The 45,920-nt window shown below is 70.5% G+C and carries 41 protein-coding genes, 2 tRNA genes and 3 pseudogenes; 29 read left to right on the top strand and 17 right to left on the bottom strand.

What is annotated here, in order from left to right; genetic code table 11:
• Window positions 1-198: 198 nt before the first annotated feature.
• From CR938_RS05765 to CR938_RS05730, 8 genes are all read right to left on the bottom strand, one after another.
• Window positions 199-1,194, bottom strand: a complete 996-nt coding sequence (locus tag CR938_RS05765) for a magnesium and cobalt transport protein CorA (protein ID WP_162124080.1) — start codon at window positions 1,192-1,194, stop codon at window positions 199-201.
• A gap of 46 nt (window positions 1,195-1,240) precedes the next feature.
• Complete coding sequence (locus CR938_RS05760) at window positions 1,241-2,452, bottom strand: lipoprotein N-acyltransferase Lnb domain-containing protein (protein WP_162124079.1); 1,212 nt, start codon at window positions 2,450-2,452, stop codon at window positions 1,241-1,243.
• Window positions 2,452-3,339, bottom strand: a complete 888-nt coding sequence (locus CR938_RS05755) for a CorC family transporter (protein ID WP_162124078.1) — start codon at window positions 3,337-3,339, stop codon at window positions 2,452-2,454. Before CR938_RS05755 ends, CR938_RS05760 begins: the two co-directional genes overlap by 1 nt.
• A gap of 44 nt (window positions 3,340-3,383) precedes the next feature.
• On the bottom strand, window positions 3,384-4,010 hold the full coding sequence (locus CR938_RS05750) for a hypothetical protein (RefSeq protein WP_425502419.1): 627 nt from the start codon (window positions 4,008-4,010) through the stop codon (window positions 3,384-3,386).
• A gap of 2 nt (window positions 4,011-4,012) precedes the next feature.
• Window positions 4,013-4,504: an rRNA maturation RNase YbeY gene (ybeY, locus tag CR938_RS05745; RefSeq protein ID WP_162124077.1), complete on the bottom strand. Its 492-nt coding sequence runs from the start codon at window positions 4,502-4,504 to the stop codon at window positions 4,013-4,015.
• A gap of 40 nt (window positions 4,505-4,544) precedes the next feature.
• Window positions 4,545-5,531 carry a PhoH family protein gene (locus tag CR938_RS05740; RefSeq protein ID WP_162124076.1) on the bottom strand — a complete coding sequence of 329 codons (987 nt, stop codon included), beginning with the start codon at window positions 5,529-5,531 and terminating at the stop codon, window positions 4,545-4,547.
• Between the two features lie 123 nt (window positions 5,532-5,654).
• Window positions 5,655-6,065 (bottom strand): ACT domain-containing protein, encoded by a 411-nt coding sequence (locus CR938_RS05735; protein WP_246190990.1) that lies wholly within the window; start codon window positions 6,063-6,065, stop codon window positions 5,655-5,657.
• Complete coding sequence (locus CR938_RS05730) at window positions 6,056-6,547, bottom strand: OsmC family protein (protein WP_162124075.1); 492 nt, start codon at window positions 6,545-6,547, stop codon at window positions 6,056-6,058. The genes CR938_RS05735 and CR938_RS05730 overlap by 10 nt, the downstream gene beginning before the upstream one ends.
• A gap of 40 nt (window positions 6,548-6,587) precedes the next feature.
• On the opposite strand from CR938_RS05730, the gene CR938_RS05725 reads away from it, so the two are divergent.
• Window positions 6,588-7,163 (top strand): ArsR/SmtB family transcription factor, encoded by a 576-nt coding sequence (locus CR938_RS05725; protein WP_246190989.1) that lies wholly within the window; start codon window positions 6,588-6,590, stop codon window positions 7,161-7,163.
• 15 nt (window positions 7,164-7,178) lie between these two features.
• Here CR938_RS05725 and miaB read toward each other — a convergent pair whose 3' ends face one another.
• Window positions 7,179-8,612 (bottom strand): tRNA (N6-isopentenyl adenosine(37)-C2)-methylthiotransferase MiaB, encoded by a 1,434-nt coding sequence (gene miaB, locus CR938_RS05720; protein WP_162124081.1) that lies wholly within the window; start codon window positions 8,610-8,612, stop codon window positions 7,179-7,181.
• 134 nt (window positions 8,613-8,746) lie between these two features.
• On the opposite strand from miaB, the gene CR938_RS05715 reads away from it, so the two are divergent.
• The 6 genes and pseudogenes from CR938_RS05715 to CR938_RS05690 form a co-directional block, all read left to right on the top strand.
• A complete protein-coding gene (locus CR938_RS05715) occupies window positions 8,747-9,655 on the top strand; it encodes a lytic transglycosylase domain-containing protein (protein WP_162124074.1) in 909 nt (302 codons plus the stop codon).
• Window positions 9,656-9,831: 176 nt separating this feature from the next.
• The gene (petA, locus tag CR938_RS05710) at window positions 9,832-10,452 is read left to right on the top strand and encodes a ubiquinol-cytochrome c reductase iron-sulfur subunit (RefSeq protein WP_162124073.1); all 621 of its coding nucleotides are present in this window, start codon (window positions 9,832-9,834) and stop codon (window positions 10,450-10,452) included.
• Window positions 10,453-10,455: 3 nt separating this feature from the next.
• Window positions 10,456-11,718, top strand: a complete 1,263-nt coding sequence (locus tag CR938_RS05705; RefSeq protein WP_162124072.1) for a cytochrome b — start codon at window positions 10,456-10,458, stop codon at window positions 11,716-11,718.
• The gene (locus CR938_RS05700) at window positions 11,711-12,454 is read left to right on the top strand and encodes a cytochrome c1 (RefSeq protein WP_162124071.1); all 744 of its coding nucleotides are present in this window, start codon (window positions 11,711-11,713) and stop codon (window positions 12,452-12,454) included. Before CR938_RS05705 ends, CR938_RS05700 begins: the two co-directional genes overlap by 8 nt.
• 165 nt (window positions 12,455-12,619) lie before the next feature.
• Complete coding sequence (locus CR938_RS05695; RefSeq protein ID WP_162124070.1) at window positions 12,620-13,255, top strand: glutathione S-transferase N-terminal domain-containing protein; 636 nt, start codon at window positions 12,620-12,622, stop codon at window positions 13,253-13,255.
• 52 nt (window positions 13,256-13,307) lie between these two features.
• A pseudogene (locus CR938_RS05690) lies at window positions 13,308-13,739 on the top strand (ClpXP protease specificity-enhancing factor); the annotation flags it as partial.
• A gap of 215 nt (window positions 13,740-13,954) precedes the next feature.
• Here CR938_RS05690 and CR938_RS05685 read toward each other — a convergent pair.
• From CR938_RS05685 to CR938_RS05670, 4 genes are all read right to left on the bottom strand, one after another.
• Window positions 13,955-14,293 carry a DUF3301 domain-containing protein gene (locus CR938_RS05685; protein WP_162124069.1) on the bottom strand — a complete coding sequence of 113 codons (339 nt, stop codon included), beginning with the start codon at window positions 14,291-14,293 and terminating at the stop codon, window positions 13,955-13,957.
• A gap of 309 nt (window positions 14,294-14,602) precedes the next feature.
• Complete coding sequence (locus CR938_RS05680; RefSeq protein WP_162124068.1) at window positions 14,603-15,541, bottom strand: DUF2272 domain-containing protein; 939 nt, start codon at window positions 15,539-15,541, stop codon at window positions 14,603-14,605.
• A 73-nt stretch (window positions 15,542-15,614) separates the two neighbouring features.
• Window positions 15,615-16,484: a carboxylating nicotinate-nucleotide diphosphorylase gene (gene nadC / locus CR938_RS05675; RefSeq protein WP_162124067.1), complete on the bottom strand. Its 870-nt coding sequence runs from the start codon at window positions 16,482-16,484 to the stop codon at window positions 15,615-15,617.
• A gap of 8 nt (window positions 16,485-16,492) precedes the next feature.
• Window positions 16,493-16,762 carry a Trm112 family protein gene (locus tag CR938_RS05670; RefSeq protein ID WP_162124066.1) on the bottom strand — a complete coding sequence of 90 codons (270 nt, stop codon included), beginning with the start codon at window positions 16,760-16,762 and terminating at the stop codon, window positions 16,493-16,495.
• 58 nt (window positions 16,763-16,820) lie between these two features.
• On the opposite strand from CR938_RS05670, the gene purE reads away from it, so the two are divergent.
• Together purE and CR938_RS05660 are read left to right on the top strand one after the other, a co-directional pair.
• Window positions 16,821-17,339: a 5-(carboxyamino)imidazole ribonucleotide mutase gene (gene purE, locus CR938_RS05665; protein WP_162124065.1), complete on the top strand. Its 519-nt coding sequence runs from the start codon at window positions 16,821-16,823 to the stop codon at window positions 17,337-17,339.
• Window positions 17,336-18,481, top strand: a complete 1,146-nt coding sequence (locus CR938_RS05660; protein ID WP_162124064.1) for a 5-(carboxyamino)imidazole ribonucleotide synthase — start codon at window positions 17,336-17,338, stop codon at window positions 18,479-18,481. The genes purE and CR938_RS05660 overlap by 4 nt, the downstream gene beginning before the upstream one ends.
• A gap of 118 nt (window positions 18,482-18,599) precedes the next feature.
• Here the strand turns inward: CR938_RS05660 and CR938_RS05655 are convergent, their stop codons facing one another.
• Window positions 18,600-19,175, bottom strand: coding sequence for a superoxide dismutase (locus CR938_RS05655; protein ID WP_162124063.1), 576 nt, complete (start codon window positions 19,173-19,175; stop codon window positions 18,600-18,602).
• Window positions 19,176-19,279: 104 nt separating this feature from the next.
• Here CR938_RS05655 and grxD point away from each other — a divergent pair, with 104 nt between their 5' ends.
• The 5 genes from grxD (at window position 19,280) to ppnN (ending at window position 26,017) form a co-directional block, all read left to right on the top strand.
• Entirely contained in the window at window positions 19,280-19,615 is a 336-nt protein-coding gene (grxD, locus tag CR938_RS05650; RefSeq protein ID WP_162124062.1) for a Grx4 family monothiol glutaredoxin, read from the top strand.
• Window positions 19,612-20,358, top strand: coding sequence for an SDR family NAD(P)-dependent oxidoreductase (locus tag CR938_RS05645; RefSeq protein WP_162124061.1), 747 nt, complete (start codon window positions 19,612-19,614; stop codon window positions 20,356-20,358). Before grxD ends, CR938_RS05645 begins: the two co-directional genes overlap by 4 nt.
• Entirely contained in the window at window positions 20,355-20,951 is a 597-nt protein-coding gene (locus CR938_RS05640) for a YhgN family NAAT transporter (protein WP_162124060.1), read from the top strand. The genes CR938_RS05645 and CR938_RS05640 overlap by 4 nt, the downstream gene beginning before the upstream one ends.
• 229 nt (window positions 20,952-21,180) lie before the next feature.
• Window positions 21,181-24,432, top strand: a complete 3,252-nt coding sequence (locus CR938_RS05635) for a TonB-dependent receptor (RefSeq protein ID WP_162124059.1) — start codon at window positions 21,181-21,183, stop codon at window positions 24,430-24,432.
• A gap of 202 nt (window positions 24,433-24,634) precedes the next feature.
• Window positions 24,635-26,017 carry a nucleotide 5'-monophosphate nucleosidase PpnN gene (gene ppnN, locus CR938_RS05630; protein ID WP_162124058.1) on the top strand — a complete coding sequence of 461 codons (1,383 nt, stop codon included), beginning with the start codon at window positions 24,635-24,637 and terminating at the stop codon, window positions 26,015-26,017.
• A 22-nt stretch (window positions 26,018-26,039) separates the two neighbouring features.
• On the opposite strand, the gene CR938_RS05625 is transcribed toward ppnN, so the two are convergent.
• On the bottom strand, window positions 26,040-27,053 hold the full coding sequence (locus CR938_RS05625) for a sensor histidine kinase (protein ID WP_162124057.1): 1,014 nt from the start codon (window positions 27,051-27,053) through the stop codon (window positions 26,040-26,042).
• Between the two features lie 184 nt (window positions 27,054-27,237).
• Between CR938_RS05625 and CR938_RS05620 the strand changes: the two genes are divergently transcribed.
• From CR938_RS05620 to CR938_RS05590, 7 genes are all read left to right on the top strand, one after another.
• The gene (locus CR938_RS05620) at window positions 27,238-27,816 is read left to right on the top strand and encodes a GspH/FimT family pseudopilin (protein WP_162124056.1); all 579 of its coding nucleotides are present in this window, start codon (window positions 27,238-27,240) and stop codon (window positions 27,814-27,816) included.
• A 12-nt stretch (window positions 27,817-27,828) separates the two neighbouring features.
• The gene (gene pilV / locus CR938_RS05615; protein ID WP_162124055.1) at window positions 27,829-28,278 is read left to right on the top strand and encodes a type IV pilus modification protein PilV; all 450 of its coding nucleotides are present in this window, start codon (window positions 27,829-27,831) and stop codon (window positions 28,276-28,278) included.
• Between the two features lie 19 nt (window positions 28,279-28,297).
• Window positions 28,298-29,383, top strand: coding sequence for a PilW family protein (locus CR938_RS05610; protein ID WP_162124054.1), 1,086 nt, complete (start codon window positions 28,298-28,300; stop codon window positions 29,381-29,383).
• Window positions 29,383-29,931 carry a pilus assembly PilX family protein gene (locus CR938_RS05605; protein ID WP_162124053.1) on the top strand — a complete coding sequence of 183 codons (549 nt, stop codon included), beginning with the start codon at window positions 29,383-29,385 and terminating at the stop codon, window positions 29,929-29,931. The genes CR938_RS05610 and CR938_RS05605 overlap by 1 nt, the downstream gene beginning before the upstream one ends.
• Before the next feature lie 19 nt (window positions 29,932-29,950).
• Window positions 29,951-33,745, top strand: a complete 3,795-nt coding sequence (locus tag CR938_RS05600; protein ID WP_162124052.1) for a PilC/PilY family type IV pilus protein — start codon at window positions 29,951-29,953, stop codon at window positions 33,743-33,745.
• A 4-nt stretch (window positions 33,746-33,749) separates the two neighbouring features.
• Window positions 33,750-34,154 (top strand): type IV pilin protein, encoded by a 405-nt coding sequence (locus tag CR938_RS05595; RefSeq protein WP_162124051.1) that lies wholly within the window; start codon window positions 33,750-33,752, stop codon window positions 34,152-34,154.
• 51 nt (window positions 34,155-34,205) lie between these two features.
• Window positions 34,206-34,282: transfer RNA gene (locus CR938_RS05590), tRNA-Asn, on the top strand.
• A 130-nt stretch (window positions 34,283-34,412) separates the two neighbouring features.
• On the opposite strand, the gene CR938_RS05585 is transcribed toward CR938_RS05590, so the two are convergent.
• Window positions 34,413-34,943, bottom strand: a complete 531-nt coding sequence (locus tag CR938_RS05585) for a GspH/FimT family protein (protein ID WP_162124050.1) — start codon at window positions 34,941-34,943, stop codon at window positions 34,413-34,415.
• Window positions 34,944-35,120: 177 nt separating this feature from the next.
• Here CR938_RS05585 and uvrB point away from each other — a divergent pair, with 177 nt between their 5' ends.
• The 5 genes and pseudogenes from uvrB to CR938_RS05560 all read left to right on the top strand — a co-directional run.
• Window positions 35,121-37,148: an excinuclease ABC subunit UvrB gene (uvrB, locus tag CR938_RS05580; protein ID WP_162124049.1), complete on the top strand. Its 2,028-nt coding sequence runs from the start codon at window positions 35,121-35,123 to the stop codon at window positions 37,146-37,148.
• Window positions 37,149-37,272: 124 nt separating this feature from the next.
• A tRNA-Val gene (locus tag CR938_RS05575) sits at window positions 37,273-37,347 on the top strand.
• Window positions 37,308-37,820: pseudogene (locus CR938_RS14950) on the top strand (ECF-type sigma factor); the annotation flags it as partial. The gene CR938_RS05575 and the pseudogene CR938_RS14950, both read left to right, overlap by 40 nt.
• Window positions 37,821-37,833: 13 nt before the next feature.
• Window positions 37,834-38,142 (top strand): ECF-type sigma factor, encoded by a 309-nt coding sequence (locus tag CR938_RS14790; RefSeq protein WP_281350237.1) that lies wholly within the window; start codon window positions 37,834-37,836, stop codon window positions 38,140-38,142.
• Between the two features lie 26 nt (window positions 38,143-38,168).
• Window positions 38,169-40,574: pseudogene (locus tag CR938_RS05560) on the top strand (serine/threonine-protein kinase); the annotation flags it as partial.
• A gap of 308 nt (window positions 40,575-40,882) precedes the next feature.
• Here the strand turns inward: CR938_RS05560 and parE are convergent.
• Window positions 40,883-42,772, bottom strand: coding sequence for a DNA topoisomerase IV subunit B (gene parE, locus CR938_RS14570; RefSeq protein WP_162124045.1), 1,890 nt, complete (start codon window positions 42,770-42,772; stop codon window positions 40,883-40,885).
• A 189-nt stretch (window positions 42,773-42,961) separates the two neighbouring features.
• On the opposite strand from parE, the gene CR938_RS05550 reads away from it, so the two are divergent.
• From CR938_RS05550 to kdsA, 3 genes are all read left to right on the top strand, one after another.
• On the top strand, window positions 42,962-43,222 hold the full coding sequence (locus CR938_RS05550) for a hypothetical protein (RefSeq protein ID WP_162124044.1): 261 nt from the start codon (window positions 42,962-42,964) through the stop codon (window positions 43,220-43,222).
• 104 nt (window positions 43,223-43,326) lie between these two features.
• Entirely contained in the window at window positions 43,327-44,988 is a 1,662-nt protein-coding gene (pyrG, locus tag CR938_RS05545; RefSeq protein WP_162124043.1) for a CTP synthase, read from the top strand.
• Entirely contained in the window at window positions 44,985-45,818 is an 834-nt protein-coding gene (gene kdsA, locus CR938_RS05540) for a 3-deoxy-8-phosphooctulonate synthase (protein WP_162124042.1), read from the top strand. The genes pyrG and kdsA overlap by 4 nt, the downstream gene beginning before the upstream one ends.
• Window positions 45,819-45,920 lie beyond the last annotated feature (102 nt).

The raw sequence follows: 45,920 nt of genomic DNA, 5'->3' as shown, positions 1-45,920 counted from the left end.
AGGCCAGCCTGGAACTGCACGGAATTGATGCTCATGACGCCACCTCGTCGCCTTCAGGTGGCCGTATGCTCGGCGGTGGGCGACGCACATCCTGCGACTGGCGGCTGAGGGTCGGGGCTAATCAGGATCCTCGATACGCGCGAATTGCGCAGGCGTAAGTTCCATGCGCAGTATGTTAGCACGTAGTGTTAACAGGCCCTAGAGCCAGCGGGCGCGCTTGAACAGCCGGTACAGCACGCCGCAGACCACGGCCACGGCGCCAATGAGCAGCGGATAGGCCCAGCGCGGCTCCAGCTCCGGCATGTGGCGGAAGTTCATGCCGTACCAGCTGGTGACCAGGGTGGGCGCGGCCAACAGCGCGGCCCACGCGCCCAGGCGCTTGACCGTCTCACCCTGGGCCAGGGTCACCAGCGACAGGTTCACGCTCAGCGCGGTGCCGAGCATGTCGCGCAGGCTGTCGATGGCGTCGTTGACCCGGACCACGTGGTCGTGGACGTCGCGCAGGTAGATGCGCACGTCCTCGCCCAGCAGCTGCCCGGCCATGCCCTGGGCGCGTAGCAGCTGCGCCAGCACGTCCTGCAGCGGGGCCACGGCCACACGCATGTAGGTCAGGTCGCGCTTGAGGTCGTACAGGCGCATGACGATGGCGCGGCGGTAGGTGGCCGAGAAGATGTCGCGCTCCAGCTCCTGCAGGGTGTCGCGGTGCTCGTCCACGATCGGCGCGTAGTTGTCCACGATGAAGTCCAGCACCGCGTACAGGGCCATGGCGGGCCCCTGGCGCAGCAGGTGCGGCTCGCGCTCCAGGCGCGTGCGCACCGCCGCGTAGGACAACGAGGCGCCGTGGCGGATGGTCAGCAGGAAGCGCGGGCCGAGGAACAGGTGGGTCTCGCCGTAGCGGATCTTCCCGTCCACCATCTGCGCGGTGTGCGCCACCACGAACAGCACGTCGCCGTAGGCCTCCAGCTTGGGCCGCTGGTGCGCGTTCATCGCGTCCTCGATGGCCAGCTCGTGCAGGCCCAGCTCCTGGCGCAGCGTTTCCAGCACCTGTGCCGGTGGCTCGTACAGGCCGATCCAGGCGAAGCCCGGGCGGTTCTCCGCCAGGGCCTCGCTCAGATGCTCGATGGGCAGGTCCTGGCGCCCGCCGTCGGGGGCGTACCAGGCGCAGGCGATCACGCAGGCGGGCGCGGTGTCCATGCCGGCATCCTGCGCCGGGGCCAGGGCCGCGGGCAAGCCGGCGGGCTCAGGCCGCGGCGCGGCGGCGGCCCAGCGCCAGGGCCAGTGCCGCGTGCAGTGGCAGCAGCAGGGCGATCCAGGGCAGGTTGTACTGCGGCGTCCGCGCCAGCCACTGCAGGCCCCAGCCCAGCGCGGCCAGCGCGGCCACCGCCCAGAGCACGGTGCCGAACAGCCGGCCCGGCGCGCGGCCGCGCAGCAGCGCCACCGCACCGGGCAGCAGCAGCAGGCACAGCGGATCGAGCAGGAACAGGTTGCGGTTGGCCCAGCCGGCCTCGTGCGCGGTGAACCCCCACAGGTACAGCATCAGCGCGCCGGCCAGGCTGCAGACCAGCCACAGCGGCAGCGCGGCGGCGGCCAGCAGGCGCGGACGCCGGCGCAGCGCCAGTACCGCGGCGGCGCCGGCCAGGCCGGCCAGCAGCCACGGCCACACGCGGCGTGGCCGCTCCCCGGGCTCGGGTGCGATGCGGTGCGGCAGCAGCTCCTCCTCGGCCAGCACCAGCGGACGGCCCTGGCTGTTGCGCGCCTCGCGCAGGCTCTCGGCCAGGCGCATGGGTACGAAGGCCTCCTCCCAGCGCGACAGCGGGCGGTCGGCGTACGGCCCCAGGCCCAGGTCGAAGCCCAGCCACATCCACGGCGCCGGCCGCGCCAGGCGCACCGCCTCGCTGCGGTAGGTGTTGCCGCGCGAGCGGCCGGACAGCTGCGAGCGCAGCGCGCCGCCCAGCGCCTCGTCCAGGGCGTCGCGCACCTGGGTGGCGCAGTTGGCGGTGAAGTAGTCGTAGCGGTAGCGGGCGTTCTCCGGGCGCGCGCGCTCGGCCAGGGCCGCGGCCAGATGGCGCGCCTGCTCCGGTTCCAGGTCCAGCCACTGCAGGCGCACGCCGCGCCCGGAGCGGCGGTACTGCTCCAGGTCCTCGGCCAGGGGCCGGGCGACCCGGTAGTACATCATCTCCCCGCGCACGAAGCGGGCGACGAAGTCCGGCTCCTCCGGGACGAAGAAGCCGAAGTTGTACGAGGTGGCCCGGCCGGTGTCCGGCTCGTAGACGACGATGGCGTCGTGGCCGAAGCGTTCGAAGAACACCTCGCCCGGCGCCATCGTGACCACGCCGATGCGCGGCGCCGGCGCGGCCGCCGCCAGCAGCGGCAGCAGCAGTCCCAGCAGCAGTGCGGCCGCCCGGGACAGCGGCCGGAGCGGCGCGTGCGCCGCCGGGGCCGCGAGCGGCATCAGTCCGCGTCCTCCGGCTGGGGCGCCAGCACGCCCACCTGGAAGGCGCGCACGCGGCGGGCATCGGCGCGGATCACGCGGAAGGCGAAGCGGTCCAGGGTCAGCTCCTCGCCGACCTCGGGCAGGTGGCCGATCGCCTCGGTGACCAGGCCGCCGATGGTGTCGTACTCGTCGTCCGGGAAGTCGGCACCGAAGCGGCGGTTGAAGTCCTCGATCGGGGTCAGCGCGTCGACCACGTACTGGCCGTCGGCCTGCACCGCGATCAGGGCGCTGTCGTCATGGGCCTCGTCGTGCTCGTCGTCGATCTCGCCGACGATCTGCTCCAGCACGTCCTCGATGGTGATCAGGCCGGCCACGCCGCCGTACTCGTCCACCACGATGGCCATGTGGTTGCGCGAGAGGCGGAACTCCTTGAGCAGGACGTTCAGCTTCTTCGACTCGGGGATCAGCACGGCCGGTCGCAGCAGGGCGTGGATGCTGGCCGGACCGTTGTCGGCCACCACCCCGCGCAGCAGGTCCTTGGCCAGGAGGATGCCCAGGATCTCGTCACGGTTCTCGCCGTGCACGGGGAAGCGCGAATGCCCGGACTGGACCACCTGCTTCATCAGCTCCAGCAGGCTGGCGTCGGCCGGCAGCGAGACCATCTGCGAGCGGGACACCATGACGTCGCCCACGGTGAGCTCGGACACCGAGAGCGCGCCCTCCATCATGCGCAGGGTGTCTGCGTCGATCAGGCCGTTGCCCTGGGCATCGCGCAGGATGGCGACCAGGTCTTCGCGGGTGTCGGGTTCGCTGGAGAAGGCCGCGCTCAGGCGCTCCAGCCAGCTGCGCCGCCGTTCGTGCGGCTCGGAGGAATGGTGGGGGCTGCTACTGTCGTCTTCGGACATCACAGGAAAAGCGGGCGCCGGGGCCTCCCGGCGTTGCCGGCAGTCTATCGCGGAACGGCGGGCGCGGGCGAGGGCAGGGCGGAGGCCTGGGTCGGCGGCGTGCCGGCCGGGTCCCCGTCTTCCCCGTCCTCGCCGGGCTCGGCCGGCTCCAGGCCGTAGCTGCAGCCGGCCAGGGTCTTGCCGGGATGCGAGGCCACGTTGGACGCGCCCAGCACCGCCGATTCGATCCACGGCGTCCCGTCCGGACCGGGCACCTCCACGGCACGCACCTCGCGGCCGAACATGGCCTTCTCCGGCGTGTCGATGCCGGCCTCCAGCTCCAGCTGGCGGGCCAGCGGGCGCGGATCGGGCAGGTCCAGCACCGCCAGCACCCCGGGCCCGGCCAGGGCGATGTGGTCGGTGCTGTGGCCGAACACGGTGATCGGCGCCAGCAGGCGGAACTCGACCATGAACGGGTTGGCCTGCGGCAGCGGCTGCCAGCCGCGCGCCACCGCCTGCAGCGGGTCCTCCGCCACCGGCAGCAGGGCCAGCATGTCCGCGTAGGAGGCGCGGCACTCGATCAGGTCGGCCAGCTCCGGCGCGGCCTGCGCCTCCGGTGGCGAAGCCCGGGCCAGGCCGGCGGCGAGCGCCAGCACGGCGGCCACGGGGCGGAACGGTCGGCCGCCGCGCACGCTCAGGCATCCCGCTCGGCGGCGTAGGGGTCGGGCAGGCCGAGGGTGGCGAGGATCTGCCGCTCCAGCTGTTCCATGGCCTCGGCCTCCTTGTCGTCCTCGTGGTCCCAGCCCAGCAGGTGCAGGGTGCCGTGCACGGTCAGGTGGGCGTAGTGCGCCGCCAGCGGCTTGCCCTGCTCGCGCGCCTCGCGTGCCACCACCGGCGCGCAGATCACCAGGTCGCCCAGCAGGGGGAACTTCACACCCTTGGGCAGGCCCTCGGGCAGCTCGGCCGGGAAGCTGAGCACGTTGGTGGCGTAGTCCTTGCCGCGGTAGTGGCGGTTGAGGGCGCGGCCCTCCTTCTCGTCCACGATGCGGATGGCCAGGTCGGCCTCGCGGATGCGCCCGGCCAGGGCCGCGGCCACCCACTTGCGGAAGCTCGCCGCGGCCGGCACGCCGCGGCGGGGGAGGCCGTAGCTGACCGCCACGTCCAGGCGGACCGGACCGCGGGTCATGCGCGGCCTCCGTGGCGGTACGGGTGCGCGGAATGCGTGTTCATGCGGCCGGTCCGGTCAGCCGGTCCTGGGCGTCCCGGCGGTCGTAGGCGTCGACGATGCGCGCCACCAGCGGGTGGCGGACCACGTCCCTGGCCTCGAAGAAGGTGAAGCTGACGCCCTCCACCCCGCGCAGCACATCGATGGCGTCCTTCAGGCCCGACTTCACGTGCCGCGGCAGGTCGATCTGGGTCATGTCGCCGGTGACCACCGCGGTGGAGCCGAAGCCCAGGCGGGTCAGGAACATCTTCATCTGCTCGATGGTGGTGTTCTGCGCCTCGTCCAGGATCACGAAGGCGTCGTTGAGGGTGCGGCCGCGCATGTAGGCCAGCGGCGCGATCTCGATAACGTTCTTCTCCAGCAGCTTGACCACCTTCTCCACGCCCAGCATCTCGTACAGGGCGTCGTACAGCGGGCGCAGGTAGGGGTCCACCTTCTGCGCCAGGTCGCCGGGCAGGAAGCCGAGCTTCTCGCCGGCCTCCACCGCCGGGCGCACCAGCACCAGGCGCTGCACCCGCGACTCGTTGAGCGCGTCCACCGCCATGGCCACGGCGAGGAAGGTCTTGCCGGTGCCGGCCGGGCCGATGCCGAAGTTGATGTCGTGGGTGGCGATGGCGTGCAGATACTTCTGCTGGTTGGCGCCACGGCCGCGGATGGTGCCGCGGCGCACCTTCACGGTGACCTCCTGCGGCTGGTACTCGGCCGCCACGGCCTGGTCCACGTTGGCCTCGTTCAGGCGCAGGTGGATGGCATGGGCGTCGAACACGGTCTGCCCGGCCTCCTCGTACAGGGCCTGCAGCAGGCGTTCGGCCCGCTCGGCGGCGCGGCGCGGGCCGGTGACCCGGAACACGTTGCCGCGGTTGGCGATCTCCACGCCCAGGCGCAGTTCGATCTGGCGCAGGTGTTCGTCGAAGGGGCCGGCGAGGTTGGCCAGCCGCTCGCTGTCGGCGGGCTCGAGGGTGAAGTCGCGCTGGGTCTTGGAGGTCATCGGCGGGGCGCTGCCTGCACGCGGGGGCGTGCGGGCGCCGTTCGGGAACGGGCAGGAAAGGGTAGCGCGCGGGGGGCGCGCGGGCCAGTCGACGCCCCGGCGACGCCGACGCCCGGCCGGGCCTCAGCCCGGGTGGCCGGGCCGGCGGCGCATCCACTCCGCGGCCACCCGCGCCGCCGTGGCCGGGTCGTCGGCCACCAGCACCAGCCGGTGGTCGTGGTCGCTGTACTGCACCCGCAGGTTGACCCCGGCCGCCGCCATCGCCGCCGCGGCCGCGCCCAGCTGCCCGGGGCGGGCCTGGTCCAGGCGCAGGGTGACCACCGGCTGCTCGGCCAGCACGGTGATGCCCTCGGCGCGCAGTACCTGCGCCACCGGGGCGGCGGCGTCGAACAGGAAATGCGCGACCGCCCGGCCGCCGAAGCACCAGGCGCCGCCGCCCTCGATGCTGATCCCGGCCCGGCCCAGGGCGCCGGCCATGCGCGCCAGCGCCCCGGGGCGGTCCCCGAGCAGGATTTCCACGTCCTTCATGTCCATGCCGGCGGCTCCGTGGCGACGGTGGACGACGGTTCGCATGTGATCGGCACGCTGCAGGAATTGGCGATGAAACAGCGCGCATGGGCGGTCGCGTGCAGGGCGGCCGCGCGCTGCGGGTCGCTGCCGGGGGCCAGGACCACCTGCGGGTGCAGGCGGATGCCGCGGAAGCGGCCGCCGGCGGGACCGGCCTCCAGCCCGCCCTCGGCCTGGGCGCGGTAGGCCAGCACCCGGATGCCCTCGCGTGCGCACAGGGCCAGGTAGAACAGCATGTGGCAGGCCGCCGCCGCGGCCAGGAACAGGTCCTCGGGGGTGTGCCGCGCCGGGTCGCCGCGGAAGGCGGGGTCGGCGCTGCCGTGCAGCACCGGCTTGCCGGCGACGTGGATCTCGTGGTCGCGCCCGTAGGCGTGGTAGCCGGCGGTGCCGGTGCCGCGGTTGCCGGTCCAGCGCAGCTCGGCCAGGTAGTGGTGGGTGTCGGTGGCCATGTCGGTGTCCTCCGCCCGGGGAGGCTAGGATGCGGGGGGCATGGCACGCTTCGACGGGGATCGAACCATGGGCGTGGACAGCGAACTGGCACGGGTGGCGGCGGCACTGGGTGATCCGGCGCGCAGCCGCATGCTGGCGATGCTGATGGGCGGGCAGGCGCGTACCGCCGGGGAGCTGGCGCTGGACGGCGGGGTTTCGCCTTCCACCGCCAGCACCCACCCGGCGCTGCGCGGGCGCCGAGCCGGCCCGGTGGATCCGGCCCTGCGCCGCGCGCGCACCTGCTACGACCACCTGGCCGGCAGCCTGGCGGTGGCCTGGCTGGAGGCGATGCGCGCGCACGGCCACCTGGCCGGACCGGACGGCCTGGTGCTGAGCGCGTCCGGCGAGGCGTGGTGCCGCCAGGCGGGCCTGGACCTGGACGGCGCGCGCGCCGCGCGCCGGCCGCTGTGCCGGACCTGCCTGGACTGGAGCGAGCGCCGCGACCACCTGGCCGGCGCCCTCGGCGCGGCGCTGCTGCGCCTGCTGCTCGAACGCGGCTGGGCGCGGCGCATGCCCGATTCGCGCGCGCTGCGGGTGGGCGCGCGCGGCGAGCGCCTGCTTACCGGGCTGCGCTGAGGCGGGGGGCCGCCTTCAGGCGACCACGACCTCGCCGCGCAGGGAGTTGCTCAGCGCCTCGGTGATGCGCACGTCCACGAACTGGCCCACCAGGCGCGGATGGCCGGGGAAGTTCACTGGGCGCATGTTTTCGGTGCGGCCGGTCAGCTCGTTGGGATCCTTCCTGGACGGGCCTTCCACCAGCACCTTCTGCACCGTGCCGACCATGGCCCGGGAAATGCGCGCGGCGTTGGCATTGATCGCCGCCTGCAGGCGCTCCAGGCGCGCGTGCTTGACCTCGTCCGGGGTGTCGTCGGCCAGGTCGGCCGCCGGGGTGCCGGGGCGGCGCGAGTAGATGAAGGAGAAGCTCTGGTCGAAGCCGACCTCCTCGATCAGCTTCATGGTCTTCTCGAAGTCGGCGTCGGTTTCGCCGGGGAAGCCGACGATGAAGTCCGAGCTGATCGAGATGTCCGGACGCACCGCGCGCAGCCTGCGGATCTTCTGCTTGTATTCCAGTGCGGTGTAGCCGCGCTTCATCGCGCTGAGCACGCGGTCGCTGCCGGACTGCACCGGCAGGTGCAGGTAGTTGGCCAGCTGCGGTACGTCCCGGTAGGCCTCCACCAGCGCATCGGAGAACTCCACCGGGTGCGAAGTGGTGAAGCGGATGCGGCCGATGCCCTCGATCTGGGCGATGGTGCGGATCAGCAGGGCAAGGTCGGCGACCTCGCCGTCGCCCATCGGGCCGCGGTAGGCGTTGACGTTCTGGCCCAGCAGGTTGATCTCGCGCACGCCCTGGGCGGCCAGTTGCATGACCTCCACCAGCACGTCCTCGAACGGGCGGCTGACCTCGGTGCCGCGGGTGTAGGGCACCACGCAGAAGCTGCAGTACTTGGAGCAGCCCTCCATGATCGAGACGAAGGCGGTGGGGCCCTCGGCGCGCGGCTCGGGCAGGCGGTCGAACTTCTCGATCTCCGGGAAGGAGATGTCCACCTGCGGGCGGTTCTGCTCGCGGCGGGCGCGGATCAGCTCCGGCAGGCGGTGCAGGGTCTGCGGGCCGAACACCAGGTCCACGTACGGGGCGCGGCGGATGATGGCCTCGCCCTCCTGGGAGGCCACGCAGCCGCCCACGCCGATGATGACCTCGCGACCGCGGTTCTTCAGGCCCTTCCAGCGCCCCAGCTGGCTGAACACCTTCTCCTGCGCCTTCTCGCGGATGGAGCAGGTGTTGATCAGGATGACGTCGGCCTGCTCCGGGTCGTCGGTCAGCTCCAGGCCCTCCTGCTCGGCCAGCACGTCGGCCATGCGGGCCGAGTCGTACTCGTTCATCTGGCAGCCGTGGGTCTTGATGAACAGCTTGCCGCGGGGCGTGCCGGGCACGCGCGGGCCGGCGCCGGGCAGGGGCACCAGGGCGGGAGTGGTGGCTTCGGGCGCGATGGCGGCGTCCGGACGGGCGTCCGGCGTGGCGGTCATCCCGGTCATGGCGGTTATTCCAGGCGGGCGGGGCCGCATAGTGTAGCCGGGTGGCGGTTTTCCCGGGGCGGAACGGCCGTTGGGCGGCCGTTCGGGCTTGGCAAGAGGGCGTGAAGCTGGGAGACTCGGCGCCCATGAAGGGGATGACGGGGACGCTGGGGCTCGCCGTGATCGCACTGGCCGCGCTGGCCGCCGCCGCGCCGGCCCGGGCGGGCACCCTTTACCGCTGCGTCGGCGCCGACGGCGTGGCCGCCTACGTCGACAGGCGCGTCCCCGGCAGCCAGTGCCGGGTCGCCACCCGCTTCGTCCCGGACCGCCGCGCCCCGGCATCGCGCCCGGCGTCGGCCCCGGCGTCGGCCCCGGCGTCCGCCGCGCCGGCGTCCGCGGGCGCCGCGCCCGCTGCGGTCCCGGCCGCCTACGTGCCGCAGCAGCCGGCCGCGGCCACCGCCGCGCCGCCGCGGCGCCGGGTCAGCGGCCAGGTCTACTCCTATGTAAAGGATGGGGTACGGCACTTCAGCAGCCGGCCGCCGGCCCGCGGTTCGGGTGCGCACGATCTGCGCACCGTGGCCTACAGCTTCATCGAGACCTGCTACGCCTGCGCCGTGCGCCCGGGCGTGAACTTCGCCACGGTCAAGCTCAACACCACCGCCTACCAGGCCGAGATCGCCGCCGCGGCGCGCGAGTTCGGGGTCGAGGAGGCGGTGGTGCGGGCCATCATCCATGCCGAGTCGGCGTTCAACCCGCTGGCCGTCTCCAGCGCCGGCGCCCAGGGCCTGATGCAGCTGATGCCGGCCACGGCGCGCCGCTTCGGCGTGGCCGACAGCTTCGACCCGGCGGCCAACATCCGGGGTGGCGTGCAGTACCTGGCCTGGCTGCTGCAGCGCTACAACGGCGACCTGACCCTGGCGGCGGCCGGCTACAACGCCGGCGAGGGGGCGGTGGACCGCTACCGGGGCGTGCCGCCCTACAGTGAGACCCAGCGCTTCGTGCAGCGTGTGGCCGTGCTGGCCGAGCGCTACCGCGGCGTGCTGGCGTCGCGGTAGGGGCGGCGCCATGCGGCTGGCCACGGGCAGGCAAGGGGTCGGGGCAACCTCCATTGTCCCCCTGTTTAGCGTTCCGTTACACTTCCCTGTCTTTTGCGGAGGGGGTACCGCCCCGGTGGCGGGGCCCGTCCCGGAGGCAGCCAACGCGACCAAGCAGAAGATTTTCGGAGTGCCGGATGGCCAACGATGAGGTCAAAGCGCCTGTGAACACGGGCCGACGCCGGTTCCTGACGGCCACCACGGCAGTGGTGGGCGCGGTCGGGGCCGGTTTCGCAGCGGTTCCTTTCATCAAGTCCTGGAACCCGAGCGCCCGCGCCAAGCTCGCCGGTGCGCCGGTGGTGGCGGACATCAGCGGGCTGCAGGAGGGCCAGCGCCTGATCCTGGAATGGCGCGGCCAGCCGATCTGGATCGTCAAGCGCTCCAAGGCGGTGCTCGACGCCCTGCCGACGCTGGATTCGCGGCTGCGCGACCCGGACTCCGAGAACGCGGACCAGCAGCCGGAGTACGTGCGCAAGGCCAACCCGAAGCTGCGCTCGCTCAGGCCCGAGATCTCCGTGCTGGTCGGCCTGTGCACCCACCTGGGCTGCTCGCCGGAGATGGCCGCCGAGATCAAGCCCGAGCCGTACGACCCGGAGTGGAAGGGCGGCTATTTCTGCCCCTGCCACAAGTCCCGGTTCGACATGGCCGGCCGCGTGTTCCAGGGCGTGCCGGCGCCGAGCAACCTGGTCGTTCCGCCGCACCACTACGCCGACGACAACACCATCGTCATCGGCGTCGATCCGGAGGGGGCCGCCTAAGCCATGGCTAAGAACATCCTCAGCCGCGCCGCCAACGGCGTGTGGGCCTGGTTCAACGAGCGCGCGCCGGGCTTCATGCCCGTGTACCGCAAGCACATGAGCGAGTACTACGCGCCGAAGAACTTCAACATCTGGTACATCTTCGGCGTGCTCTCGCTGGTGGTGCTGGTCAACCAGCTGGTGACCGGCATCTTCCTGACGATGCACTACAAGACCAGCGCGGCGGAAGCCTTCGCCTCGGTCGAGTACATCATGCGCGACGTGGAGTGGGGCTGGCTGATCCGGTACATGCACAGCACCGGTGCCTCCCTGTTCTTCATCGTGGTCTACCTGCACATGTTCCGCGGCCTGATGTACGGCTCGTACCGCAAGCCGCGCGAGCTGGTGTGGATCGTCGGCATGCTGATCTACCTGGTGCTGATGGCCGAGGCCTTCATGGGCTACGTGCTGCCCTGGGGGCAGATGTCGTTCTGGGGCGCCAAGGTGATCATCTCGCTGTTCGGCGCCATCCCGGTCATCGGCAACGGTCTGACCGAGTGGATCATGGGCGACTACCTGCCCTCCGACGCCACCCTCAACCGCTTCTTCGCCCTGCACGTGATCGCGCTGCCGCTGGTGCTGCTGCTGCTGGTCGTGCTGCACATCTTCGCGCTGCACGAGGTCGGCTCGAACAACCCGGACGGCGTCGAGATCAAGAAGGGTCCGAAGGGCAACCGCTGGTCGCCCAACGCCCCGGCCGACGGCGTGCCGTTCCACCCGTACTACACGGTGAAGGACACCTTCTACGTGTGCGCGATGCTGCTGGTGGCGGCCTTCATCATCTTCTACGCCCCGGCCTTCGGCGGCTGGTTCCTCGAGCACGACAACTTCACCGAGGCCAACAAGCTGGTCACGCCGGAGCACATCAAGCCGGTGTGGTACTACACGCCGTACTACGCGATGCTGCGCGTGGTCCCGAACAAGCTCGGCGGCGTGCTGGTGATGTTCGGCGCGATCATGATCCTGTTCCTCGTGCCGTGGCTGGACCGCGCCAAGGTCAAGTCGTACCGTTACCGCGGCGTGCTGTCGAAGGTGCTGCTGCTGCTGTTCGGCTTCAGCTTCGTGTGGCTGGGCAAGATCGGCGCCGGCCCCGGCACCGACCCGGTCGAGACCATCATCGGCCGGTTCCTGACCGCCTACTACTTCCTCTTCTTCCTGACCATGCCGATCTGGACCAAGATCGACAAGACCAAGCCGGTGCCGGAACGGGTGACGACGCATGACTAAGAAGTGGATTGCACTGCTGGCCGCGGCCGCCACCGGGCTCCTGTTCTCCGCCGCCGCGCTGGCCGCTTCCGGCGGCCAGCTGCTGCAGGCCGGCAACGACCTCAACGACAAGGCCTCGCTGCAGCGCGGCGCGGCCCTGTACATGAACTACTGCTCGGGCTGCCACTCGCTGAAGTACCTGCGCTACTCGCGCATGGCCGAGGACCTGGGGCTGACCGAGGAGCAGGTCACCGCCAACCTGAACTTCACCGGCGCCAAGCACGGCGAGCACATCCAGGTCGCGCTGACCGAAGCCGACGGCGAGAAGTGGTTCGGCAAGATGCCGCCGGACCTGACCCTGATCGCGCGTGTGCGCGGCACCGACTGGCTGTACACCTACCTCAAGTCGTTCTACCTGGACGAGTCGCGTCCGCTGGGCTGGAACAACATGCTGTTCCCCAACGTGTCCATGCCCAACCCGCTGTGGGAGCTGCAGGGCCTGCAGCACGCCGAGTTCGGCGAGCCGGACGAGACGGGCGAGCGGCATCCGGAGCGCCTGGTGGTCACCAGCCCCGGCCGCCTGTCGGCCGAGCAGTTCGACCAGGCCGTGCGCGACATCACCAATTTCCTCGAGTATGCGGGTGAGCCGGCCGCGCTGAAGCGCCAGGCGATCGGCGTGTGGGTGATCCTGTTCCTGGTCCTGCTGACCTTCCTCGCCTACCTGCTCAAGCAGGAATACTGGAAGGACGTGGAGTAAGGAGAAGCGCGTGCCTTTTCCGCGCACCTCCCCGGTGCGCGGAAAAGGGCCTGCATGGCCTTGCGCTTTTCCGGCGTGGCCCTGCACACTCGGGAACCGTGACGACCGTCGGCGAGGGGCCGGCGGCGGCAGTCGGCCGGCGGATTCCGGCCGTCGGAGGCCTAGATGGCAGTGAGCGTGCGCATGCGCAATACCCTGACGTTGTTTTCCTCCGTCGATGACGTCCTTTGTCATCGCGTACGCCTGGTCCTTGCGGCCAAGGGCGTGACCTACGACCTGGTCCCGGTGGATGCGCAGAACCCGCCCGAGGACCTGATCCACCTCAACCCGTACCACTCGGTGCCGACCCTGGTCGAGCGCGAGCTGGTGCTGTACGCCGCCTCCGTGGTGAGCGAGTACCTGGACGAGCGCTACCCGCATCCGCCGCTGATGCCGGTGGATCCGCTGTCGCGCGCGCGGCTGCGCCTGGCGATGCTGCGCATCGAGCACGACTGGGTGCCGCAGGTGCAGGCGATCCAGCTGGGCAACAAGCAGCAGGCCGAGGCCGGCCGCAAGCGCCTGCGCGAGCTGCTGACCGAGGCGCTGCCGCTGTTCAAGGCCAGCAAGTTCTTCCTCAACCCCGAGATGAGCCTGGCCGACTGCGCCATGGCACCGATCATCTGGCGCCTGCAGGCGCTGGACGTGCCGTTGCCCAAGGACGGCAAGGCCATCGAGGACTACGGCAACCGGATCTTCCGCAACCCGGGCTTCGTCCGCAGCCTGACCGAACAGGAAAAGAAACTGCGCGACCTGCCGGCCTGACGGCCGGCGTCCTTCCGGGGCGGCGCGGGCCGTGTCGGCGTAGACTGTGACCATGACCGACGACGTTCCGCGCATGACCAGTTACCGCCCGTACCTGCTGCGGGCGCTGACCGAGTGGATCAACGACAACGGCATGACCCCGCACATCCTGGTGGATGCGGGCGTGCCGGGCGTGCAGGTGCCGGCCAGCGCGGTGCGCGACGGCCGGGTGGTGCTCAACATCTCCGACCGCGCCGTGGTCGGCCTGCGCATCGACAACACCTGGATCTCCTTCACCGCGCGCTTCGGCGGCGTGAGCCAGCCGGTGCAGGTGCCGGTCAGCGCGGTGCTGGCGGTGTACGCCCGCGAGACCGGGAAGGGCATGGTCCTGCCGGAGGAAACCGGGCTGCCGCCGCCGGAGGACGACGGCCCCGGTCCGCAGGGCCCGGGCGACGGCCCCGCCGAGCCGTCCGCGCCCAGGCGCCCGCACCTGCGCGTGGTGAAGTGCCCCGCCACGCGCCGGTCGCCGGGTACCCATGCGATGCCGCGCCAGCGGCGACCCGGCTGGCGTTCAACCGTGCGGGCAAGACGACGGGCGGTGGCATCAGGGCGGTGTGATTGTCGGGTGCCCTGGCACGGGCGCATCCGCGGCGACCGGATGCCCCGTCGCGTCGCCGCTGGCGCGGCTCCTGCAGAAACCGCGCGGCGGCCCGGCCGGCTTCAGTCCTGCCGCGACGTGAAGGGCAGCACGCGCGCGCCGGCCGACGGGCCGACGAATTCCACCAGACGGTCCCCGCGCAGGACCATGCGGCCGCTGTGGCGATCGGTGCCGTCGTACGAGTAGTCGAAGCGGAAGCCGCGCTCCAGACCCAGCCAGCCGTCCTCGCGGCGGTACAGGCGCACGCCGGTGGCGTGCACGCTCTGGTCCAGCCACTGCACGCCGGCGGCGGCGCAGGCGTCGCGGCCCAGCACTTCGGCGCGTTCGGCGGCGGCACGGGCCGCGTTCCAGAAGGCGAACACCGCGGCGCCGGCGATCATCAGCAGGATCAGGCTCGGCATGCGCGCAATGTAGCCGAACCGCCGGCGGTCCATCACGCCCCGGCCGCGCCGGGTACGGGTGGCCCGCGCCAGGGGTGACCGGGGCGATGCCGGCCGTGCATCGGCATGGCCGTTCCGGTGCGGTGGCCGGGCGCCGGCTCCGGACGTGCCGGCCGGGTCGCCGCCGACGCGCTTGCAAGGGGGGCACGCCGCATCCTGCAGGAACCGCGCAAGCGGCCCGGCCGGCGTATCCGAAGCCGGCGTCCAACCGCCACGCAGGATTGGCCACGCGTCCGGCCGGACGGCCTCGCGTCGCCGCTGACGCGGCGCCTACAGGTCGAGCCTGAGCTGGAGCAGCACCGCCCAGTCGCGGCGGTTGAAGCTGCCCGCGGCAGGATTGCCCGGGCTGCACGCCGGGCCCGCGCCGGCGTCCTCCCTGCCGGCGGGCGGGGGGGCGGCCTCCCCGGCCGGCGGGGGCGTGCCGGTGCGGCCCAGGGCGGCGGCGTCCAGGTGCCCGGCGGGATCCAGCGGCAGCTTGCGCAGGGTCACCGCGTTGAGGACGTTGCCGCCGACCAGGTACAGGGTGCGGTCGCCGCCGGGATTGGCGGCGACGACGATCTCGCAGTGCGAGCGCACCGCGCCGGGCGTCTGTCCGGCCAGCGCCTGGCGCAGCCCGTCCGCGCCGCGGCCGGCGTCGGCGCCGCGCAGGAAGCACAGCAGGTCGCCGGGCGCGGGGCGTGTGGTCCACGGGTCGGCGTAGAGATACGGGCTGGCCGGGTCGCGCCAGGCGTGGGCGACGTAGTCCAGGTGCCGGGGCGAGGCGGCGAAGCCCGGCACGCCGGCGCGCAGCATCACCCAGGAGACGAACGCGGCCGACCAGGGCTGGTCCACGACGAAGGCACGGCAGTCGTTCTCGGCGGCCTGGCCGTACGGGGCCATGCAGGCGGAGGCGCCGGGCGGGTCGGCCATGGCCGCCAGCGTGCCGCTCCCCCGCCAGTACCGAGCCCCGCGCTGCCAGGCCTGGGTGCTGCCGTCGTCCAGGTGCGCGCGTTCGGCCTCGGTCACCGCCAGCGCGGCCAGGCGGCCGTCGGCCTCGATGAAGGGCTGCAGCCACAGCCGGTGCTCCTGGCAGGCCGTGCGCACGATCCGCACGGCCAGTTCGGTCAGCCCGTAGCGGGGCGGCAGCTCGCACGGTTCCACCGCGGCAGGCGCGGCGCGGGCGGCGGCAGCGGCGCACAGCAGGAGCAGGGCGGCGACGGTCCGGCGCATGCGGCTTCTCCCCCGGGGATCCGGTCCAGCATGGCCGGGCGCCGGTCCAGCCGGCGTGAGCGCAGCGCCGCGCTCAGGGCGCGGGGCCGAGCTTCATCGACAGGTCGATGGCGCGCACGTGCTTGGTCAGGGCGCCGATGGAGATGAAGTCAACCCCGTCCTCGGCGATGGCGCGCACCCCGGCCAGGTCCACGCTGCCGGACACCTCCAGCGGGATGCGGCGGCCGCCGGCGGCGGCCTGGCGGGCGATGCGCACCGCCTCGCGCCGGCCTGCGGCGGCGAAGTCGTCCAGCAGGACGCGGTCGCAACCGGCGGCCAGCGCCTCGCGCAGCTGGTCCAGGGTCTCGACCTCGACGATCAGCGGCAGCGACGGCCGCGCGGCGCGCGCGGCGGCGATCGCCGCGGCCACCGAGCCGGCCACGCGCACGTGGTTCTCCTTGAGCATCACCGCGTCGTACAGGCCCAGGCGGTGGTTGGCGCCGCCGCCGGCGCGCACCGCGTACTTCTGCGCCAGGCGCAGGCCGGGCAGGGTCTTGCGGGTGTCGAGGATGGTGGCGCCGGTGCCGCGCACGGCCGCGACGAAGGCGGCCGTGGCGGTGGCGGTGCCGCACAGGGTCTGCATGAAGTTCAGCGCGGTGCGTTCGGCGCTGACCAGGCTGCGGCTGCGGCCGTGCAGCACGGCCAGCACGGTGCCGGCGGCCACGCGCTGGCCCTCGCGCACGCGCCAGTCGATCGCCACCTGCGGGTCGAGCAGGCGGTGGCAGGCGTCGAACCAGGGCCGCCCGGCCACCACCGCCTCCTCCTTGCACAGCAGGCGGGCGCTTTCGGGCACGTCCGGCAGCAGCGCGGCGGTGACGTCGCCTCCGCCCAGGTCCTCGTCCAGGGCGCGGCGCACGTCGGCCAGCACGGCCTCCGGCGGAGGCGGGGCCAGGGACGCGTCCACCGCCGGGCTCAGGCCGAGGGGAAGTCCGGTACCTGGTCGGTGGCCAGGGCCTCCTCGACCAGCAGCACCGGGATGCCGTCGTCCACGCGGTAGACGTGGCGGCGGTCGCGGGTGACCAGGGCCTCGCGCAGCGGTTCGCGCTGCGGGGTGCCGTCGCCGCGCACCACCTGGCCGGCGGCGATGGCCCGGTTCAACGCCTCCAGGCCACGCGGCTCCAGCAGCGCCAGGGGCTGGCGGGTGTCGGGGGAGCACAGCAGGTCGAGCAGCTTGCGGTCCATGTACCGGTCGTGGAGGTGGGAAGACGGCTAGAATACGGCCTTGCCACCGAGAACGGCCATGCCAGCCCAGCAAAATTCCACTGCCGCCCCCCTGGTCGGCATCGTCATGGGATCGCGCTCCGACTGGGAGACGATGCAGCACGCCGCGCAGAAGCTCGAGGCCCTGGGCGTGCCCCACGAGGTCCGCGTGGTTTCCGCGCACCGCACCCCCGACGTGCTGTTCGAGTACGCCGCCAGCGCCCGCGAACGCGGCCTGCGCGCGATCATCGCCGGCGCCGGCGGCGCCGCGCACCTGCCGGGCATGCTCGCCTCCAAGACCGCGGTGCCGGTGCTGGGCGTGCCGGTGCAGAGCCGCGCCCTGAACGGCCTGGATTCGCTGCTGTCCATCGTGCAGATGCCGGCGGGCGTGCCCGTGGCGACCTTCGCCATCGGCAATGCCGGCGCGGCCAACGCCGCCCTGTTCGCCGCGGCCATGCTGGCCCGCGAGTTCCCGGCCATCGGCCAGGCCCTGGACGGGTTCCGCCGCCGCCAGACCGAGGACGTGCTGGCCCACGACGATCCGCGGCTGCCGGCATGACCACGGTCGGCATCCTCGGAGGCGGGCAGCTCGCCCGCATGCTGGCGCTGGCCGGCGCCCCGCTGGGGCTGCGTTTCCTGGTGCTGGATCCGGCCGCGGACGCCTGCGCCGGCCAGGTCGCACCGCTGCAGGTGGGCGGGTTCGCCGACCCGGCCGCGCTGGAGGCCTTCGCCGCCGAAGTGGACGTGGCCACCTTCGACTTCGAGAACGTGCCGGCCGAGGCCGCGCAGCGGCTGGCCGAGCGGGTGCCGGTGTACCCGGACCCGCGCGCGCTGGCCGTGGCCCAGGACCGCCTGGCCGAGAAGCGCCTGTTCCGCGAGCTGGGCATCCCGGTGCCGGCCTTCGCCGCGGTGGACAGCCGCGAAGGGCTGGAGCGTGCGCTGGACGAGGTCGGGGTGCCGTGCATCCTCAAGACCCGCCGCCTGGGCTACGACGGCAAGGGCCAGTTCCGCATCCGCCAGCGTGGCGACGCCGACGCCGCTTGGGCGGCGCTGGGCGCGCAGGCTGGCACGGTCGGCCTGATCCTGGAGGCTTTCGTGCCGTTCGACGGCGAGATCAGCGTGGTGGCCGTGCGCGGCCGCGACGGCGGGTTCCGCGCCTGGCCGGTGACCTGCAACTGGCACGTGGACGGGGTGCTCTCGGCCAGCCTGGCCCCGGCGCCGGTGGACGCGGCCCTGGCCGAGGCCGCGGTGGCCCATGCCCGGCGCCTGGCCGGGCACCTGGACTACGTGGGCGTCTTCGCGCTGGAGCTGTTCCACCGCGACGGCCGGCTGCTGGCCAACGAGATGGCCCCGCGCGTGCACAACTCCGGGCACTGGACCATCGAGGGCGCCGAGACCTCGCAATTCGAGAACCACCTGCGCGCGGTGCTGGGCCTGCCGCTGGGCTCCACCGCCATGCGCGGCCATGCCTGCATGCTCAACTGGGTCGGGCAGATGCCCGGGGCCGTCCCGGTGCTGGCCGAGGCCGGCGGGCACTGGCACGACTACGGCAAGCAGGCCCGCGCCGGGCGCAAGGTCGGCCATGCCACCCTGCGCGCCGACGATGCGCAGGCCCTGGCCGCGGCCCTGGAGCGGGTCGGCCAGGCGCTGGACCGCACGGAGCAGGTCGCCCCGGCGGTGGCCGCCCTGCGCGCCCTGTAGGCGCCGCGCACGCGGCGACCCGGCCGGCGTTCGACCGCCACGCCGGAGCGGGAATGCGGGGGAATTGCGGGGGGGCATGCCCGCTGGCCGGTGTGCGGGGCCGTATGCCGCGGCCGGCTCAGCGCAGGCGGGCGTTGGCCGCCTTCCAGTCCACCACCTGCCAGAAGGCTTCCAGGTAGCGGGCGCGGTCGTCGTGGCGGTCCAGCCACCAGGCGTGTTCCCACAGGTCGCAGGCCAGCAGCGGCACGTCGGCGCCGGTCAGCGGGGTGGCCGCGCCGGGACCTGCGGTCAGGCCCAGCGACCCGTCCGGGCGCTGCACCAGCCAGGCCCAGCCGGACCCGGCCAGACCCAGGGCCAGGCGGTTGAATTCCTCGCGGGAGTGACCGAAGCCGCCCCCCCGCCGGATCCGCAGGGCGGCCAGCTCGCCGACCGGTTCGCCGCCGCCGCGCGGGGACAGGCAGGACCAGTAGAAGCCGTGGTTCCAGGCCTGCGCGGCCTGCTCGAACAGCCGTCCGCGGGCCCGCCGGACCACGTCCTCCAGCGGCAGTTCCTCCAGCCCCGTGCCCTCCAGCAGCCGGTTCACCGCCTCCACACAGGCCCGGTGGTGGGCCAGGTGGGCCTCCAGGGTGGCCGCCGACAGGTGCGGCTCCAGGGCGGTGCGGGCGTAGGGCAGCTCGGGCAGGGCGATGGCCATCGGTCCTCGGGGTGGGGCGGCGGCGCCGGCGGCGTGCAGGGATTACAATTGCAACTTCAGTGTAGCCGACGGCGCGGCCTGGCCCGCCGTCCAGGGAGAGGGCAATGGCGGTCATCGAGCGCATCCAGGTCGAGGTCGAGAGCCATCCGATCGTGCTGTTCATGAAGGGCACTCCGGAATGGCCGATGTGCGGCTGGTCGGCGCGCGCCGTGCAGGCGCTGCGCGCGGCCGGCGCCCAGAACCTGCACACCGTCAACGTGCTCGAGGACCCCGAGGTGCGCGCCAACCTGCCGCGCTATTCCAACTGGCCGACCTTCCCGCAGCTGTTCCTGCACGGGGAGCTGATCGGCGGCTGCGAGATCACCCTGGAGCTGCTGGAGTCCGGTGAGCTGCAGCGCATGGTGGCCGAGGCCCAGTCGCAGCAGCAGTCGCAGCAGTGAGCCTGGTCGGTCTTCCTTCGCTGGCCCCGCAGCCGCTGGCCGGGCGCGTGGTCCTGGTCAGCGGTGCCCACGGCGGCCTGGGTTCGGCCGCCGCGCGCGCCTGCGCCGCCGCCGGCGCGACCCTGGTGCTGCTCGGCCGCCGCCTGCCGCGGCTGAACCGGGTCTACGACGCGGTGGCCCAGGCCGGCCCGGAGCCGCTGCTGTACCCGCTGGACCTGGAGGGGGCCTCGCCGGACGACTACGCCGAGATGGCGCAGCGCATCCAGGACGGTCTCGGCCGGCTGGACGGGCTGCTGCACTGCGCGGCCGAGTTCCGCGGCCTGACCCCGCTCGAACACCAGGACCCGGCCGACTTCGCCCGCGCGGTGCACGTCAACCTGACCGCGCCGGTGTGGATGGTGCAGGCCTGCCTGCCGCTGCTGCGCCGCGCGCCCGATGCCTCGGTGGTGCTGGCGGTGGACGACCCGGAGCGGGTGGGGCAGGCCTACTGGGGCGGCTACGGCGTGGCCCAGCACGGGCTGCGCGCGCTGGTCGGGATGCTGGCCGCCGAGCTGGGCGGCACCTCCGTGCGCGTGGCCGGCCTGCAGCCCGGGCCGATGCGCACCCCGCTGCGCGCCAGGGCCTATGCCGACGACCTGGACGGCCGGCTGCGCGACCCGGAGGCCTATGCCGGGGCCTGCGTCACCCTGCTGTCGGCCGCCGGCGCCGAATACCGCGGACGGATCTGGAGTCCCGCCCCATGACCGTGATGTCGGCAGCGCTGCTGCTGTTCCTGATCCTGGACCCGCTGGGCAACGTCCCGGTGTTCCTCAGCGTGCTCAAGCCGCTGCCGCCGCAGCGCCAGCGCGTGGTGCTGGTGCGCGAGCTGCTGATCGCGCTGGTGGTGCTGATGCTGTTCCTGTGGTGCGGCAAGTACGCCCTGGAGCTGATGCACCTGCGCCAGGAGTCGGTCTCCATCGCCGGCGGCATCGTCCTGTTCCTGATCGGCATCCGCATGATCTTCCCGCGCCCGGAAGGGCTGATGGGCGAGATCCCGGACGGTGAGCCGTTCATCGTGCCGCTGGCGATCCCGCTGGTGGCCGGCCCCTCGGGCATGGCCGCGGTGATGCTGATGGGCAGCCGCGAGCCGGACCGGCTGTGGGAGTGGAGCCTGGCGCTGTTCCTGGCCTGGGCCGCGACCGCCGCGATCCTGCTGGCCTCGCCGTTCCTCTACCGGCTGCTGGGCCGGCGTGCGCTGACCGCGGTCGAGCGGCTGATGGGCATGCTGCTGGTGGCACTTTCGGTGCAGATGCTGCTCGACGGCCTGTCCGCCTACCTGGGCCAGGTCGCCCCGTAGGCGACGCGCGCGGGCAGTCGCGGCCGTGGGTCGGGCGGTCTGCTGCAGCGCAATGAATTTTTGTCATATCGGCGTCATATGCCGTCACTAGCATGTTAATCTGGTGTTAACCCCCGTGCTCGGCGCACGGGGACGCCTATTTCCTCCTTCGAGCCCGCAGGGCCCGCTCCCGATCCCATCCTCACTCCGTCAGAGGCCTATTCCCATGACCGATCACCGTCGACTCCGGATGTCCAAGCTCACCCTGGGTCTGGTGGCCGCGCTCGCCGCCGCCCCCGCCTTCGCCCAGAGCACCTCCGCCGGCGTCGCCGGCGTGGTGACCAGCGCCGAGGGCCAGCCCGTGGCGGGCGCCGAGGTGACCATCGTCCACGTCGAGTCCGGCACCGTCAGCCGCGCCACCACCGATGCCAGCGGCCGCTACAACGCACGCGGCCTGCGCGTGGGCGGCCCCTACCGGATCACCATCACCAAGCCTGGCGAGGGCACCCGCACCGAGGACAACATCTTCCTCGGCCTGAACCAGGTCAACACCGTCAACGCCCAGCTGACCGGCGACATCGCCACCCTGGAGACGGTCACCGCAACGGGCATCGCCGGCGGTTCGGAAATCTTCAGCGCGACCAAGATGGGCACGGGCACCAACGTGACCCGCCAGGCGATCGAGGCACTGCCCTCGGCCAACCGCAACATGCAGGACTACATTCGCCTGGATCCCCGCATCACCCAGGTGAGCAAGGCCGACGGCGCCATCTCCGCGGGCGGCCAGAACACCCGCTACAACGCCATCCGCATCGACGGCATCGGCGCCGGCGACCCGTTCGGCCTTGAGCCGAACAACTTCCCGACCGAGCGCCAGCCGGTGTCGATGGACGCCATCCAGGAAATCAACATCGACCTGGCCAACTACGACACCACCATCTTCGGCGGCACCGGCGCGGTGATCAACGCCGTGACCCGTTCGGGCACCAACGAGTTCGGCGGCACGGTGTACTACACCTACCGCGACAAGGACATGGTGCGCGAGAAGCTCGAAGGCCAGGTCTTCAACGGCTTCAAGAAGGAAGAGACCTACGGCGCGACCTTCGGCGGCCCGATCGTCAAGGACAAGCTGTTCTTCTTCGCCAACTACGAGAAATACAACCGCACCGCGCCGGGCGCCAGCCTCAGCGACACCGCCTACGGTGCCGGCCAGGTGACGGACGCGGACATCGCCGCCGTGATCGCCGCCGCCAACGCGCACGGCTTCGACGCCGGCTCCCTGTCCCCGCCCGGCGACAGCAAGACCGAGATCGAGGAGTACGCGCTGAAGATCGACTGGAACATCAGCGAAGACCACCGCGCCGCCCTGCGCTACAACAAGATGGAGCAGAGCGTGATGCGCTTCCCGGGGCTGGGCAGCAGCACGGTGTCGCTGAGCAGCTACTGGTACGCGCAGCCGAAGACCTACGAAACCTGGATGGCCGAGCTGTTCAGCGACTGGAGCGACAACTTCTCGACCGAGTTCAAGGCTTCTTACAAGGACTATTCGTCGGTCCGTTCGCCGAACTCCAACCTGCCGCACATCCAGATCCGCGGCTTCGGCACCAACAACTCGTCGGTCCTGCTGGGCACCGAGCAGAACACCCACGTCAACATCGTGGAAAGCAAGGAGCTTAGCCTGTTCGGCGCCGCCAACTGGTACGTGGGCGACCACACCGTCAAGTTCGGCGTCGACCATCAGGACAACGACCTGATGAACTTCTACGGCCGCAATCTCAACGGCGTCTACACGTTCAACAATCTGGCCGCCTTCGTCGCCGGCACCCCGTCGCAGTACATCGTGCGCGCGCCTCGCCCGGACGGCGGCAGCTACTCGGACGTGCCCGCCGACTTCACCCTGAAGAACACCGGCGTGTTCCTGCAGGACACTTGGGCGGTCAACTACAACCTGACCCTGATGTTCGGCGTGCGCGTGGACATTCCGGACTACAGCGAGCAGAAGCTCTACAACCCGCTGATCGAGCAGACCTACGGCTACGACAACACCGTCGTGCCGGACGACAAGCTGGTGCAGCCGCGTTTCGGCTTCAACTACACCTTCGACAGCGACCGCCCGACCCAGCTGCGCGGCGGCGTGGGCCTGTTCGGCGGCGCCGCGCCCAACGTGTGGCTGGCCGGCGCCTACCAGAACACCGGCCTGAACTACGTCGAGTACACCCTCAGCAATCCCGGCGCGATCTTCACCCCGAACGTCAACCCGCCGTACATCCCCAACACCGGCACCGATCCCGGCTGCAACCCGGTTCCCACCCGCGCCAACTGCCCGCGCGCCAACGTGGATATCATCGAGCCGGGCCTGAAGCTGCCGTCGGTGTGGAAGACCAACCTGGCCTTCGACCACGAACTGCCGTGGCACGGCATCGTGCTCTCGGCCGAGGCCCTGTACACCAAGGTCAACGATGGCCTGTACATCCAGCGCCTGGACCTGTACGACGGCGACGGCAACGGCCCGACCGCCTACGGCCAGGACGGTCGTCCGCTGTTCTGGAATCCCGCCGGCCTGAACCCGGCCAACGTCGGCCGCTACGGCATCGATCCGGGCACCAACGGCGCCGCCACCAAGGCCAACCGTCCGTTCGGCATCGGTGACGTATTGCTGATCCGCAACACCGACAAGGGCGAGAGCACCCAGCTGACCTTCGGCCTGGACAAGCCGCTGCTCGATACCTGGGGCTGGTCGCTGTTCTACACCTACACCAAGGCGACCGAAGTCAGCCCGATGACCAGCTCGCAGAACACCTCCAACTGGGGCAACACGCCGATCTTCTCGGTCAACGAGAACGTGGCCTACGACTCGCGCTACGCGATCAAGGACCGCATCACCGGCCAGCTGCACTGGCAGAAGGCCTTCTTCGGCGACTACAAGACCCGCGTGTCGATGTTCTACGAAGGTCGCAGCGGTCGTCCGTACAGCTACATCTTCTACAACGACGCCAACGGCGACGCGACCAGCGCCAACGGCGCCGGCTACTTCAACGACCTGTTCTACGTGCCGGCGGGCCCTGGCGACGTGCTCTGGACCGGCGGCGCGGCGATGGAGCAGCAGTTCTTCGACTGGTTGGCCAAGCATCCGGAGCTGGCGCGCTACAAGGGCCAGATCGCCCCGGCCAACCGCTTCCGCACCGGTTGGACCAACAGCATCGACGTGCGCATCAGCCAGGAGCTGCCGGGCCTGTTCCGCGGCCACAAGACCGAGCTGACGCTGGACATCATGAACCTGGGCAACCTGCTGAACAAGGACTGGGGCCACATCGAGGACTACGGCTTCAACGCGACCTCGCGCGTGGCCAGCTATGCGGGCATCGATCCGGCCACCGGCAAGTACGTGTACAACTTCACCGGGTCGGCCCAGGAGCCGCAGATCCAGGAGAACAACAACGACAAGGGCAACACCGCCGTGTCGCGCTGGTCGGTGATGCTGGGCATCAAGTACCGCTTCTGATCGGAACTGCGAATGGCAGCGAAGACGGCCGGGGCGACCCGGCCGTCTTTTTGTGCGGAGAAGAACCACCTCTTTTGGGGGGTGCGCCCGGCCAAGCGCACCCGCTCGGGGGGACGCGGCGCGCCCCTGGCGTCGGGTTTGCGCAAGGGCGTGCCGGGTGGGGTAAAGTCGCCGACCGGTTCCGACGACACACTGGAGTCACATGAGCGATTCGGCCACCAGCACGCTGCCCGTGCAGGACGCCCGCATCTACCCGCGCGGCGGCCTGGACGTGCTCTCGCGCACCGAAGTGGCGCGGTTGCGCGACGCCTCCAGCGGCGGCATGCACGAGCTGCTGCGCCGCTGCGCCCTGGCGGTGCTCACCAGCGGCAGCGCCAGCGACGATCCGCGGGCGGCGCGCGACCTGTACCCGCACTTCGACATCCAGGTCACCCAGCAGGACCGCGGCCTGCGCATCGACCTGTTCAACGCGCCCGGCATGGCCTTCGTGGACGGCGAGATCATCCGCGGCGTGGCCGAGCTGCTGTTCGCGGTGGTGCGCGACCTGGCCTGGACCGCGATCGAGCTGGGGCCGGAGTACGCCAGCAACCTGGAGACCTCCGAGGGGATCACCGATGCGGTCTTCGGCCTGTTGCGCAACGCCCGCGTGCTCAAGCCCGGCGACCCCAACCTGGTGGTGTGCTGGGGCGGCCACTCGATCTCGCGCGAGGAGTACCTGTACAGCAAGCAGGTCGGCTACGAGCTGGGCCTGCGCGGGATGGACATCTGCACCGGCTGCGGCCCGGGCGCGATGAAGGGCCCGATGAAGGGCGCGACCATCGCCCACGCCAAGCAGCGCCGCAGCCGGCCGCGCTACATCGGCATCACCGAGCCGGGCATCATCGCCGCCGAGTCGCCCAACCCGATCGTCAACGAGCTGGTGATCATGCCGGACATCGAGAAGCGGCTCGAGGCGTTCGTGCGCCTGGCGCACGGCATCGTGGTGTTCCCGGGCGGCGTGGGCACGGCCGAGGAGATCCTGTACCTGCTGGGCATCCTGCTGCGCGAGGAGAACGCCGGCCTGCCGTTCCCGCTGATCCTCACCGGGCCGACCATGGCGGCGCCTTACTTCGAGCAGATCGACCGCTTCCTGCGCCTGACCCTGGGCGAGGCCGCCACCAGCCGCTACGAGATCGTGATCGGCGACCCGGCGGCGGTGGCCAGGAAGATGGACGCCGGCATCCGCAAGGTGCGCGAGGCCCGCATCGCCGCCAAGGATTCGTTCTACTTCAACTGGGGCATCCACATCCCCCTGGAGTTCCAGCGGCCGTTTGTGCCCACCCACGAGGCCATGGCCGCCCTGGACCTGCACCATGGCCGGCCCGCGCCGGCGCTGGCCGCGGACCTGCGCCGCGCCTTCTCCGGCATCGTCGCAGGCAACGTCAAGGAGGAGGGCATGCGCCGGGTGGAGCAGTACGGCCCGTTCCTGATCCACGGCGACGCGGACATGATGCAGGCCCTGGACGGGCTGCTGCGCGCCTTCGTCGAGCAGCGGCGCATGAAGATCGCCGGCGAGTACAAGCCCTGCTACCGCGTGGTGGCCTGAGCGCCGGAGCTACCCGGCGCGGCTACAGCGGCAAGCGTATGGCCGCCAGGTAGTGGCCGTCCTCGATCCTGGTTTCCAGATGGCCGCGGCCGTGGGTCATGGCGTGCAACCGGGCCCGTACCCCGCTCTGGCCGACCTGGTGGCCGGGCTTGCTGGGACCGGTGCCGTGTAGCGGGTTGCGCACGCTGATCTCCAGCCAGTCCCTATCTGCGCGTACGACGATGCCGATCTCGCCGCCCCGGGGGCTGCGCTCGATGCCGTGGCGGATCGCGTTCTCCACCAGCGGTTGCAGCGACAGGACCGGCAGCGTCACCTGTGGCAGCTCGTCCGGCAATTGCCAGGCCACCTGCAGGCGTTCGCCGAAGCGCAACCCCTCTATCTCCAGGTAGCGTCTGGCCAAGGCCAGCTCCTCGGTCAGTGGCACCTCCTGTGGTCCGCCCAGCGCCGCGCGGAACAGGTCGGCCAGGTTAAGCAGCAGCTGCTCAGCCTCGGCCGGGCGCTGGTGGACCAGGGCGGCGCCGGTATTGAGGGTGTTGAACAGGAAATGCGGACGCACGCGCGCCCGCACCACCTCGATTTCGGCCTGCTTCGTGCGCAGGAGCAGCTGCCGCACACGCCAGTGATGCAGGAAGGCGGCCAGGCCCATCAGGCCAACCACCAAGGCGATGCCGGTCAGCCGCAGGAACATGGCCAGCCAACCGTCGCGGGCCAGTGGCCAGGGCTCCCGCAGTACCAGCCAGCCGGCAGCGCACACAAGCGCGGTGACCGCGATCAGGGTCACCAGAGCCATCTGCGCGATCCGGGTCGGACGCAGCCGCGCCAGCGGGCGCCGGAACAGGTAAAGCACGCCCAGGGTGGACAGCGACACCCACTGCACCACCAGCGAGGTGGTGCCGAAATAGATCAGGCGGTTGCCATCCACGCCGGGGGCCATGGCGAGGATGGCTGCCAGTCCCTCCCCGGCCAGGATGGTCCACAGGATGACGGGGGCCTGCCACAGGGTGTCGAGTGCTGAAATGGTCGGGGTGCGGGCCATGTCCAGCCGGCTTGGCGGAATGCCAGTATCATGCCGGCTCTGGGCAGCGAAGGGTAGCGTGCGGGCGGGTGGGCTGTAGCCTGCTGGCGACCGCTCACGGCGCCGGGGCGTCCTTTCATCGGCCCCGGCTTGGCGTGGCGTGGCCGGGCCAATAGCCTGTGCCGTGCCCGGAAAGGGGAGCGGAATGGACAAGCGGCATAGGGGAAATCGCCGGAGCGGCCGCCGTATGGGTAGCGCCGGCTTCAGCCTGGTCGAACTGATGGTCACCGTCGCCGTGCTGGCGGTGCTCTTGGGCCTGGCCGGGCCAAGCTTCCAAGGCGTCATCCAGCAGAACCGCCTGACCGCCGCGACCAACGAGCTGGGGGCCGCTGTGCAGCTGGCCCGGGCTGAGGCCATCCGCCGCAATCGTGAAGTGGAGTTGTGTCCCACGGAGAACGGCAGCACCTGTGGCGGGAGCAGCTGGGGCCGCGTGGTGGTACGCGGGCCGTCGAGCAGCGAGGTCGTGCGCGAGTTCGGCGTCACCGGCAGCGGCATCACTGCGGTCGGCAGCAACAAGGTGGGCAACCGGATCGCCTTCCGGCCCAATGGTCTGGTCAGGGTTGGTTCCGGTGCCAGCATCGCCACGAGCGGCACGCTGTCGATCTGCTCCATGAAGGTGGCCCAGGGCCAGAACACCCGGGACATCCAGGTGGCCGTCAGCCGGGTCAGCGTGGTCAAGCGTGACGGCGGGGCTGCCTGCGCCCAGGTCAAGATCAATGATTGAGGTGTGTCCTCCATGAAGCGACAGCGCTGCACTCCGGCAACCTGCCAGCGTGGCTCCAGCCTGATTGAAGTGCTGGTGGCCGTGCTGGTGCTGGCCATCGGGTTGCTGGGCATCGCTGCCATGCAAGCGCTCACGCTCAAGAATACCCAGAGCGCCTCCGAACGCACGGCGGCGATCATCCAGAACTACGCCATCCTGGACATGATGCGCGCCAACCGCGATGCCGCGCTGGCCGGGCAGTACAACGAGGGTTACCGCTGCGCAGCACCTTCGGATACCAGTTCCCGGGTCGGCGCCGACCGGGCGCTGTGGATCCAGCAGCTCAAGCAGAGCGTAGGCGAAAGTGCCTGCGCCCGTGTCGAATGCAACGCCAATCGATGCGTGGTCGGAGTCCGCTGGGACGACGAGCGCGCCACCGGGGGTGCGGCACAACAAGTGATCGAGATCCAGACCAGGCTCTGACATGTATCGGAAGCAACCCATGAAAGCGAGGACGGCGCAGTCCGGTCTCTCTCTGGTCGAGCTGATGATCGCCATGCTGATCGGCCTGCTCGTCGTGGTGGCCGCCGGCGGCGTATTTCTCGCGAACAAGCGGGTATATGCCTCCACCGAAACGCTCAATCGCATCCAGGAAGGAACTCGCGCCGCTTTCGAGTTGATGTCCCGCGACATCCGCGAGGCTGGGGGTAACCCCTGTTCGGCCTCCGCCGTGGTGGTGAACCAGCTGTCGAATGGCAGCAATACCTGGTGGACTGGCTGGATGAAGGGCATCCACGGGTATGACGGCACCGATGCAATGGCGTCGGGTGCGTCGGGCATGGGCCAGTTCGGCAGCAATGCCGGCCAGCGCGTGAGTGGCACCGATGCGGTCGAGGTCCATGGTGCCTTCGGCTCCGGCATCCGGGTCACAGGCCATGCCCAGCCAAGTGCCGTACTCGACGTCGGCAGCACCACTGGCCTGCAAACCAACGACATCCTGATGGTCTGCAACATGGACTATGCCTTTGTGTTCCAGGCCACCGGCTTGGCTGCTGGCAACAAGATCCAGCACAACGGCGGCAGCAGCCTGAATTGCGCCCAGGAGTTCCAGTACCAAAGCCCCTGTACGGGCACTGGGGCCAGCGGTGCCTTCGGCTACTGTTTCGTGCCAGGAGCCACGCCGTCCGCCCAGTGCATCGGCTATGGCCGTGGTCCGGCCTTCGTGGCCAAGGTCCAGACCGTGCGGTGGTTCGTCGGCAACAACTCCCGTGGTGGCCGTTCCCTGTATCGGGCCAGCCTGGCGAATCGCTCCAACGGAAACACGCCGGATACCCTGTACGAGGCCTACGAGGTGATCGAGGGCGTGGAGGACATGCAGATCACCTATCTGGAGACAGGGGCCAGCGGCTATGTCGCGGCCGGTTCGGTGACGGACTGGAGCCAGGTGCTGGCGGTGCGTATCGAAATGCTGGTGACCGGCACCGAGGGTGCCCTCAGTGCCAGGGAGACCCAAGGTGTCGACGGCCAGGCGCTGCGCCGACGGGTAACCCACGTGGTCCAGCTGCGCAATCGTGAGGCCACGCTGTGATGACCAGGCCGAGTTCTTCCGTCCGTCAGTCCGGTGCCACGCTGATCGTGGTGCTCCTGCTGTTGCTGGTGATCACCTTGCTTGGTCTGGCAGCCATGCGCGGCACCCTGATGCAGGAGCGCATGAGCGCCAACGCGAACGCGCGCGCCAAAGCCTTCCAGTACGCCGAAGCAGTGCTGCGCGAAGCCGAAAGCATGGCCGCGACCCGTCCGGCATTACCGGCTTCCGGCTGCTCGAACGGCATCTGCGCTATGACTCCGGTGAACCAGTCGCCGCCGTGGCAGGCAGACGGGTTCTGGCTTTCTGGCGGCGGCTACCGGGTTTCCGAGCTGGAGCAGCAGCCCAATCCGTATGGACTGGTTGCCCGCTATGTGATCGAGGACATGGGCGAGGGTAATGCCCCCTCCTCGAGCTGCACCAGCGACATCGACATGTCCGCGCCGGCTTGCTCCGGCAGTTCCAACGCCCGCAATTACCGTATCACCGCTTACGCGCGCCTCGGGGATGGCGCCGAAGTGGTGCTCCAGTCCAGCTACCAGGTGCCTTAAAGGCAGGGTGGGTACCGACATGAACCGGAAATACAACCGTTCCTTCCGCCAGCAGGTCATGGCGGCGCTGCTGGCCTTCGGCGCGAGCCTGCTCGCGTTGCCGGCCGGCCTGGCGCAGATCCAGACACCCCCGGCGAAGAGCTTCCCTGATTTTCCGCTGCAGACCGGCGCGGGCAACGTCGAGCCGAACATCATGTTCATCCTCGACGACTCGGGCTCCATGAGCAGCACCGAGATGGACAACCCGGATCTGGGCGCAGTCAAATTCGGGAGCTTGGACATCTCCGCGCAGACCTATACGTCCAACACCCTCTATTACAACCCGGCGGTCGATTACAAGCCATGGGTGAAGGCGGATGGCACGCGCATGAGGGGTGGCACTTCGATGACAGCCGTTTACTCGAGCGTGGACTTCGCCTCCGGCAGTACCACCAACCTCTGGGACAATGACGCCAATACTCGCACCTTCTACGTGCCGAAGAACCCTGCCAATGCCACGGCGAGCTACCTGGAGGACGCGCGCAACTACTACCGCTACCAGATCCTGCGGGTCAACGGTAACCCGACCATCATGCGCAGCGAGTATGTTCGGGGAGGTGGGTGGGGTGACTACCCCCGGAGTGAGCAGGAGGTCGTGCGTGAAACCGGTCTGTCGAGGAGCGGCAGCAACTATGCCGAGTTCACGTTCGAAGTACCCGAAGGCGTGACGGAACTGGTCGCGACCACTTCGGGCGGGTCCGGCAACCTGGACCTGTACGTGCACAGGCGCGGAAGCAGCAACAACTGGAGCCCAATCTGCGCTGACACCTCGGGGACCACCACATCCCAGTCCTGCAGTGCTTCGGAACCGAGCAGTGGCACATACCGTGTCCAGCTGAGGCCGGACAGCTGGGGGCAGTGGCCGTGGTTGTGGAGCGACACGTCGTTCAGCAACGTCACTGTTGTGGTGAAGCTGGTCAAGGATTATGGCTGCTCGACCACCAGTTCCAATAGCTATGCCTGGGGCAACTGCTCTGCAGTGTTGCCGAACAGCTCTCGCTCGCTTGACCAGGAGCTGCAGAACTTCGCTACCTGGTACTCCTACTTCCGGACCCGCATGAAGATGGCCAAGGCTGGCGCAGCCGAGGCCTTCAGCCAGCTCGGCAACAACGTCCGGGTCGGCTATCGTTCGCTGCACCAGAACAACAACAACAGCAACTTCGACATCCCCGTTGGCGACGGCAACAACGGCGTCTTCGAGGGGGCATCCAGGGAAACATGGTTCAATAGGCTCTTCAACGCCCAGAGTAACGGCGGCACGCCCCTGCGCAGCGTGCTCGAAGGTGTCGGCGACTATTTCATGAGGAGCGATGCCGACGGCCCCTATGGCCCGCAGTCTGGCGGCGCCCAGTTGGCCTGCCGGCAGAACTTCGCCATCCTGACCACGGATGGTTACTGGAACAGCGACTTCGGAAGAGGTGGTATCAACGTCGGTGACCAAGATGGTAGCAACGGTCCGTCCATCTACAACCCGGCAGATGGCACCACCTCGAACCGTTATACGCCGGCCAGCCCCTTCCGCGATGGCTCGAGCACCGGCCGCTCGAATACGCTGGCAGACGTGGCGATGAAGTACTGGAAGAACGATCTGCGTAGCGACCTGGAGAACATCGTCCCTACCAGCTCCCAGAACCCGGCCTTCTGGCAACACATGGTGACCTTCGGCATCTCCATCGGCCTGAAGGGCACGGTGGACCAGACTTCCGTAGCCGAGGTGTTGCGCGACGGATCGCCGCGCATCAAAGGCGTTGATGTGGCATGGCCGGATCCGGACATGACCAACCAGAGCGGCACTGATGAGATCCCGGCCCGTATCGACGACCTGCTGCATGCTGCCGTCAACAGCCGCGGCGAATTCGTGGCAGCCACCAGCGCTGACCGGTTCCGCGACGCGCTGGTTTCGGTGCTGGGTCAGATTCAGGCGCGTCTGGCTTCGGGTTCGAACGTGGCCACCAACAGCACCACGTTCCAGTCTGATACCCGTGTCTTCCAGGCCACGTATCGTACCGGCACCTGGACCGGCGAACTAACCGCCTACAGCGTGACCGCGGCCGGTGGCATTTCCAGCACGCCGGACTGGCGGGTAAGCGAGCGTATTGCCAGAACCTATGCCAACGACACTTCCTCCGACGACTTCCACCGCCGGACCGTGCTGACCTGGAATGCGTCCAGCAAACGCGGGGCGAGCTTCCCTACTCCGGCCCAGGAAGCCTTGCTGGCCCGTTCTTCCGGCGCGGCGTCGGTGACCGGGGCCAACAATGCGGCCTATATCAAGGGTGACCAGTCCGGGGAACTGTCCAGGGGCGGCACTCTGCGTAACCGCACTACGCCGCTGGGCGATATCATCAACTCCTCGCCGTTCTACATTCGCGACACTAATACGATCTATGTCGGAGCCAATGACGGCATGCTTCATGGCATCGATGCGCTCACCGGCGACGTGCTGTTCTCATACGTGCCGGCAGGCATCGACTTCGCGAAGCTGGCCACGCTCAGTGACCCGGCATATGGCCATGCATTCTTCGTAGACGGTCCGGTGACCGTGTCCAGTTATCGGGTAAAGTCGGGCAAGAACTACCTGGTGGGTACCCTTGGGCGCGGTGGCAGAGGGGCATTCGCCCTGGACGTAAGCGACGTCCGCAGCAGCTCCGCGAACCAGCGGTTCACGAACAATCACGTGCTGTGGGACCACACGGCCAGCCCCGATGACGACATGGGTTACGTGATTGGCTTGCCGCTGATCGTCCGCGGTAACAACGACAAGGTGCTGGCGATCGTGCCCAACGGCATCGACAGCCCGAATGGCAGTTCCGCGCTTTACGTCTATGACGTGGCCGACGGTACGCTGCTGCGCAAGATTGTGGCCGACGCCTCGGGCGGTGGCCTGTCGTCGCCGCGCGCCGCCGACCTCGATGGCGACGCCAAGGTGGACTACGTCTATGCCGGCGACATGAACGGCAATGTCTGGAAGTTCGACTTCACCTCCAGCAATCCGTCCAGCTGGGACATCGATCCGGACGTGAAGGGCCCGCTGTTTGTGGCCACCGACGACCGGGGCAAACGCCAGCCGATCACCGGTGGCCTGGCGCTGGCCAGGGAGCCGGGTACCGGGCGGATCTGGCTGACCTTCGGTACTGGCAAGCTGATTACCATCAGCGACCTGTCGTCCACTGCCATGCAGAGCTGGTATGGCATCATCGATGGTGACGCACCGATCGGCGGCCGGGCAACCGATTTGGCAAAGCGCACCATAGCGGCCACTGGTACCAACGCGCAGGGCCAGAAGGTGCGTGCCTTCGAGGCCTACTCGGCACTGCCGAACGGCAAGAAGGGCTGGTATCTGGATTTCGACCGGCCCAGCAAGGGTGAGCGGGTGGTCAGCGGCGCCCGCATCAATGGTCGCGCGGCGTTCGTGTCCAGTATCATCCCGGATGTTGGTGATGGCTGTGAGGCGGGTGGCAGCGGTTACCTGAACGTGATCGACCTGTTTACCGGTACCAGTCCGCAGGCTACCGGTGGCAACGGTTCGACTTCGTTCTTCGACCTCGACCGCTCCGGCTCGGGCGACAATGACGTGATCACCGGCGCCGACGGCAGCAGCCTTCCGATCGGTTCGGTCGACCTGGGGGTGGGCATGCCTACCGAGTCCAGCCAGATCGACGATCTCGTCCTGGTCTGCGGTTCGGACGGTAGCTGTGAAGAAGCGCCGGCGCCCGGCGCGACAGGCGGTGGCAAGCCGCGGCGCACCTCGTGGCGAGAGATCTACGGAGACTGAGCCAATGGCCAAGGTCAAGCAGGCACGCGGGTTCACCCTGATCGAACTGATGATCGTGGTGGCCATCATCGCCATCCTGGCGGCGATCGCCTATCCCAGCTACACCAACCACGTGATCAAGAGCCGCCGCGTCGCCGGTGCGGCCTGCCTGACCGAGGCAGCGCAGTTCATGGAGCGCTACTACACCACCAAGCTCACCTACGACGGCGCGAGCCTGCCCACGCTGTCCTGCATGCGAGACCTGGAAGACCACTACCTCATCGAGGTGGACGCGGACGGTAGTGCCTACACGGTGACCGCGACCCCTCGAGGGCGACAAGCGAGTGACAGGTGCGGCACCCTGAGCCTGGATCAGAAGGGCACGCGTTCGGCCGGCGGCACCGGGGTGACCGCGTCCGATTGCTGGTGATGACGTGAGGCTTGCCTTACCGGTGCCGGCCTGCATACAATTTGCTCCCCCGCCCGAATAGCTCAGCTGGTTAGAGCACTTGACTGTTAATCAGGGGGTCGTTGGTTCGAGTCCAACTTCGGGCGCCATATTCATGAAGCACTTAGGCCCGCCTTGGCGGGCCTAAGTGCTTTTTGTATGCCAGCCGCTGGTCGCCTGCTGTGTGCTCGGCGGAGCGGTTCGTTCAGTTTGGCAGGGCCGCGGTGGGCCAAGGGCGGTTCAGCTCTCCGGGCAAGGTTGTGGTCGCTCCAGGCGCTGGCTGCGGGTGCGGCCGGCGTTGTTGACCACCACTTCGCCGCGCAACTGCCCGCCCACGCAGACTCTCAAGGTGAGGTTGGTGCCACTGTTGCGGCCGTCGGGCTGGTAGCGCACCCGGTGCCGTCCGGTGGAGGACACCACCCGCACGTCCGGGTGGAAAGGCTGGCGTATGTTGCGCAGCACGTCGGCCTCCGAGGCGGGTTGGCCGGTCCGGGCCGGGTCCAGAAACAGGAGCCAGTCCCCGCTCCAATCGGTTCCGCCGGCGCAGCGGCCGTCGCCCCGGGATGGGCACAGAGTCACCGGCATCCGCCGGGTGATGGCGGTGCTGCGGGCCTGGGCCAGCTGGGCGCTGACCAGGTGCATGGCGGTGGCCACCCGGTGGCGGCGCAACGCTTCCTTGAAGGAGGGCAGGGCGAGCCCGCACGCGATGGCGACCACGGCCGCCACCGCGGCGGTCTCGACCAGACTGTATCCCGGCGCATCCTTGCGCATGGGCGAATCCTTTCGCTCGGGAGCCTCCAGCATGCGGTTCGCCGCCAGGCACCGGAATCGGCGCGGCGCCGCGGCGGCTGTAGGAAATCTGACCGGGCGGACGTCATCCGCGCCGGATGCACGCGGCGGCAACGGCCCGCCACCTATACTGGAAGGTCATTCCACGGGTAGCGGCGCATGAGCGAGCGTTTCGAACTGGTGGCCCCGTACGCGCCTGCCGGCGACCAGCCGCAGGCCATCGCGCGCCTGGTCGAGGGATTCGAGGCCGGCCTGGCCAGGCAGGTGCTGCTGGGCGTGACCGGCTCGGGCAAGACCTTCACCATCGCCAACGTGGTCCAGCAGATCCAGAAGCCGACCCTGGTGATGGCCCACAACAAGACCCTGGCCGCGCAGCTGTACGGGGAGTTCAAGCAGTTCTTCCCGCACAACGCGGTCGAGTACTTCGTCAGCTATTACGACTACTACCAGCCCGAGGCCTACGTCCCCTCGACCGACACCTACATCGAGAAGGACAGCTCGATCAACGACCACATCGAGCAGATGCGCCTGGCCGCGACCAAGGCGCTGCTGTCGCGGCGCGACGTGCTGGTGGTGGCCACGGTCTCGGCGATCTACGGGCTGGGCGCGCCGGAGGACTACCTGTCCCTGCGCCTGATCCTCTCCCGCGGCGAGCGCATCGACCAGCGCGAGCTGCTGCGGCACCTGACCCAGCTGCAGTACACCCGCAACGAGTACGAGCTGCAGCGCGGCACCTTCCGCGTGCGCGGCGAGGTGGTGGACGTACACCCGGCCGAAAGCGACAACGAGGCCGTGCGCATCGAGCTGTTCGACGGCGAGATCGAGAACATCGCCCTGTTCGACCCGCTCACCGGCGAGATCCTGCGCCGCATCCCGCGCTACACCATCTACCCGAAGACCCACTACGCCACCACGCGCGAGCGGGTGCTGAACGCCATCGAGACCATCAAGGCCGAGCTGAAGGAGCGCCTGGAGCAGCTGTATGCGGCCAACAAGCTGGTCGAGGCCCAGCGACTGGCCCAGCGCACCCAGTTCGACCTGGAGATGATGGCCGAGGTCGGCTACTGCTCCGGCATCGAGAACTACTCCAGACACCTGACCGGCAAGGCCCCGGGCGAGCCGCCGCCGACCCTGTTCGACTACCTGCCGCCGGATGCGCTGCTGGTGGTGGACGAGTCGCACGTGACCATCCCGCAGATCGGCGCCATGTACCGCGGCGACCGCTCGCGCAAGGAGACCCTGGTCGAGTTCGGCTTCCGCCTGCCTTCGGCGCTGGACAACCGCCCGCTGAAGTTCGAGGAGTGGGAGGCGCGCTCGCCGCGCTCGATCTACGTCTCGGCCACGCCCGGCCCGTACGAGCTGCGCGAGGCCGGCGACCACGTGGTCGAGCTGGTGGTGCGCCCCACCGGCCTGGTGGATCCGAAGGTGGAAGTGCGCCCGGTCGCCACCCAGGTGGACGACCTGATGGGCGAGATCAACAAGCGCGTGGCCATGGGCGACCGAGTGCTGGTCACCACCCTGACCAAGCGCATGGCCGAGAACCTGACCGAATACCTGGCCGAGCACGGCATCCGCGTGCGCTACCTGCACTCGGACGTGGACACGGTCGAGCGCGTGGAGATCATCCGCGACCTGCGCCTGGGCAAGTTCGACGTGCTGGTGGGCATCAACCTGCTGCGCGAGGGCCTGGACATGCCCGAGGTGTCGCTGGTGGCGATCCTGGACGCGGACAAGGAGGGCTTCCTGCGTTCGACCGGCTCGCTGATCCAGACCATCGGCCGCGCCGCGCGCAACCTGCGCGGCACCGCCATCCTCTACGCCGACACCATCACCCGCTCGATGCAGGCGGCCATCGAGGAGACCGAGCGGCGCCGGCGCAAGCAGGAGCAGTACAACGCCGAGCACGGCATCGTCCCGCGCGCGGTGGTGCGCCCGGTCAACGACGTGATGGAGGGCGCTCGCGCCGAGCCCGGCGAGGTCAAGGGCAAGGCCAAGGGCCGCGGCAAGGCACGCCAGGTGGCGGAGGCCGAGGCCGATTACGCCGTGCTCGACCCGGCCCAGGCCGCGCGCCGCATCCAGGAGCTGGAAAAGCGCATGTACCAGCATGCCCGCGACCTGGAGTTCGAGGAGGCCGCGCGCCTGCGCGACCAGATCCGGCGGATCAAGGAGGCCAGCCTGGTCGGCTGAGCCCGGGCCGGCGGGGCGGACGGGCCGCCGCCCGCGGCCCGCCGGCCGCGCGGAAGCTTGTGGAGCGGCGCCGGGCACGTTAGAATGCGCGCCCCGCCGTGGTACTGGCCACGGTGCGCGCTACGGGCGGTTAGCTCAGCGGTAGAGCACTACCTTGACATGGTAGGGGTCACAGGTTCGAACCCTGTACCGCCCCCCAACCCGATTGGCCCCTCCGGCCCGGTTGGTTCCTTCCCCCTCACGCACTGCACCCTGGTTGCCCGGGCGATCGGCGGCCGGGCGGCGTTCTCCCGTTCCATCCACGCCGGCCGCCTGGCCTGGCGCGTGCCCGTGCGCGGATGCGGCACGCCAGCGGGGTTGCCCCGATGGGCCGCCCGATGGGCCGTGCCTATAATCCGCGCGTTCCATCCGCGCCGTGCCTATGGGGAAAAGGGCTCGTCCGACCACATCACCCGCCTGCTGAACGCCTGGCGGGCCGGCGACCTGCAGGCGCGGGAATCGCTGTTCGACGCGGTCTATGCGGTGCTGCGCGACATGGCCGTGTCCCGCCTCGGGGGCGACCGCCAGGACGTCACCCTCAGGCCCACCTCGCTGGTGCACGAGGCGCTGCTGCGCATGCTCGGCCGCGATGTCAGCTACACCGACCGCGCCCACTTCTTCGCCCTGGTGGCGCTGAAGATGCGCTGTGCTGGTGGACTACGCCCGGGCCAGCCTGGCGGCCAAGCGCGGCGGCGGCGCGGTCAACGTCACCCTGTCCCACGTGGACGCCGGCGGTGTGCACCGCGAGGACATCGGCGACTACGACGTGCTGGCCCTGCACCAGGCGCTGGAGCGCCTGAGCGAGCATGACCGGCGCGCCGGCCGCGCGGTGGAGATGGCCTATTTCGGCGGCATGTCGCACGAGGAGATCGCCACGGTGCTGGACGTGTCCGTGCCGACCGTGGACCGCGACCTGCGCTTCGCCCGGGCCTGGCTCAACCGCCAGCTGGCCTGAGCGGTACCGTGCGGACAGGGGGCGGGATGGGCGAGGAACGCTGGCGGCAGCTGCGCGACCTGTTCGATGCGGTGTGCGACCTGCCTCCCGAGACCTGGGACGAGGAGCTGGCCCGGCGTACCCGCGACCCGGCGCTGATCCGCGAGACGCTGGAGCTGCTGCGCTCGCAGACGGTGGCGCTGGAGCGCGCGCGTGCGCCGCTGGACGGCCTGCTGGCGCGCATGGCCGCGCCCGAGCTGAAGCCGGGCGACATGCTCGGCCCGTGGCGGCTGGGCGAGCGCTTGGGTGCCGGCGGCATGGGCGTGGTGTACCGGGCCGAGCGCGCCGACGGCCTGTACGAGCGCAAGGTGGCGGTGAAGCTTCTGCACGGGCTGCCGGACGCGCGCAGCGCCGAGCGCCTGGCCGCCGAGCGGCGCATCCTGGCCGGGCTGCGCCATCCCAACATCGCCCACCTGTACGACGGCGGCACCACCGCGGCCGGCTTCCCGTACCTGGTGATGGAGCTGGTCGAGGGGCAGCCGCTGGACGCCTGGTGCCGCACCCGCAAGCCCGGCCTGCGCGAGCGGCTGCAGCTGTTCCTGCGCATCTGCCGCGCGGTGCAGGCCGCGCACGCGCACCTGGTGGTGCACTGCGACCTCAAGCCCGGCAACGTGCTGGTGCGCGCGGACGGCGAGCCGGTGCTGCTGGATTTCGGCATCGCACGCCTGGCCGATGCCGTCGAGGGCGACCGCTCGGCCTTCTGCACGCCGGCCTACGCCGCGCCCGAGTCGCTGGACGGCGGGCCGGTCGGCGTGGCCTCGGACGTGTTCAGCCTGGGCGTGATCCTGACCGAGCTGCTGGCCTGCCGGACGGTGGGCCGCCAGGCCGGGGACCGGCACGTCCCGGTGCCGCCGCCCAGCCGCCTGGCCGGGCGCGACTGCCCGTGGCGGGCGCGGCTGCGCGGCGACCTGGACGCGATCGCGGCCCGTGCCTGCGCCCTGGCGCCGGACGGCCGCTACGGCTCGGTGGAGGCCTTCGCCGACGACCTGCAGCGCCACCTCGAATGCCGGCCGGTGCTGGCGCGGCAGGGCGGAGCGTTGTACCGCCTGAGCCGGGCCCTGCGCCGGCACTGGCAGGCGGCCGCGGTGACCACGCTGGTGGTCGGCCTGGTGGCCGGATTCGTCTGGCGCCTGGGCGAGGCGCGCGACCGCGCCGAGCGCGAGGCGCGGGTGGCCGAGCAGGTCGGCCAGTTCATGCTGGGCGTCTTCGAGGCGTCCGATCCGCGCAGGACCGGCCGGGGCGGGGACGAGGTCTCCGTGCGCGAGCTGCTGGACGCCGGCGCGGCGCGCATCGCCGCGCTGGCCGACACCCCGGAGGTGCACGCGCGCGTGCAGCAGTTGATGGGGCAGGCCTACGCCAACATCGGCCAGCCGGCCCGCGCCGAGCAGCTGCTGCGCGAGGCCGCCGGGGCGCTGCAGTCGCCGCAGGTGCGGCAGCCGGTGCGTGCGGCCGCCGCCCTCAACGACCTGCCCACGCTGCTGGCCAACGAAGGCCGCGGCCGCGAGGCCGAGGAGGCCGCGCGCCGCTCGCTGGCCCTGCTGGAGGCGGCCGGCGAGCAGGGTGTGGTCGCGGCCCGCGCCTGGAACTCGCTGGGCCTGGCGCTGGTGGAGCTGGAGCGGCTGGACGAGGCCGAGGCCGCGTTCCGGCGCTCGCTGGAGATGCGCCGCGACCTGCCGGACTACGGCCGGCACCGCTCGCGCATCCTGCACAACCTCGGCCTGCTGTACCGGCAACGGGGCGACCTGCAGCGCTCCGAGGCCGTGCTGCGCGAGGCCCTGGCCGGCAAGCTGGAGTTCGACGGCGAGCACTCCTACGAGGTCTGGATCACCCGCCACACCCTGGCCGTGGCCCTGACCTCGCGCGGCCGGCTGCGCGAGGCGCGCGCGCTGCAGCAGGCCAACCTGGAACTGGGCCTGCACCTGTTCGGCGAGGCCAGCACCAACACCGCCCTGACCTACGGCGAACTGGCCAGCCTGACCCAGGACCTGGGCGAGCTGGAAACCGCTGCGCGCCACTGCCGGCGCGCCATGGCCATCGTCGTCGCCGCCCAGGGCGAGGACAACGCCATCTACATGCGCCTGCTCGGCAACCTGGGCACGCTGGAGGAGTGGCGCGGCGACACCGCGCGCGCCGGCGAGGCCTACCGCCGCACCCTCGAGTTCCGGCGCCGCACCCTGGGCGAGGACCACAGCGGCACGCTCACCACCGCCGGCAACCTGGCGCGCCTGCTCATGCGCGCCGGCCGGCTCGACGAGGCCGGGCCGCTGGTGGCGCATGCGTTGCGGGTGCACTCGGCGCGCCTGGAGCAGGGAGCGCCGGCGCGCGTGTGGGCGCAGATGTCCTGGGCCGAGTGGCTGTTGCACAGCGGCCGCCACGACGCGGCCCGGGCGATGCTGGAGGAGGTGGCTCCGCACCTGCCGGAGCTGGCGCCGTACTACACGCTGCGCCACCTGGAGCTGCAGGCCGAGCACGCCCGGGCGCGGGGACGCGTGGCCGAGGCGGCAGTGGCGTGGCGGCGCGCGGTGGAGATGGCGGAGGCCGAATACGGCCCGGATGCGTTCATGGTGGCGCGCCTGCGGGTGCCGCTGGCGGAGGCACTGCTGGCGGCCCGCCGCCTGGAACGGCTGGAGTCGCGCCTGCGCGCCGGCAAGCGGCCCGCAGGCCTGGCCCCCCAACGGGAGGCTGGGGGCCCGGGGTGCCGTCAGACTTCCAGCGAGGCCAGGTCGCCCTTGGTCTCCAGCCACGCCTTGCGGTCGGCCGCGCGCTTCTTGGCCAGCAGCATGTCCATCAGGGCGTGGGTCTGCTCCGGGTCGTCCACGGTCAGCTGCACCAGGCGGCGGGTGTCCGGGTGGATGGTGGATTCGCGCAGCTGCTGCGGGTTCATCTCGCCCAGGCCCTTGAAGCGGGTCACGCTGACCTGCCCCTTGATCTTCTCCCGCTCGATCTTCTCCAGCAGCAGGCGCTTCTCCTCCTCGTCCAGGGCGTAGAACACCTGCTTGCCCACGTCCACGCGGAACAGCGGCGGCATGGCCACGAACACGTGGCCGGCCCGCACCAGCGCCGGGAAGTGGCGCAGGAACAGCGCCGACAGCAGGGTGGCGATGTGCAGGCCGTCGGAGTCGGCGTCGGCCAGGATGATGATCTTGCCGTAGCGCAGGCCGGTCAGGTCGTCCTTGCCCGGATCACAGCCGATGGCCACGGCCAGGTCGTGCACCTCCTGCGAAGCCAGCACGCTGGAGGAAGTCACCTCCCAGGTGTTCAGGATCTTGCCGCGCAGCGGGAGGATGGCCTGGAAGTCCTTGTCGCGGGCCTGCTTGGCGCTGCCACCGGCCGAGTCGCCCTCCACCAGGAACAGCTCGGTGCGCGACAGGTCCTGGCTGGTGCAATCGGCCAGCTTGCCGGGCAGGGCCGGGCCCTGGGTCACCTTCTTGCGGACGACCTGCTTCTCGGTCTTCAGGCGCGCGGCGGCGCGTTCGATGGCGATCTGGGCGATGCGCTCGCCCATGTCCACGTGCTGGTTCAGCCACAGGCTGAAGGCGTCGTGCGCCGCGCCCTCGACGAAGGCGGCGGCCTGGCGCGAGCTCAGGCGCTCCTTGGTCTGGCCGCTGAACTGCGGGTCGGTCATCTTCAGCGAAAGCACGAAGGAGACCCGGTCCCACACGTCCTCGGGCGCCAGCTTCACGCCGCGCGGCAGCAGGTTGCGGAAGTCGCAGAACTCGCGCAGCGCGTCGGTCAGGCCCGTGCGCAGGCCGTTGACGTGGGTGCCGTGCTGCGGGGTGGGGATCAGGTTGACGTAGCTTTCCTGCACCAGCTCGCCTTCCGGCACCCAGGCCACCGCCCAGTCCACCGTCTCCTCCTCGCGCGCCAGGGCGCCGACGAACAGCTCCGGCGGCAGCAGCTCGCGCCCGGCCAGCTCGCCGCGCAGGTAGTCGCGCAGGCCGTCCTCGAAGTGCCAGCGGTCGCGCTCGCCGGTGGCCTCGTCGAACAGGGTCACCACCAGGCCCGGGCACAGCACGGCCTTGGCGCGCAGCAGGTGGCGCAGGGCGCGCACATTGAACTTCGGCGAGTCGAAGTACTTCGGGTCCGGCCAGAAGCGCACGCGCGTGCCGGTGTTCTTCTTCCCGACCGTGCCCACCACCTCCAGCGGGGTGGCGCGGTCGCCGTCGCGGAAGGTGATGCGGTGCTCGGCGCCGTCGCGCTTGATGTGCACCTCCACCAGCTTCGACAGGGCGTTGACCACGCTCACGCCCACGCCGTGCAGGCCGCCGCTGAAGGTGTAGTTCCTGTTGCTGAACTTGCCGCCGGCGTGCAGGCGGGTGAGGATCAGCTCCACGCCGGGGATCTTCTCCTCCGGGTGGATGTCCACCGGCATGCCGCGGCCGTCGTCGGCCACCTCGCAGCTGCCGTCCTTGTACAGGACCACGTCGATCTGGCGGGCGTGGCCGGCCAGCGCCTCGTCCCCCGCGTTGTCGATCACCTCCTGCGCCAGGTGGTTCGGGCGCGAGGTGTCGGTGTACATGCCCGGGCGGCGCTTGACCGGGTCCAGGCCGGAGAGGACTTCGATGTCGGCGGCGTTGTAGCGGCTGCTCATTGAACCTTGGGGGTTGGGGATTCGCGGGTCCGGGCGCGGAAGTGTGCGGCCTGGCCCCGTTTTTTGCACGCCCGGGACCGTTCAGGGGGCGGTAGCGGGGGCGCGGTAAAGTAGGCACGTGGCGCGGCGGGCCTTCCGCCGCCGCGCGACCGCAGGGCGGGCCGGTCCCGCCGAGCCGAGGAGGTCCGCATGAAACGCATCCTGTTCTGGGGCATCGCTGCCGCCGTGGCCGCGGCCGCCATCCCGGTGCTGGCGCAGAAACGCCAGAGCCAGTCCGGTCCGCAGGCCGCGCCCCTGGCCGACCACAAGGCCCAGGAGCAGCGCGAGCGCGAGGAGGCGGCCGAGCGCGCCCGGCGCCGCGAGGCGGCGCGCGCCGGCCGGGACGCCCGCGCCAAGGGCCGGCCGCAGCGCGAGGAAGAGGAAGAGGACCGCCGCCGCCCGCCCGCCTGAGCGGGCGCGGCGCCCGGCGCGCGCGCCGGAAACGCGGTGTCCGCGCGCGCCGGCTTGGGGATGGGCGGGCCAGCCGGTAGACTATGGCTTTCCGGAGCACCGCCATGACTCCCCTGATCTTCGTTACCGGCGGCGTCGTGTCCTCCCTGGGCAAGGGCATCGCCGCCGCCTCGCTTGCGGCCATCCTCGAGGCCCGTGGCTTGCGGGTCACGATGATGAAGCTGGATCCCTACATCAACGTGGATCCGGGCACGATGAGCCCCTTCCAGCACGGCGAGGTGTACGTCACCGACGACGGCGCCGAGACCGACCTGGACCTGGGCCACTACGAGCGCTTCGTCCGCACCCGCCTCAGCCGCAAGAACTCCATCACCACCGGCCGGATCTACGAGACCGTAATCCGCAAGGAGCGCCGCGGCGACTACCTCGGCGCCACCGTGCAGGTGATTCCGCACATCACCGACGAGATCAAGCGCTGCATCGACGAGGCCACCCAGGGCTTCGACGTGGCCCTGGTCGAGATCGGCGGCACGGTGGGCGACATCGAGTCGCTGCCGTTCCTGGAGGCGATCCGCCAGATCCGCGCCGAGCGCGGCCCGGAGAAGGCGCTGTTCATGCACCTGACCCTGGTGCCGTACATCGCCGCCGCCGGCGAGCTGAAGACCAAGCCGACCCAGCACTCGGTCAAGGAGCTGCGCTCCATCGGCATCCAGCCGGACGTGCTGCTGTGCCGCTCGGAGCAGCCGCTGCCGGACGGCGAGCGGCGCAAGATCGCCCTGTTCACCAACGTCTCCGAGCGCGCGGTCATCTCGGTCAAGGACGTGGACGTGCTGTACAAGCTGCCGCTGGAGCTGCACGCCCAGGGCCTGGACGCGCTGGTGGTCGAGCGCCTGCGCCTGCCGGTGGCCGGCGCGGCCGACCTGTCCGAGTGGGAGGCGGCGGTGGACGCCACCCTGCACCCGGTGGACGAGGTCACCATCGCCGTGGTCGGCAAGTACGTGGACCACAAGGACGCGTACAAGTCGGTCGGCGAAGCGCTCAAGCACGGCGGCCTGCGCCAGCGCACCCGGGTCAACCTCAAGTGGGTCGAGTCGCAGGACGTCGAGCGCTACGGCACCGGCCTGCTGGAGGGCGTGGACGGCATCCTGGTGCCGGGCGGCTTCGGCGACCGCGGCTTCGAGGGCAAGGTCCTGACCTCGAAGTATGCCCGCGAGCACGGCGTGCCGTACTTCGGCATCTGCTACGGCATGCAGGCCGCGGTGGTGGACTACGCCCGCCACGTGGCCGGCCTGGAGGGCGCCAACAGCACCGAGAACGACAAGCAGTGCCCGCACCCGGTGATCGGCCTGATCACCGAGTGGCGCACCAGCACCGGCGAGATCGAGAAGCGCGACGAGAAGTCCGACCTGGGCGGCACCATGCGCCTGGGCCTGCAGGAGCAGCGGATCAAGCCGGGCACCCTGGCCCGCGAGCTGTACGGCAAGGACATCGTGGCCGAGCGCCACCGCCACCGCTACGAGTTCAACAACCGCTACCGCACCCAGCTGGAGGACGCCGGCCTGGTGATCTCGGCCAAGTCGCTGGACGACACCCTGGTGGAGATGGTCGAGCTGCCGCGCCAGGTGCATCCCTGGTTCCTGGCCTGCCAGGCGCATCCGGAGTTCCTGTCCACCCCGCGCGAGGGCCACCCGCTGTTCATCGGCTTCATCCGCGCCGCGCGCGAGAAGAAGGCCGGCGGCAAGCTGCTGAAGGAGGCACGCGCATGAAGCTGTGCGGATTCGAGGTCGGCCTGGACCGGCCGCTGTTCCTGATCGCCGGCCCCTGCGTGATCGAGTCGCTGCAGCTGCAGCTGGACACCGCCGGCCGGCTGAAGGAGATCACTTCGCGGCTGGGCATGAACTTCATCTTCAAGTCCAGCTTCGACAAGGCCAACCGCACCAGCGCCAGCAGTTTCCGCGGCCCGGGCCTGGAGGAGGGCCTGAAGGTGCTGGCCGAGGTCAAGCGCCAGATCGGCGTGCCGGTGCTGACCGACGTGCACGAGTACACCCCCATCGAGGAAGTGGCCGCGGTGGTGGACGTGCTGCAGACCCCGGCCTTCCTGGTGCGCCAGACCGACTTCATCCGCCGGGTGTGCTCGGCCGGCAGGCCGGTGAACATCAAGAAGGGCCAGTTCCTCTCCCCGTGGGAGATGAAGCCGGTGGTGGAGAAGGCCAAGTCCACCGGCAACCAGGACATCCTGGTCTGCGAGCGCGGGGCGTCCTTCGGCTACAACAACCTGGTCAGCGACATGCGCTCGCTGGCGGTGATGCGCGACACCGGCTGCCCGGTGGTGTTCGACGCCACCCACTCGGTGCAGTTGCCCGGCGGCCAGGGCACCAGCTCCGGCGGCCAGCGCGAGTTCGTGCCGGTGCTGGCGCGCGCGGCGGTGGCCGTGGGCATCTCCGGCCTGTTCGCCGAGACCCACCCGGACCCGGCCAGGGCCCTGTCCGACGGCCCCAACGCCTGGCCGCTGGACCGCATGGAAGGCCTGCTGGAGACCCTGCTGGAGCTGGACGCGGTGACCAAGCGCCACGGCTTCGCCGAGCAGTCCCTGTAGCAGGGCCGTGGTTGCACCGGCAACCGGCGCGCGCCGCCGGGTGCCGGCGTCGCGGCGGCCGGGCGCGGGCGCCGGTACGGCGGGCGCGGCCGAAGAAGACAT

Origin of the sequence: Pseudoxanthomonas taiwanensis (assembly GCF_010093135.1) — a bacterium.
Taxonomy (GTDB): domain Bacteria; phylum Pseudomonadota; class Gammaproteobacteria; order Xanthomonadales; family Xanthomonadaceae; genus Pseudoxanthomonas; species Pseudoxanthomonas taiwanensis.
This window is presented reverse-complemented; position numbering and strand designations above follow the sequence as displayed.

Bases quoted from the DNA above. Each gene is read 5' to 3' on its own strand.
- CR938_RS05765 (WP_162124080.1), bottom strand. From the start codon at position 1,194: ATGGACACCGCGCCCGCCTGCGTGATCGCCTGCGCCTGGTACGCCCCC.
- CR938_RS05760 (WP_162124079.1), bottom strand. From the start codon at position 2,452: ATGCCGCTCGCGGCCCCGGCGGCGCACGCGCCGCTCCGGCCGCTGTCC.
- CR938_RS05755 (WP_162124078.1), bottom strand. From the start codon at position 3,339: ATGTCCGAAGACGACAGTAGCAGCCCCCACCATTCCTCCGAGCCGCAC.
- ybeY (WP_162124077.1), bottom strand. From the start codon at position 4,504: ATGACCCGCGGTCCGGTCCGCCTGGACGTGGCGGTCAGCTACGGCCTC.
- CR938_RS05740 (WP_162124076.1), bottom strand. From the start codon at position 5,531: ATGACCTCCAAGACCCAGCGCGACTTCACCCTCGAGCCCGCCGACAGC.
- CR938_RS05735 (WP_246190990.1), bottom strand. From the start codon at position 6,065: ATGGACATGAAGGACGTGGAAATCCTGCTCGGGGACCGCCCCGGGGCG.
- CR938_RS05730 (WP_162124075.1), bottom strand. From the start codon at position 6,547: ATGGCCACCGACACCCACCACTACCTGGCCGAGCTGCGCTGGACCGGC.
- CR938_RS05725 (WP_246190989.1), top strand. From the start codon at position 6,588: ATGGCACGCTTCGACGGGGATCGAACCATGGGCGTGGACAGCGAACTG.
- miaB (WP_162124081.1), bottom strand. From the start codon at position 8,612: ATGACCGCCACGCCGGACGCCCGTCCGGACGCCGCCATCGCGCCCGAA.
- CR938_RS05715 (WP_162124074.1), top strand. From the start codon at position 8,747: ATGAAGGGGATGACGGGGACGCTGGGGCTCGCCGTGATCGCACTGGCC.
- petA (WP_162124073.1), top strand. From the start codon at position 9,832: ATGGCCAACGATGAGGTCAAAGCGCCTGTGAACACGGGCCGACGCCGG.
- CR938_RS05705 (WP_162124072.1), top strand. From the start codon at position 10,456: ATGGCTAAGAACATCCTCAGCCGCGCCGCCAACGGCGTGTGGGCCTGG.
- CR938_RS05700 (WP_162124071.1), top strand. From the start codon at position 11,711: ATGACTAAGAAGTGGATTGCACTGCTGGCCGCGGCCGCCACCGGGCTC.
- CR938_RS05695 (WP_162124070.1), top strand. From the start codon at position 12,620: ATGGCAGTGAGCGTGCGCATGCGCAATACCCTGACGTTGTTTTCCTCC.
- CR938_RS05685 (WP_162124069.1), bottom strand. From the start codon at position 14,293: ATGCCGAGCCTGATCCTGCTGATGATCGCCGGCGCCGCGGTGTTCGCC.
- CR938_RS05680 (WP_162124068.1), bottom strand. From the start codon at position 15,541: ATGCGCCGGACCGTCGCCGCCCTGCTCCTGCTGTGCGCCGCTGCCGCC.
- CR938_RS05670 (WP_162124066.1), bottom strand. From the start codon at position 16,762: ATGGACCGCAAGCTGCTCGACCTGCTGTGCTCCCCCGACACCCGCCAG.
- purE (WP_162124065.1), top strand. From the start codon at position 16,821: ATGCCAGCCCAGCAAAATTCCACTGCCGCCCCCCTGGTCGGCATCGTC.
- CR938_RS05660 (WP_162124064.1), top strand. From the start codon at position 17,336: ATGACCACGGTCGGCATCCTCGGAGGCGGGCAGCTCGCCCGCATGCTG.
- CR938_RS05655 (WP_162124063.1), bottom strand. From the start codon at position 19,175: ATGGCCATCGCCCTGCCCGAGCTGCCCTACGCCCGCACCGCCCTGGAG.
- grxD (WP_162124062.1), top strand. From the start codon at position 19,280: ATGGCGGTCATCGAGCGCATCCAGGTCGAGGTCGAGAGCCATCCGATC.
- CR938_RS05640 (WP_162124060.1), top strand. From the start codon at position 20,355: ATGACCGTGATGTCGGCAGCGCTGCTGCTGTTCCTGATCCTGGACCCG.
- CR938_RS05635 (WP_162124059.1), top strand. From the start codon at position 21,181: ATGTCCAAGCTCACCCTGGGTCTGGTGGCCGCGCTCGCCGCCGCCCCC.
- ppnN (WP_162124058.1), top strand. From the start codon at position 24,635: ATGAGCGATTCGGCCACCAGCACGCTGCCCGTGCAGGACGCCCGCATC.
- CR938_RS05625 (WP_162124057.1), bottom strand. From the start codon at position 27,053: ATGGCCCGCACCCCGACCATTTCAGCACTCGACACCCTGTGGCAGGCC.
- CR938_RS05620 (WP_162124056.1), top strand. From the start codon at position 27,238: ATGGACAAGCGGCATAGGGGAAATCGCCGGAGCGGCCGCCGTATGGGT.
- pilV (WP_162124055.1), top strand. From the start codon at position 27,829: ATGAAGCGACAGCGCTGCACTCCGGCAACCTGCCAGCGTGGCTCCAGC.
- CR938_RS05610 (WP_162124054.1), top strand. From the start codon at position 28,298: ATGAAAGCGAGGACGGCGCAGTCCGGTCTCTCTCTGGTCGAGCTGATG.
- CR938_RS05605 (WP_162124053.1), top strand. From the start codon at position 29,383: ATGACCAGGCCGAGTTCTTCCGTCCGTCAGTCCGGTGCCACGCTGATC.
- CR938_RS05600 (WP_162124052.1), top strand. From the start codon at position 29,951: ATGAACCGGAAATACAACCGTTCCTTCCGCCAGCAGGTCATGGCGGCG.
- CR938_RS05595 (WP_162124051.1), top strand. From the start codon at position 33,750: ATGGCCAAGGTCAAGCAGGCACGCGGGTTCACCCTGATCGAACTGATG.
- CR938_RS05585 (WP_162124050.1), bottom strand. From the start codon at position 34,943: ATGCGCAAGGATGCGCCGGGATACAGTCTGGTCGAGACCGCCGCGGTG.
- uvrB (WP_162124049.1), top strand. From the start codon at position 35,121: ATGAGCGAGCGTTTCGAACTGGTGGCCCCGTACGCGCCTGCCGGCGAC.
- parE (WP_162124045.1), bottom strand. From the start codon at position 42,772: ATGAGCAGCCGCTACAACGCCGCCGACATCGAAGTCCTCTCCGGCCTG.
- CR938_RS05550 (WP_162124044.1), top strand. From the start codon at position 42,962: ATGAAACGCATCCTGTTCTGGGGCATCGCTGCCGCCGTGGCCGCGGCC.
- pyrG (WP_162124043.1), top strand. From the start codon at position 43,327: ATGACTCCCCTGATCTTCGTTACCGGCGGCGTCGTGTCCTCCCTGGGC.
- kdsA (WP_162124042.1), top strand. From the start codon at position 44,985: ATGAAGCTGTGCGGATTCGAGGTCGGCCTGGACCGGCCGCTGTTCCTG.